This is a genomic window from Streptomyces sp. NPDC021749 (assembly GCF_040640655.1).
Classification (GTDB): domain Bacteria; phylum Actinomycetota; class Actinomycetes; order Streptomycetales; family Streptomycetaceae; genus Streptomyces.
Genome location: NZ_JBFACE010000030.1, coordinates 1 through 56511, shown reverse-complemented (window position 1 = coordinate 56511; position 56511 = coordinate 1). Strand labels below are relative to the sequence as shown.

The window sequence follows — 56511 nt, the reverse complement described above, 5'->3', positions numbered from 1 at the left end:
GTGCCGACCACGGTGAGAGCGACCACCGGGACATCGGGAATGTTCGGCCCGGCCCGCAGTTCGGTGGCGAGCTCGGCCAACCCGGTGCGCTCGGCGATGCCGACGTCGGTCCATTCGTCACTCATCTTGGCATCGAGCAGCGCCTGCCGCAGGTGCTCCGGGTGGTCGGCGAGCAACTCGGCGTGCATCTCGCGCAGGGCCGGGCGCATCTGTGCCAGCTGCTCTCGGTCAGGTGCCCTCTCCTCGACCGCGGCCAGACCCGCCGCGGGAGGCATGAAGTCGTCCCAGTCACGGTGGAAGGCGTCCAACCAGACCAGCCCGGCCACGTCCTGGGGGTACAGCTGCGCGAAGCGATGCGCGTAGGCGCCGCCGAGGGAGTGTGCCGCCAGCACGTAGGGGGCGGCGATGTCCTGGGCGCGCAGCAGCTCGTGCAGTTCCGTGGCGACCGCGGCGGCGGTGCGCGGCAGCGGAAGGGGGTCGCTGTAGCCCGTGCCGCCACGGTCGTACACCACGGCGGTGGTGAACTGCGAAACGCCTTGCTGAACACCGAAATAGTCCAGGCCGACCGCGCTCGCGCCCGGCAGGAACACGACGGCCGGCCCGCCGCTGCCCGACCGATGCACGAAAATACGGCGGCCGTCGATCTCCTGGAACCCTCCGATCGGCGGGGCGAACCGATCCGAGGAAGTGCTGTTGTTCGTCATGCGACGAGGCTCCAACCCTGACGCAGGGTCAAGGTCAAGCCCTTCCGCCGCGATACCCGAAATATCCACAGTTGTCGATGCGCTGTGACGCCGCGAGGTCCGCATCGCATGGATCGGGTATCGCATCGATCGGGTGCGGCCGGATCGTTCCCGGCTCGATGCCGGTGCTGCGCACTGCGGCGGGTCGACTTCATCGGCTTGCGGGGGCCGCACAGCGTCCGCGCCCCCTCGAAGGGCTGCGTTCCGCTCTCCGCAGGCGCTCCGGATGTGCGACCGCGGGTTCCGGGCCCTCGCTCGTCGCGCCGGTCCGGGAAGGCTGCGGCTGGTCGGGGGACGCTGCGGCTTGGCGTGCCCCGGGGCGGGGGGACGCCTCCAATACTGGGCGCATGCCGGAAATCGCTGAGGCGCGGGTGCGGAGAGCGGGGGCCGAATGAACGCGCGAGACGTGGCCGTCACGGGGCTCGGGCTGGTGACGCCCGCGGGCGTGGGTGTCGCCGCCACCTGGCAGGGTGTGCTGAGGGGCGAGTCCACCGCGGCGACCGAGCCGTCACTCGCCGGCCTCCCGGTGGACTTCTGCTGCCGGGTGCCCCGCTTCGACGCCGCCGCGCAGCTCGGACGCCGGCTCTCCTGGCGTCTGGACCGGTGCGCCGCCATGGCCCTGGTGGCTGCCCGCGAGGCGGTGAAGGACGCCGGACTGGGTGCGGGCCACTGGGATCCCGTACGGGTGGGGGTCGTCCTCGGGGTGGGGACGGCGAGCATGGAGCGCTACGAGGCGGAGTTCACCAAGCTCACGGAGGGACGGGCCACGGACATCTCCCCGTTGGCCATTCCGCGCAGTGTGCCGAACATGGTGGCCGGCGAAGTCGGGATGGACCTCCAGGTGCGCGGTCCGAACCTGACGGTCAGTACGGCGTGCGCGTCCGGGGCCACGGCCCTGGGGACCGCCCGCCAACTGCTGCTCACGGACGCCTGCGACGTGGTGGTGGCGGGCGGCAGCGAATCGCTGTGCAGCCGGGTTCCGGCCGCCTGCTTCCACCAGATGGGCGCGCTGTCCCGGCGGGCGGACGATCCGGCGGGCGCGTCCCGCCCCTTTGACGCGGACCGTGACGGGTTCGTCCTGGCGGAGGGGGCCGGGGTGCTCGTACTGGAGCGGCTGGGGCACGCCCGGTCCCGGGGCGCCCGCCCGCACGCCTACCTGTCCGGCTACGGGGCGTCCTGCGACGCGTACCACTTCACGGCGCCGCACCCGGAAGGGCGGGGGGCGGCCGAGGCGTTGGCGGCCGCGCTGGGCGACGCGGGGATCGATCCGAGCGACATCGACCACGTCAATGCGCACGGCACGTCAACGGTCCTCAACGACCGGGCGGAGGCGCTGGCGCTGCGGCAGGTCTTCCGGCGGCCGCCGCCGGTGACCGCGGTGAAGGGGGCGCTGGGGCACTCGGCCGGTGGTGCCGGGGCGATCGAGGCGGCCTGCACGGTCCTGACGCTGACCGAGCAAGTGATCCCGCCGACGGCGAACCTGCAGCGACCGGATCCCGATATCGGGCTTGACGTGGTCGCGAAGGTGCCACGGCCGTTGCCGATGGCGGCGGCGGTGAGCAATGCGTTCGGGTTCGGCGGCCAGAACGCGGTACTGGTCTTCCGCGCGGCGCCTTAGGACGGGCGTTCCTCTGCCGTGGGCGGGCGTTCCTTATGTCATGGCTGCTGGCGGGACCGGTGCGGGGCCGCGCGGTAGCGGCCGGAGGTCACGCGAATGCTCGCATTGCCACGGTGCGCCGGTTCGCCGGGGCCTCTGATCCCTGACTCTTCGACATACTGCGACAAATTCCGATAAATAGAAATAATGCCCGTGCCACGACGTGCGGCCGGCGGTGCGTACGCTGCCGCGCCGCAGCCGGCACGCGGTCGAAGGAGTGAGTCGTTGATCACGATCACCGGTGCCACCGGCTTTCTCGGCGCACATCTCCTCGCCGCGCTGCTGCGCAGGGACGACCGTCCCGTCTGCGCCCTCGTGCGCGGCGATCCGGTGTCGGCCCGCGAACGACTGCTGCGGGCCGTACGCAGCACGGGCGCCGGGCCTGGTACGGAATCCGGAGACGAGCCGGAGGGCCGCTCCTGCTCCGGGGCCTCCTCCGGGGCCGGAGCCGGGGCCGAGACCGTGGCCGAGACCGGGGCCGAGACCGTGGCCGAGTGGGCCGCCGACGAGTTCCACCGGCGGGTCACCCCGGTACGGATCGACCTGGCCGCCCCGCGGCTGGGACTGCCCGAGGCGGAACACGCGGCGCTGGCACGCCGCACCCAGGAGTTGTGGCACTGCGCCGCCGACACCAGCCCGCTCGGCCAAGCGGCCGCCCTGCACCGCACCAACGTGGAAGGCACCCGCCGCATCCTGGAACTGCTGCACGCCGGCGGGCACACCGCCCCGCTGTTCCACATCAGCACCGCCTTCGTGGCGGGCCGCCGCCGCACGGGCGTGGTCTACGAGGACACCCTGGATGAGCAGTACGGCTTTGCCACCCCGTACGAGGAGTCCAAGTTCCGCGCCGAGAGCCTGGTCCGCGCATGGGCACGGTCCGAGGGCCGGCCGGCGGTGATCTTCCGCCCTAGTCTCCTGGTGACCGACCGGCCGACCCAGGCGGGCGAGCCGCGCCACTGGCTGGCGGTCCAGGCGGCGCGGATCAGCATGTTGGAACGACAGGATCCGGCACTCGTCCTGCGCGCCGCCGGCCTGGCCGCCGACGACATCAGCCTCCCCTATACGGCGCGAGTGCCGGGACGGCCGGACGCCCTCGTCAACCTCCTCCAGGTCGACTGGGCGGTGACGGCCATGCTCCGCTGCGCCGCCACCCGCACGGCACAAACAGTGGTCCAGCCGGAACCGCCTGCGGTGACGTATCACGTGGTCCATCCGCACGACTGCTCGGTGCAGGAGCTGGTGCAGATCGCCTTGAGCGGATGTGACTGGCTCGATGTCAAGCTCGACCCGGATGTGACGGCAGAGGACATGCGGCCGCTGGAGCGGTTCCTCATCCGCCTGGCCGCCGGACTGACCCCGCACTGGTGGTCCCGCCGCCACTACGACCGGACCCACCTGGAGGCCGCAACGACCGGCCTGGCTCCCCCGCCGGAACTGTCCGGGAAGTACGTCCGCGCGGGCATGCGCATGCCCTCGTCACCCGAGCCCTCCGCCGCCCCGTCCGCCTCCTCCGCTCCCTCTCCCTCTGGGTCTTCCTCCTCTCCCTCGTCGTCTTCCTCCTCCGCACAGAAGGGAGCCGTGACGGCTCGTGTCCGATCTCCGCCCGACGACCACTTCCCCCGCCCCCTCCCCCAGCTACGACGTCATCTGCACGGCCCTCCACGAGACCTTCGGTATCGACCCGGCCGAACTGCGCCCTGACGCGACGTTCGAGGAACTCGACGTCGATTCCCTCGCACTGCTGGAATTCGCCCTCGTCATGGGCGAACGCCTCGGTGTGACCGGGGAGACCGAACTGCGACCGGGGATGACGCTCGCGGAGGCAACAGCGCTCGTCGACACGTCTTCCTCATGACCGCCACGTCCAGCACGTGACCGAGGTGTCCCGCTCCCCCTCACCGACGATCGAGGTCGGGACCCAGGCTCGACTTGAGGGCCAGGTCCGTCACCTCGGCGTGACCAGGTGCGACTGACAAACCGTCATGGCGAGGAAGTCCATGTCGGGGGCGAGGACCGCGGTGGCCGCGCCCCGGCACCCACCAGTTGGCGCACCCCGCCAGCCGCATCACCGACGGGACGAGTACCCCTCGCACCACCGTGGCGTCGACCACGACCGCCAGTGCCAGACTGACTCCCAGCTCCTTCAGCAGCAGCACGCCCGAGGAGGCGAGTGCACCCATCGCCACGGCCACGGCGAGCGCGGCGGCGGTGAACAGCCGCCCGGTCCGGGCGATGCCGTGGACGACCGCCGCCGTGTTGTCGCCCGTCGCCCGGTAGTGCTCCTGGATACGGGAGAGCAGAAACAGCTCGTAGTCCACGGACAGACCGAAGGCCACGCTGAACAGGAGCAGCGGAATGGTCATGTCGATCGTGCCGGTGACGGTGAAGTCGCCGAGCAGCGAGCGCAGATGACCGTCCTGGAAGACGAAGACGATACCGCCGAGGGCGGCGGTGAGGCTCAGTGCCGCCACCGCGAGCACCTTCAGCGGAATCAGCACGCTGCGGGTGAACAGGAACACCACGGTCATGGTCCCGACGGCGATCAGCCCCAAGGCCAGCGGCAGCCGGTTCGCCAACGCGGCGCGCGCATCGACGACTTGGGCGGGCCAACCGGCAAGGTGGGCGGTCCGCCGGGGGCGGGCAGCCGGCGGACCGCGTGCACGAGTGCGGCAGCGCGCTCCGACTGCGGATCGGGCCGCAGGGTCAACGTCACCACCGTGCCCCGGACCGCCACCCGCCCGGTGGCTGCCGCCACACCCGAACCGGTCGCCTCTGCCGGCGAACCGGCGGTCGGCCTGCGTGGATCGGCCGCTCCCTCGCCCGCCGGGCGCCGCCCGCCCGCATACCGTCCCGTCGCCGCCGGCACGGTCACCGTCGCTTCCCCCCGAACCCCGGCCAGCCCGGACAGTCTGCGCCCGTACGCATCCAACGCCGCCCGGTCGGCCACCGGATCGACGCGCGGCAGGACCACCGCGAGGGTGCCCTCCGCGGACGTCCCCCACTCCCTCCGTACGAGATCGGCGGTCGCATGCGATGCGGCGGCCGCCGGCAGGATCCGTTCATCGGCGAGTCCGGAGCGACCGTGCGCGAACGGCAGCACCAGCACCGCGAGCACCACCATGCAGGCCGCTCCCCAGCACACCGTCCGTCGGGTGACCGCCCGTACGACCGCGCCCCACAGCGGACTGTCCCCGCCAATCGTCGGCGCCGGCGCCCACCGGAACCGCCCCAGGGGATCCAGCGCCGTCACCCGGCTCCCCCAGCAGACCAGCACCGCAGGCAGCACCAACACGGCGGTCAGGGCAGCGAGTACGACCACCACCATCCCCGCGTACGCCATCGAGCGCAGGAACGAGAAGGGGAACACCCACAGCGCGGCCAGCGCCGCGGTCACCGTACCGGCCGACACCGCGACCGTACGGCCTGCCGTCGCCACGCTGACCCGCGCCGCGTCCTCGGCGGCACGCCCGCGGGACCGCTCCTCGCGGAACCGGGCGACGATGAACAGGGCGTAATCCACCGCCAGTCCGAACCCGAGCGCACCGACGAGGTTGACCGCGAAGACGGAGACGTCCGTGACGGCGGTGATCCCCCGCAGCACCGCGAGCGCCCCCACCGCCGACACCCCGCCGACCAGCACCGGAAGCAGCGCCTCCACCAGCGAACGGAACGCCAGGGCCAGGATCACGAAGGTCAGCGGGGCGGCGATCAGCTCGGCCCGCAGCAGGTCCGTGCGGGCTTGCACGGTCGACTGCGCCAGACTCCACGCGGGCCCGGTGGCCCGGATCTCGAACGGGCCGGTCTCCCCCGTGTAGCGCGGTACGATCCGCTCCGCCGTACGCGCCGTAGCGGTCTCGCTGCCCTCCAGATCGACCAGTACGAGCGCGGCCCGCCCACCCGGCGACCGCAGACCGGCGCCACGGTCAGGCACACGAGCGGTATCGCCGTCCCCGCCGGTAGCCCAGTACGAACGCGCTCCGGCCACCCCTGCCTCAGCCGCCAAACGCGCCGTCAGCCGTCGTCCCGCGGCCCGTACCACCGGACCGTCCAGTGAGCGGCGCGGCGATACCGGCCGGACGACGAGGACGAGTTCCGGACTGCCGGCACCGTAGCGTGTCGCCCACGCCTCGGCCCGCGCCGAAGGCGTCCCCGACGCGGCCAGCCCACCGACGGACAGCCGATCGGCCAGCCCCGAGGCAGCGCACCCGAAGAGGACGCACAGCACCCCCGCCACCACCAGCACCCGCCGCGGAAACCGCACCCCCCACTGCGCCCACCCCCACCACGCCCGCCCGCCGCATCCGTTGCGCATCGCGCCATGGTCCGGCCGGCCTACCGCCAGGCGGAGCTGACGCGCCGTCACTCGTGACACACGTGGAGCGGATGGCGCACCATGAACGGCACACCACCACTACGCCGCACACCGACGGCCTGCCCAACGGGTCAGCAGCCGTGGCATGTGTGTTCATCAGTGACGCCGTGAAGCGCCTTCGGCGTGATCTACCGGATGGATGAGGAGAAGACCGGCTCCCCCGCGTGGGGGAAAGGCTCGGCGTCCTGGCCACCTCGGAGGATGAGTGATCTTCAGTCCCGAGCTCGATGCCTGCGCACGCGGGCCCGTGGAACCGTGTCTCTTGATCAGTATCGCCCCTCTCGTCAGGAGGCTCGCGCCATGTCCGAATTCACCGTCCCTCGTCCAGGGAGTGCAGTCGCTGAGGTTCCGCCCCCGCCCCGGTGGGCCGTCCGAGCCGCTTATGCCTCGGCGCTCTCCGCGACCGTCGGGTTCATCCCGATCCACGCGGTCTGGGCGCTGGGCATTCCCCTCTGGGCGGACAAGGACACGTTCCGGGAGTGGTACGCGCTCGGTGGCGGCCCGTACCTGTTCGTGCTCAGCGGGCTGGCACTGCTGGCCGGCATCCTGGCGTTGAGCCTGGTCCGGCCGCGGGGTCTGGTGTTCCCGAGCTGGACCCCGTTCCTCGCCACGTGCAGAGTTCCGCGCCGGACGCCGGCCGCCACGGCCTTCACCGTTTCGGCCTTCCTCCTCCTGTACACCGCCTGGGCGGCTGCGCGGACGCTCGAAGACTTCAACGAGGACGGCATCTTCAGCCGCTGGATCGTCGTCTACGGCGTCCCGCAGTTCCTGGTGTGGGGTATCGGCCTGGCCATCGCCGCAGTCTCTTACCGCCGCCGCACCTCCCGCGGGCGCTGAGGACCGTCCGGCGGGACAGAACGAAGCCAGGGGCGAAGGGCTGCCGGCGGTTGGCACGCTGGCCCTCGCGGGAAGGGTGTGCTTGACCTGCCCGCGCCTCCGCGGGCGGATCACCCGGCCCCTCGGACACTGCCCGGCCCATGCCGCCGCCCCTGCCGTCTTCCCCCCACTGGAGGTCAACACCATGCCCCTGCCCCGCTATGTGCGGTTCCAAGGCACGACACGCAGCCCGCACGGCCACTTCCCCGGCATCTTCGCCCTCGCCAACGGGCTCGCGCGGGACGGCAGGCTGAGCGAGGAGCAGTACCGCTTCTGGCGTGCCGCCAACGACTGGTACGACGCCCACTACGCCAATCCGTCCGACACCGACCCACTCGTCTACGACAGGCAACGGAACCCGGGTGCGGTGGCATGGTTCAAGATCAACGCAACCCACCTCATCGACCGCGTGGACGGCTACCTGCACCTACTGGCCGCACACGGCGTCCCGTACGAACGGCTGGAGTCCACCGACCCGGGCCACATCATCTACGAGGACGACGACCAGGTCGTGGTCGTGCCACGGCGGAAGGCAGATGACCGCAGGCATCCCGCCCGGGCGTCCCGGTTCAGTGCGGGATGCCGTCGATGAGTTCGCGGGCGCCCTGGCGCAGGAGAGCCACGGCCACGGAGGTGCCGAGCGTCTCGGGGGTGAGCGGGCCGGCCCATTCGTGGGCATTGAGGACCGTCTTGCCGTCCGGGGTGAAGACGCAGGCGCGCAGGGAGAGTTCGCCGCGGCGGTCGGTGGTGGCGTAACCGGCGATCGGGCTGTTGCAGTGGCCCTGCAGCACGTGCAGGAGCATGCGCTCGGCGGTGGTCTCCTGGTACGTCCTGGGGTGGCCGAGACCGCTGACCGCGTCGATGGTCCCGGTGTCGTCCTCGCGGCACTGGAGCGCCAGCACACCCGCGCCGATGGGCGGGCACATCTCCTCCACGGACAGGATCTGGGTGATCACGTCCGTCCGGCCGATGCGCTCAAGACCCGAGACGGCCAGCAGCAGCGCATCCGCCTCGCCGACCGCGAGCTTCTCCATGCGGCGGTTGGCGTTGCCGCGCATCGGCACGCACTGGAGGTGCGGGTGCGAGGCGGCGAGCTGGGCGATCCGGCGGACCGACGAGGTGCCGATCCGGGTGCCTGCGGGGAGTTCGTCGAGCGTACGACCGCCCGGGTCGATCAGCGCATCGCGGACGTCATCGCGCTCCAGGAACGCCGCGAAGGTCGTCCCGGCCGGCAGCGGGCGGTCACCCGGGATGTCCTTGACGCAGTGCACCGCGAGATCCGCCTCACCGGCGAGCAGGGCGGCGTCGACCTCTTTGGTGAACGCGCCCTTGCCCTCGACCTGCGAGAGCGCACCCATCCAGCGGTCACCGGTGGTCTTGACCGGGATGACCTCGGTGGCGATTCCGGGGTGGAGCGCGGCGAGTTCGGTGCGCACTCGCTCCACCTGGGCCAGGGCCATCGGCGAGTCGCGGGAGACGATGCGGATCAGTTCTGGGGCGGACATGCGCCCACGATAGTCCGTCAGTTATGGGCGGCAGTCCAAGGGAGGCCACTTGTCGGGCCGTTTCCCTCGGCCACATGTGTGCGAGATACGGTCCCCTCATGTCCCGGTCAACGCCCAGTCCTAGCCATGGCCCCAGTCCTAGCCCTGGCCCGAGTTCCAGCCCTGGTCCGAGTTCCAGCCCCAGCCCCAGCCCCAGTCCCAGTCCCCGTGCCGCGTCCGGACCTCCTGCCCCTCTCACCGTCACCGCGGACGATCTCGACCGTTGTGTGCAGCTCGCGGTGGCCGTGCTGGGCCAGGCGCCCGCGGACGCGTGGCAGCGGAAAGCCGGTTCGCTGGAGTGGGACTGCTGGGAGACGGTCGAGCACCTCAGTGACGATCTCTTCGCCTACGCGGTCCAACTCGGCCCGCGGAAGCCGCCGTTGGACGGGCTGGTGCCCTTCGTATGGGAGAGCCGGCGGCCGGGCGGGCCCGCGAACGCCGTGCATGCCGACCGCGCGGCGGGGCCGGCGGGGCTGTTGCAGGTTCTGGAGGCGAGCGGCGCACTGCTGGTCGCCATGGTGCGTACGGCGTCTCCGGAGGTCCGGGCCCACCATGTGTTCGGGGCCTCGGATCCGGAGGGCTTCGCCGCGATGGGGGCGGTGGAGACCCTGGTCCACACCCACGATCTCGCCCAGGGGCTGGGGCTGGCCTGGGAGCCGCCCGCCGACGTGTGCGCGCGGGTGCTCGCCCGGCTGTTTCCCGATGCCCCGGATGTGCCGGCCAGCGGCCCCTGGGCCGTCCTGTTGTGGGCCACCGGACGCGGTGCGCTACCGGGGCGTCCTCGTCTCACCAGTTGGCGATGGGACAGCAGCGTTCGCCGATGAAGTCGGGGGAGGAAGGGGAGGGAGACGGCAAGGGTCGTCCATGACACCGTCCGGGCTCAGTGCCGGGCCCACGGGTGCCGTAGCCGGATCCAGATGTCCCTGGCCCGCCGGCCGGCTTCGGTGCGGCTCTCCGCCACGAGGGCCTGGGCCTGCTCCTCGGTCTCCACCATCGGGCCGGACCCGCGCAGCGGTTTGCCCGCGGTTTCGCGCAGGAAGAACGTGGCGATCAGCCCGATGACCCCGGCCGCCATCAGGTAGTACGCCGGGACCATCGCGCTGCCCGTCGCCTGCACCAGCCCGGAGGCGAACAACGGTGTCGTACCGCCGAAGAGGGAGACGGAGATGTTGAACGAGATCGACAGCGCTCCGTAGCGCAGACGGGTCGGGAAGAGCGCCGGGAGGGTGGAGGCCGACGTCCCCGCGAAGCAGACCAGCAGAAGGCCGAGGATCAGACATCCGAGGGCGGGCAGCAGGATGCCGCCGGCCCGGATGAGCAGCACCGCGGGGGCGGCGAGTGCGATCAGGGCGGCGCTGCCCGCCATGAAGACGGGCCGCCGGCCCCATTTGTCGGAGGTGCGTCCGATGGTGGTGATGGTGAGCACCACGACGATCATGGTGCCGAGCACCAGCAGCTGCGCGGTGAGCGGATCCTCGCCGAGGGTCTCGGTCATGTACGTCGGCAGGTAGGAGGTCACCATGTAGTTGGTGACGTTGTAGAGCAGTACCAGGCCCATGCAGATCAGCACCGCCTGCCAGTGCCGGGTGAAGATCTCCTTCAACCGTCCGTGACCGGACTGGCGGGCCTCCTCGACCGGGTCCTCGCCGCCCGCGGCGCGGATCTCCTCCGCGTCGTGGTGTGCCTGTTCGGCCTCGCGCTGGAAGGCCGGCGTCTCCTCCAGCCGTAGCCGCATGTACAGGCCGATCAGCCCCAGGGGCCCGGCGACGAGGAACGGCAGCCGCCAGCCCCAGTTCACCAGACCGTCCGTACCGAGGACGCCGGTGAGCAGCGTGACCAGTCCGGAACCGAGCGAGTACCCGACGAAGGTGCCGAAGTCGAGCCAGCTGCCGAGGAATCCGCGCCGGGTATCGGGGGCGTATTCGGCGATATAGGTGGTGGCACCGGCGTATTCGCCACCGGTGGAGAATCCCTGCACCAGACGGCAGATCAGCAGCAGAATCGGCGCGGCGAAGCCGATGGTGTGGTAACTGGGCAGAAAGCCGACCGCGAAGGTGCTGATCGCCATCATGATCATGGTGGCGGCGAGTACGCGCTTGCGGCCGATGCGGTCACCGAGCGGACCGAATACGAGGCCACCGAGCGGCCGGACGAGAAACGCCGCGGCAAATGTGGCGAACGTCGAGACGACCTGCGCACCCGGTGAACTCGCCGGGAAGAACACCTTCCCCAGCGTGCCCGCCAGATAGGCGTAGACGCCGAAGTCGAACCACTCCATGGTATTGCCCAGCGCGGCCGCCGAGACCGCCTTGTGGACCGCGGGCCGGTCCGTGACGGTGACGTCCTGGGCGCTCAGTGGCTGTTTGCGACGGCGCAGCAGAATGCGCAGCATGCGGTCGGTCGCGGGCGTACCCCCGCGGGCCGGCTTACGGCCCCGCCGCGGGGTCGGCGGTTGTTGACGTCCGGGGTTCATCTCATCCCGTCATCAGGGCGAGGTTTTGGTTTCACGAGCACGAGGAGCCATGCGGGCCCTCGTCTGCTGTGCTCAGGTTCTGACACTCACGTCGCCTCGCGTGTGCCCTGTGATCGCCGGGCAAAACGGCTGACGACCGGTGAGCACTTCTCAACGGTCGGAGCCTTGAGAGTCGGAAACGTCGGAACACCGAACAAAGGACGTGGATCAACGTCCCGAGTTCCTTCTCAACGCTTCGCTAATGCTGAGTGGTGAGGGATGAGCGCGTCCATCATTTCCCTGCCCCTTCCCGATCGGGGAAGCATCCACGGTACCGCGTTTCGCCCGTTTCCTCCTCTACAGGACGGATACAGGGCAGTGCCCGGACCGGCACGGCGGCCGGCCCGGGCATCATCCGGTTTCGCCAAGACGAGAGGCGAAGACGGGAACGAGAGCGAGAACGGGGACGGGAACGAGAACGGGAACGAGACGGGGACGGGGACGGGGACGCTGACGCGATGAGCCGTGGACGGTCAGGCTCGCCTGTACGAGTCGAGGTGGGCGAAGACCACGACGTTGTCGACGTAGTCCTTGACCTTCCGGTCGTAGGCGCCCCCGCAGGTGATGATCCGCAGCGACGCTTCCTGCACATCGCCGTAGACCCGGTCGCTGGGGAAGTTCGCCTTGCTGAAGGTCTCCACGGAGTCGACCCGGAACGTGGCAATCATGCCGTCCTCACGGGTGATGTTGACCGTGTTGCCGGGCTTGAGGGATTCGAGTTGCATGAAGACCGCGGGTCCGGTCTTGGTGTCGACGTGACCGGCGATGATCGATGAACCGCGTTCGCCCGGGCTGGCCCCGTCCTTGTACCAGCCGACGAGGTTGTTGTCGTTGGGGGGCGGGGCTTCGAGCTGCCCGGTCGGGCCGAGGCCGAGCGGGGCGAAGGGCGCGTCGACCGCGATCGACGGGATCCTCAAACGCTTCGGCGCGGAACGGGGCAGGGCCATTCCCGGGGCGGCGGCCGGAGAGGCGGAGCCGCTCGCCCGGGGGGTGGCGGAGGCGGCCACGGCGTGGTGGGACTGCGGCTTGGGGTCCGCCGAGGTGTCGACGGAGTTGTAGACGAGGAGCGAGCCCAGCAGAAATGCTGCCGCAGACCACAACAGGCCGCGACCGACGGGGCGGGACGCGGGGGTGCGGGACGGGTTCGTTTTCGGCTGGGGCGACTGCTGGGCGGTCATGTGCGGATGCCTTTCATGAACGGGCGGCGGCGAGGCGTTGAGAAGGCGGTGGGCAACGCAATCGCCGCGGCCACCGTCCACGAGGAACGGTGGCCGCGACGGCGTGGCGGCCTCCGTCGGGGGCAGCCTGGTCAGGCCGTCGCAGAGCCCGAGGCGGAACGACGGCGCAGCATGTAGGCACCGGCGCCCAGACCACCGAGCATCAGCACGGAGCCGGCAGCCATGCTGCTGCCGGACGCGAGGCCACCGCCACCGGTGTGGATGCCGCCGTGCGGCCGGCGGTGGTCGCCGTAGCCACCGTGGTCGCGGTCGCCGTAGCCACCGTGGTCCCGGCCGTGGTCGCGGTCGCCGTAGCCACCGTGGTCCCGGCCGTGGTCCCGGTCGCCGTAGCCACCGTGGTCCCGGCCACCGTCACGGCCGTGGTCCCGGCCACCGTCACGGCCGTGGTCCCGGCCACCGTCACGGCCGTGGTCCCGGCCACCGTCGCGGCCGTGGTCGTCGCCGTAACCGCTGCCCTGGTCCCAGTCGGCAAGCACGGTCTGGGCCAGTGCGCCGCCACCGGTGTGCACGCCGCCGCTCGGCCTCCTGTTGCCGTGGTCGCAGCGACGGTCCCAGTCGTTGTAGCGACCGTGGTCGCGGTCGCGGTCACGGTCACGGCCGTTGTCCCGACCGTGGTCCCTGCCGTTGTCGCGACCGTAGTCACGGCCGTTGTCGCGACCGTTGTCGCGACCGTAGTCACGGCCGTTGTCGCGGCCGCCACGTCCGTAGTCGCAACGGTGGTCCCGGTCGCGGTCACGATCGCGGTCGCGGTCGCGGTCGCCGTTCCTGTCGTGGTCGTTGTTGGTGGCAGACGACCCGCTGCCCGAGGCAATATCCTGCATGATCATTGCGTTTGCGACGGGCGCGGAGATTGCAAGGGCCGCTGTGATGGCGGCCGAGGCGAACAGGGTGCGGGCAGTGCGCATGGGGACATGTTCCTTTCGGCGCGACTGCGAAGGCTGACTCTTTGTCGGCACATCGGATCGCAGTAGCGACGTGATCACCGTCAGCCGGATTGCGACCGCGCACCACCGGAGAACGTCGCATTCGAGGTACCCGATGGGCTCTTCGGGTGGCCGAAAGCGGCGGATTCACCCATTGGACGGCGCGCGTCGTCGGCGTGTCGCGCAACGAGTGGGCTAGGGGCATGAGAACGCACTCCCCGAGGGGTTGGTTCATACTTGAACCACTACGCACTGCGAGGTGCGGCGGCGACGAACTTCACCCAGCGCCATCACCCAGCGCCATCGCCCTGAGCCGTCACCCCGACCCTCCACCCCGCCCACAACGCCACCGATCCGCGTCGCCGAACGTCCCTGCGCAGGGACCTCGTTGGCGAACTGACGCACCATCACCTTCACTGCCACGACACGGCGAAACACGGCGGTCGCCGCTGACCGACCCCGCCCCCGACGGCCCTCCCCTCCCTCGTCACCCGCCCTGAGGAATCCGTACGGCCAAGCGGCCGCCCCGGAAGGCGCCACCCCGCGGCGCGTGGCAGCGCGGCAACGGGCTCCGGGGCACCGTTTCAGCCCGCGTTCTCCCGAAGCGCCTCCTGGACGATGGCCTCCAGGCGGGCGTGGTGGGCGCCGCGCCAGTAGACGCGGCCGCACTCGGTGCACTGTGCGAACACGTCGTACGTTCGCTGCGTGCCGTGCTGGAGTTGCTCACGCACCGAGTCCTTGTCGGCGTCCGCCAGTCGGCCGTTGCAGGCGGTGCAGCGGGTCCAAGGGGCCAGGGTGGGGGCGAAGCGCCTTAGTACGTCGCGGAGTTGGTCGTCGGGCCGGTCGCTGTAGATGAACGCCCCCGCCCAGATCTCCCGTCGGCGCAGCAGTCCGCGATCCCGGGAGAGCAGCACCCGCTGCTCCTTCGCCGAGAGCGCCGCCAGTGCGGCGTCGCCCGGGTCCTCGTTCGTGTACGCCGCATCGACGCCCAGCAGCCGCAGCCGGCGGGCGAGGGTGCCGAGGTGGACGTCGAGCAGGAAGCGCAGCGGGGCACCGGGGATCCGTTGCGGGCGTTCGACGGCCCGCACCTCGATGCGCTCGCCCGCGCTCGGCACATGGGCGGCTGTCGCCTCGGCGCCGTCCACCACCAGACCGCCGACCTCGGTGAGCGGGACGCCCAGCGACTCGACGACATGGCCGAGCGTCGACGTCCCGTCGGTCACCACGGCGGCGTCCGTGGCGCTGTGCTCTGCTGCGACGAAAACGTGCAGCTCAGGGGCGAAGCTGAAGTGGACTTCCGGTGCGTTCACGTCGCACAGCATGTCATCGGACGGGACGGACCGGCCAGCAATTTCCGCCTCGGCGGGCGCCTCCCCGGAAGCGGTCCGACAGCCACCGCCACCAGAGCGGTCGCAGCCGGTCCTGCGGGCACGAAGATCGGGGCGGTCGCGGCCAGTTTCCGCGAGCACGACGATCGGGGCAGGGAACGGTCGCAGCCGGTCCCAGCGGGCTCGACGTTCGGCCGGAGCAGCGGAACCGCGAGCCACGAGCCGCTGAAGGTTAGCCCGGATCTGACTACGTACGGACCGTAGTGGTTCGCTCCCTCGCTTGTGCACGGTGGAGCAGGCCCCGCTCCGCCGCCGCCCCTAGCCTCACTGCCACCCCACCAACATCACCAGCGCGACCAACGAGGGGCGGTACCGGTGAACTGGCTCATCCACGACTACCGCGAGAACGATCTCGCCGAAGTGGTCCATCTGATCGACTCCACGGCCGACCTCGGGCAGGAGTCCGTCTTCTCGCTCGCCGAGTGCATCAGCGCGCTGACCTCGCGGCAGCCCGCCGTGGTGGCCGTCCACCAGGGAGCGCCCATCGGGGCCGCCCTCGCGTGCGTGGCGGGTGAGCGGGGCTGGGTGATGCGGATCGCGATCTCGTCGGCCTGGCGCGGCCGGGGCCTGGCGAGCGCGCTGCTGGTCGAACTGGAACGGCGGCTGATCGCGGCCCGGGTGAGCCGTATCGCGTACGTGCTGCCGGAGGAGGACCTGCTCGGTGAGGGGTTGCTGAACGCCGGCTACACGCGCCAGCCCGCGGTGGCCTACTTCGAGAAGGTCGAACCGCACCACGGTCCGGCGGCCAGCCTCCTGGAGGACCTCGGCGGACGGTTCCTGCCCGACCAACTCGATCCGCTCGCTCGACCCGGCGTTCCTGCGCCCGGGCCGGTTCGACTACCTGATCCCAATCGGTACGCCGGACACCGCGGCCCGCTCGGCGATCTGGTCCCGCTACACCGACGGGCGGCCCGAGGTGGACATCTCGGAACTCGTGGCGGCCAGCGAGCTGTTCACGCCGGCCGACATCGAACACGCCGCGCGGGTGGCCGCGCAGGCGTCGTTCGAGCGGGACCTGGAGTCGGTCGGCGCGGGGGCGGGCGCACACGGCAGGTTCGGGGCGAGCACCGAGGACTACCTCGCCGCCATCTCCCAGTGCCGGCCGACCGTCACGCCCGCGATGATCGACGAGTTCGGCACGGACATCACGGCCCACGCACGCTGCTGATGGCCCGGGCCGGAGCCGGAGCCGAGGCCGGGGCCGGAGCCGAGGCCGGGGCCGGAGCCGAGGCCGGGGCCGGAGCCGAGGCCGGGGCCAGGGCCAGGGCCGGGCTTACGCCCAGTCCCGCACCTCAGCGGCTCCCTAGTCAACGGCCCCGCCCCTTACACAGCAGCTCACCAGCACAGCTGCTCAACAGCTCAGATTGTCGCCAGGTGTGGTGCCCAGGATCTGCACGAAGCTCTTGTAGTTGTCGATCCGGCTCTGCACCTGGCCGGGGTTACCCCCGTTGCATTCCAGGGACCCGTTGATGCTGCGAATGGTCTCGCCGAAACTGGCGCCGCCGACCATCGCCTGATGGGGCGTCATGGTTCCCGGCCCCTTCTGGGTGTTCCAGTACCAGAGCGCCGTCTTCCAGGCGACGGCGGGATCCTGCTCCACCAGATAGGGGTTGTCCAGCAGATCCACGCCCAACGCCTCGCCCGCCGCCTTGTAGTTGACATTCCAGCTGAGCTGGAGCGGCCCGCGGCCGTAGTAGGCGGCCTGCCCGGCCGGGCATCCGTACGGCTGGCTGGCGTCGCAGTAGTGGGGGTAGTTGCCGGTGTTCTGCTCCACCACGTGGACGAGCCCACCGGTCTCATGGCCGACGTTCGCGAGGAACGCCGCGGCCTCCTGCCGCCGTACGGTGTCGCCCCCGGTGTTCGCGAACTCCGGGTAGGCACTGAGCGCCGCGGTCAGTCCGCTGTACGTGTAGAAGGGGTTCCGGTTCGGGAACATCTGGTGGAACTGCGCCTCGCTGACCACGAATTCCTCAGCTCGCGCATCAGCTCGCACATCGGCTCGCGCGTCACCTGGCGCGCCACCTGGTGCGTCGTCTCGTGTATTGGCGCGCGTATTGGCGCGCCCAGCTGCCGGGGCCCCGGCTTGATCGGCGGTACAGGAGGAACAGCCCGGCGCGGCCGCCGCAAGCCCCGTCGGCACGACGAGGGCGACACCGACGGCCAGAGTGGCGGCACTCAGCACTGCGGCCATACGTGTTCTCCTTGCGAAACTCCTTCGCGCGGCCGCCGGGTGCCGCGAACCCCAGGGAGAAAGGCACCAACGGGTCGGGACGGGACGGCCGCGAGGCGGGGGGGGAAGAAAGGAATCGCGCGCACGCACACAGAGGCGAGCCTAGGTCTAGACCAAGCAAGCTCAACGGCAGGCTAGCCAGGCCCAGTTGGCCCTGTCCAGACCACTGCACCACTCCCCGCCGCCACCAAAGTCGGAGATCACCTCCGGCACACCTGTGCCACAGTGATCCCATGGAAATGCGAACAATCGGACTGCTCGGCGGGATGAGCTGGGAGTCCACGGCGGAGTACTACCGGCTGCTCAACGAGCTCACCCGCGAGCGCCTGGGCGGCCTGCACTCGTCCAAGTGCGTGCTCTATTCCGTGGACTTCGCCGAGATCGAACGACTGCAGGTTGAAGGCCGCTGGGAAGAGGCCGGCGAAATACTCGCCGAAGCGGCCAAAGCACTGGAAGCGGCCGGCGCGGACCTGCTGCTGATCTGCACCAACACCATGCACAAGGTCGCCGATCAGGTGGCCGCCGCGACCTCCGTCCCGCTCCTGCACCTCGCCGACACCACGGCAGAGGCCGTCCGCGCCCACGGACTACACCGCGTCGGCCTCCTGGGCACCGCCTTCACCATGGAGCAGGACTTCTACCGCGGCCGCCTCACACGCCATGGGCTCGACGTGCTCGTCCCGGACACGGCCGGGCGCGGCACCGTGCACACGGTGATCTACGACGAGCTGTGCCTCGGCATCGTCCGCGAGGAGTCCCGGGCCGCCTTCACGGCAGTCATCAACGATCTGGTCGCGGCCGGCGCCGAAGGCATCGTGTTGGGCTGTACCGAGATCGAGTTGCTCATCGGCGCCGAGCACAGCCCGGTCCCCGTCTTCCCCACCACCCGTCTGCACGCCGAAGCAGCCGTCGCCCACGCACTCGCCCCTTCGACCGTGTAGCCGACCGGTCGCTGAGCGCCCTGACGTACGGCCATGGCATGCCGAATGCACTGCATGAAGATCGAGCGAACTCGCCGGCGGGCCCCAGCACCCACGCGCACATCACCCGTCAACTCCCCTTTCTCCACGAATTCTTGGGCTGCGCCGAGGTTTGAAGTGGCGACGGGTACTCTGACGTGGTGTCGCGTACCGAGTTAGAACGACTGGCCAGGATCCGGATGCAGATCACCGGGGAAACGCTCGAACGCGCCATGGCCGTACTCCAAGGACACGCCGGCGAACCGCTCCCCGAGGACGGCCACGCTGCCGAGTCGGACCGCGCCCTTCCGGATGTCGAGCCCGATGCCTCGGATTCCGGCCAGCCCCCCGAGGACGGCCAGTCCCCGGACGAGGACCAGCCCCCCCAGCGGCATCGCCACCTCCGCGGCCTCTGACCGCTCTCCCGCCGATCCGGGCGCCCACCCCACCCCCTCCCCTCCTCTCCTCCCCTCTCCCGCTCTTCTTCCTCCCCTTCTCTCCCCTTCTCGCCTCGCGTGACGTATCCGCTCGATCACAGAGAGGTGCGCCCGGAGGCCGCTACGGGCCAACGAGCGCAAGCGCGGCCGGAGCGGCGTCAGCGGCTCTCCAGGGGGCGCGCGAGGAGTGGCGTACGGGGTGCCTGATGTCCGCCGCTGGCCAGCATGCGGACCTCGCCCCGGTCGCTGATCTCGGCGCGTACGATCCCCGACTCGTCCTCGTAGATTGGATAGCCGCCCGCTCCGGCTCGCTCGGTGCGGTGGACGACCACCACGTCGTCCTCTACGGCAGGGGCTTGAAACACCAGCTCATAGCGTTCCGGGTAATCCATGGCGGCCTCCCGATACGGCTTGGCCCTTCCATCGTTACTCAGGCCTGCCGAGCGCGCCTCAGGAAAAGGCGCTATGCCGCGCCAGAAGGAACGGTGCCATCACGGCATGTAGGGGCCCCGCTCCGGTGCGCTGTCACCGGAGCGGGGCAGGTCCGAGAAGCGCCAGCAGCTCGGATAGTTACGGCTTCCACCGTACGGGCCACCACTGACAATCGCGGTCCGCAAGAGAGCATGATGTGCCGCGCATACGCCCCCGACGGGCAACTGGCCACCCGAAAATCGCCACAGCACGACATCGGGGCATCACCCGATCAGGGGAGTCCCAGCAATCAACCAAAGACCCCGCCGGAGCCGACGAAAGCCCTGACCAGACCAGCAAGGAAGGGGTAGCGGAAGGTGACCAGGAAACCTCGCTTCTCGATCGCGACGATCGCCCTGGACTGCCCGGACGCCCACCAGCTGGCCGGCTTCTACGGACGACTGCTGGGATGGGACGTCACCGCCAGCGAACCGGACTGGGTGCTGCTGCGGTGCCCCGACGGCGGCACCGGTCTCTCGTTGCAGTCCGAACCGGGCTATCGACCACCGGTGTGGCCCGAACTGCCCGGAAAGCAACAGAAGATGCTGCATCTCGATATCCGGGTCGACGACCTCGACGAGGCCGAGCGGTACGCGGTCGCACTCGGCGCGGACCGGGCCACCTACCAGCCCCATGACGACGTGCGGGTGCTGTACGACCCGGCAGGACACCCCTTCTGCCTCTTCCTCGACTGACCCCTCCCCCAACCCCGCTTCCTCTCGCCCTCCCTCTCCCCCAACCCACCCCCACCCCACCTCTCCCCTCAGCCTCACCTGCCTCACCGCCCCCTCACCAGCCTCACCCCCTCCGGACGCGGAGCGTGTGGGAATGGACACATGCAGCCAGCGAAGTGCGTGCTCGGGGCCTTCGGTCCTCGCTGGTCAGCGAGTCGAGGTGGCGGCAGAGGCAGGGGCCGGATCGCGCCAGGTGGGCCGGAGCGCACCGCAAGCAGGAAGGCGTTGTCAGTGCCTGCCCCTAGCATTACCCATATGTCCCCAACTCCTTCTGCCCATAAGGGTGCGCCCGTTCCTGCCTCCGAGGCGAACGAATCGATTCGGCGGTTCGTACGCGCTCGGCACGGCCTGGCATGGACGGCGCAGGACATGGCGGAGTACGCCGCGCTGCTGGAGGTCTGGACGCTGGCGGTACGGTCGGAGGACGCGGACGTCATGGTGGTGGAAGCGGCGTAGGAGATCAGAAGCGGCGTGGGAGATCAGCACGCACAGACCCACAATGATCCAGACCCACGCCGATTCGGCCAATAAGGGGGCACAAACAGGCAGGATCGCAGGCAGGCGGAAACAGATGAGCACTCCGCTCCCCGGCTTCGAAAACGTCGGTGTCCCCACAGGGCGGCCGAAAGCTGCGGGAATCGAGCCGGCCCCCGGAGAGCAGGCCGGCAGCAGGACGACGAGCAGCCGCCGGGAGATCGCCCCCGGCGCCGTGCACATCCCCGGCTGGTTGTCCCTGGCGCAGCAACAGGCCTTGGTCGTCGCCTGCCGGGGGTGGGCGCGCGGTCCCGTGCCGATCCGGCACACCAAGCTTCCGAACGGCGGCGTGATGTCCGTCCAGACCGTGTGCCTCGGCTGGCACTGGCAGCCGTACGCCTATACCCGTACCGCCGACGACGTGAACGGCGCCCGGGTCGCCGAACTCCCCTCCTGGCTCGTCGAGTTGGGCCGCACAGCCATAGTCGCGGCATACCGGGACCGGGACCGGGCCCCCACCGCAGCCACGCACACATACCCGCCCCACGCCGCCACACCCGACACCTGCCCGCCCTCCATCCGCACGCCCCTCAGCTACACCCCCGACACCGCACTGATCAACTTCTACGACGGTCAGGCGAAGATGGGCATGCATCAGGACAAGGACGAGCGCTCGGACGCACCCGTGGTGTCCCTCAGCATCGGCGACCGCTGCATCTTCCGCTTCGGCAATACCGAGACGCGCACCAAGCCGTACACCGACATCGAGCTGAGCTCCGGCGATCTCTTCGTCTTCGGCGGGCCGTCCCGCTTCGCGTACCACGGCGTCCCCAAGGTACGACCGGGCACCGGCGACCCCGCCACCGGGCTGGCCGGCGGCCGCCTCAACATCACCCTGCGCATGACGGGCCTCAAGGGGTAGGCGGCACGGACAGCCCCATCGGGGCCGGGCGGCCCCACCAGGCTCAGGCAGACCCCACCAGGCCCAGTCGGACCGCTCCGGGCCCAGGCGCACCCCCACCAGAATCGGGCGGGCCCACCAGATCAGGTAGCCCCCGGATCGAGCAGACGCCACCGGATCGGACGCACCCCACCAGGTCAGATGACTCCCTCGCCAGAACCCCGCACACTGAACTCATGTGCCGCAGCATCAAGACGCTCCGCCCGCCCCTCACCCCCGAGGTCACCGACGAGGACATCAGGGCCGCGGCCCTGCAGTACGTCCGCAAGATCTCCGGCTTCCGTGCCCCGGCCGCCCACAACCGCGAGGTCTTCGACCACGCGGTGGACGCGGTGGCGGCAGCGACCCAGGAGCTTCTCGACGGCCTACAGATCCGCGGCTCCGCGACCCGTCAGCCCACCCACCACTGACCCCAGCCCCGGCCGAACCCATCCACCGGCAGACCGGCCCGGCTCACCCTCCCCACTCGACAACGGCCTGTACCGGTAGGTGATCGCTCGGAAACTGCCCGTGCGAGGAATAGGTGTTGATCGTCGCGCGGCGCGTCCGTACGCCCGGCGAAGTGAGGATCCAGTCGATCCGGTCCCCGTCCAGCACCAGCGGCCGGTATCCGTGGAAGGTGCCGTACTGCGCGCTCCGCTCCTCGGCGGTGTCCCAGCTGTCCACGAGCGCCCCGCCGTGCAGCATCGCGTCGTACACGGGATTCCCGTGCGCCGCCACATTGAAATCGCCGGTGACGATCCGGGGCAGTGCGGGGTCCAGTCCGTCCAGCCTTTCGGTGATCAGTGCCGCGGACCGCTCCCGCGCGTATTGATGCGCATGATCCAGATGCGTATTGAGTGCACAGAACTCAGTCCCCGTCCGCAGATCACGGAAACGCACCCAGGTCACCATCCGGATGACCGTGTTCCCCCAGGTCGCCGAACCGATCAGATAGGGGGTATCGGACAGCCAGAAATGGTCGTACTCAAGCGGAGCGAGCCGCCCCACCCGGTAAAAAATCGCCGCGAATTCGTCCTTGCTGCCGCCGGCCCGCCCGGTGCCCAGCCAGGCGTAGCGCGGCCCCAGGTCCTCCGCGATGTCGCGCAGCTGCCCGTAGAGCCCCTCCTGGGTGCCGAGCAGATGCGGGCCCTCCCGGCGCAGGAGGGCCCGCATCACAGGGCGGCGCTCGGCCCAGGAGTGCGGCCGGGTGTCCGAGGCATAGCGCAGGTTGAAGGTCATCACCTGCAGCCCCGGCCCGCCGTCGTCGGCGTACGCGGTCCCCGCCCCGTACACCGCCGCCGTCACCACCGACCCGGCGACCGCCGCAGCCGCCACCGCCCGCACCACAGCCCGCCGCCGTAACCCGGCCCCGCCCGCTCCGCAACCGACCGCATCGGTCACCTCAGCTACGCCACGCAACTCGCTCGCATCCGTCACATCCGCCATGTCAGCCACATCCGTCACGTCCACCACGTCCGTCGTGTCAGCCACGTCAGTCGTATCCGTCATCCCACACAGACTCCCGAACACCGCGGTGACCGGGAAGTGGCTCACGGGGAACGCGCCCGGAATCAGCCTCAGCGGTCGCTGGCCGGCCCCCGCCAGTCCGCGTGCCGAATACGGGACAGCTCCCGCACCTCACCGACCGTCCCCCACTCGTCCCGGCCCAGCCGCGCCAGCGGCTTCAACCGGGAAATCTCCGGGTGACCGTCGACCAACACGTCCTGCGACACGACCGCATGCACCACCCGCCCGAAAACGATGACGGAATCCCCGATCCCCACGGTCGAGTGCACCTCGCACTCCAGCGCCACCGGCGAGGCCGCCACCCGCAGCGGCTTGACCCGCAGACTCGGCTCGGACTCGACCCCGGCCGCCTCGAATTCACTCACACCGTGCGGGAAATCGGTCGCGGTGTCATTGATCTGCTCGAAAAGCTCCTCGGAGGCGAAATTCACCACGAATTGTCCGGTCGCCTCGATGTTGAGGAGAGTGTCCTTACGCCCCACCGAACTGAACTGCACAACGGGCGGCGCAACGCTGGCGATGTTGAAGAAAGAGTGCGGGGCGAGGTTGTGCACCCCGTCCGCCGAGGTGGTCGACACCCAGGCGATCGGCCGCGGCACCACGGTGGCGGTCAGCAGCCGGTAGAAATCGTTGCGGGACAAGGCAGCGGGATCAAAGTCAATGCGCATGGTGATCAGTATCCACACGGGCAGCCGCGGATCGTACAGCGGATCCACGGCACCACCAAACCCCTGAGTTCGACGGAAGTGCCCGGTATCGGGAGCCACCGAGCACCAGGAGCCCACACCGCGCCCACAGCAGCAACCACCACTGTCTGGGAGGACTTCGAGGTCCCCGCCCACGCCCGCGGCGGCCAAGTCACCCGCAACCTCCACGACCACCTGGCGGCCTACGCCCCCAAACATCCTGGCACCATCGCCTACGGCTGGGTCCGCAAGGGCGAGCGCAAAGGGCAGCTTGTCCCGGAGGAGACCGACGTTGTCGTCCGGATCTTCCAGGACTTCATGTCGGGGGAATCGGCCTACAGCATCGCCAGGACCTTCAACGCCGAAGGGATCAAGCCTCCTGCCGCTCGTACCTGGTCGTCCACGATGGTCGCCACCAGCGGACGGCGCTGGGTGATCTACGACGAGGCATGGCGCGTCATGCGGCACGTCGCCCTCCTGGAACGCATGCAGAGCCAGTGGAAGCTCTCACGGGGTCTTGGCATCGCCAACCTCATGGTGATCCACCGCCTCAGCGATTTGCTGACCGCAGGAGATGCCGGCTCCCGCGGCCGGGCGCTGGCGGAGGGCCTGCTCACCGACTGCTCGACCCGCATCATCTACCGCCAGGAAGCCGACCAACTCACCTCCGCCGCTGCCCTGCTGGGGCTCACCGGCGTGGAGACCCAGGCCGTGTCCGCCCTCACCAAGGGCCGGGGCCTGTGGAAGGTCGCGGGCCGGTCGTTCATTACTCAACATCTCCTCCACCCGCGCGAACGCGAACTGTTCGATACAGACGCCCGCATGCATACCTGAGCATCAGCCGTCGCCCCGCTCACCTCACGGAGGGAGCCGAAGCCGCACTTCGGCTCCCCCGCCCCCTTCCAAGCATCGAAGTCATCCATTCCCATGGCTGGGCAGCAGGGACCGCGCCTTCATGCCATTCCTGCCACCGGACGATGCTGGCTCGGCTCGGCGGTCGGTGCGCTGCTCCCCGTCGGCAAGATTTCCGCGAGGGTCAGTGAGGCACCCAGAACAAACAACCTCCGTGGAGCCGCATGCCGTACAGAGCGCTCCATCGCGGGCAGGGGGTCCGCTGGAGTCTGGGGGACGCCATGCGCCCATTTCGCCACGCCACTGCGTTCGTCATAGCAGCGTTCGTCATAGCAGCGTTAGGCATGACGACGTTTGTAGCCGGCTGTTCGTCGTCGCCAGAAGCACCTGCGGACCGGCCACACTCGTCAGTACCGAAGCGAGAGAAGGCTACAGGGCCGCTCCAGAAGCAGGGCAAGGCTCCGGTCGTTACTGTCGGAAAGACGGCTTCTTACAGTGCTGCTAGTGGCACTACCGGGGCAAGGACGACCTCTTCTATCACCTTTCACGCCGCCAAGTACGTGACAGCGTCGGAGATCAGCGCAGGGAAGCCAAGGGGACGATATGCGGTGATCACCATGCGGTTGCCGCGTGTCGCCGCGCGGCTCACCCCAAGAGGTCGCGCTGGAGAGCCCGCAGCGCTTCAGTCTCCTTCATGAAACCATCCGACCATCGTTATGGGGAGTGGGTGAGCAAGCGGATCTCGGGAATGTGACTGGCGGAAGGCGAGGCACCATGTGACAGTGGCCGAACCGAGGGCAGGGAGTTCACGCAAAGGACTCTCTAACTTATAAGCACTTCACCCTTTTTGGAAACCTGATAGTAGTCAACTACCGGGAATTCCAGTTTGAACACCATTCCGTACCGCCTGCGTATCTCGGCCACCGTCTTCTGCGCCGGTTCGTGCAGGCACCGTGTGACCGGCGGATCACTCTTCATGCAGGGAGCCAGCTCTTGCAGCAGGCGCTTCTTGCTGCTGCGTACGGTGTCCCACGAAAGGGTTTGCGAAGGGGTGAAGACCTGGGCCGGCTCCTGCGCGTCCGGGCCCGACGGGTTTGGACCGTGGCCGCGGTAGTAGTCGACGAGGCGCCTGCGGTAGGAGTCATGACTGAACGGGATGGTCTCCCCGGCCGTGCCGTGGGAGGAGTGGTGGTCACCGGCGGCGAAGACGCCGTGCAGAGTGTCTCCGATGCGGTGGGGGTCGGCGCCGTAGTAGGCAGTGACGCGAAGGGCACAGCGGATCTTGTACTGGTCTTTTCCGTCCTGAAAGAACCACTGTTTGGCTTGTCCACCTGAGCAGATGTCGTCCACGGCGACCAGGGCCAGGGTGAGGGGGGTCTCCTGGTCATAGGCCTCTGCGATGGACCGCAGCCGCTTCTCTGCCTTGTGGCGGGACTCTTCGGCCTGAGTGCTTCCTGCAAGTCTGCGTACCTCTTTGGGGCTGATGGCGCGGTTTTGGGAGGAGCAGGCGGTCAAGGCGAAGATGAGGAGGACGGGGAGAATCCCGAAGATGCGTCGGACGGCGTCACGTAAGGCGGCTGCGTCCCTCTGCGCCTGTTTGGTAGTCATGCTGTCATTTTCCCAAAGTGGTTGGCGGTGTCTACGCGAACGAATACTCCTACGGATGCGGGGGCGCCCCATGTGGAGTGCCCCCGCGGGTAGTGGAGGTACGGTTACAGACCCATGCCCGCCATGGTCCTTTCAAGGGAGTTCGCGTAGAGCGGCGCGCCCCCGATCTTGGGGTAGGGCAGTGTGGTCCGGATGTTGTGCCGGCTGCTCACTGCCCAGGACTGCAGCGGCCCGGCCAGCCGCAGGGTCAGGACGCTCACTTCGCCTGCGCCTCCGCGAGGGCCTTCGCCAGAGCCTCTTCCGCCTGCTCCAGGGCCGTCTTCCAGGTGACGCGCTGCGGGAGCTTCGAATCCTTGTCGTCGGTGGGCTGGTGTGCCAGGGCAGAGGCATAGATGGCGGCGGTCCAGGCCGGGCTGTCGCCCCACTGCTCGTCTGCGTCGGCGATGTGTGTGAAGAGTGCGGTGGCGTACGCGTACGAGCAGGTCAACCGGGTGGCGAAGGCTCGCCGGCTGGCTCCGGCCCGGGTCCGCAAGCTGGTCGCCGAGCACGTCCAAGGCCGCGTCCTGGGGTTCCTGGGTCAGGAAAACGTCAACATCGTCGAGCTCAACCACGATCTTGCCGGGCTGATGTGACCATGGAACACCACCTATGCCGCTCGGCCGCCCGAGGTCCGTCCTCCGCGCAGCGCAGGCGACGTGGGACTGTGCAAGACCGGTAAGGGAGGGGCTTTCGGTGGCGCCGAGGGTTGTCGCAGCCGATACGCCAGGCGTGGGCGTACGGCCAGGGAAGCTCAAGGTTTTCCTCGGGGCAGCGCCCGGTGTCGGCAAGACCTACCGGATGCTGGACGAGGGGCGTCGCCGGGCCCGGCGCGGCACCGATGTGGTGGTCGCGTACGCCGAGTGCCACGCCCGGCCGCACACCGAGGAGATGCTCGAAGGACTGGAGCTACTCCCCCGGACGCACCGCGAGTACCGGGGAGGCACCTTCAGCGAGTTGGATCTCGACGGTGTCCTCGCCCGCCACCCCGAGGTCGCACTCGTCGACGAGCTGCCGCACACCAATGTTCCCGGCGGACGTAACGCCAAGCGCTGGCAGGACATCGACGAGCTGCTCGCCGCGGGGATCGACGTCGTCACCACCGTCAACGTCCAGCATCTGGAGTCGCTGAACGACGTCGTGGAGAAGATCACCGGCGTCCCGCAGCGCGAGACCGTCCCCGACGAGGTCGTCCGCCGCGCCCACCAGATCGAGCTCGTCGACATGCCCGCCGAGGCGCTGCGCCGCCGTATGGCACACGGCAACATCTACCAACCGGAGAAGGTGGACGCCGCGCTCGCCCACTACTTCCGCGTCGGCAACCTGACGGCCCTTCGGGAGCTGGCGCTGCTGTGGGTCGCCGGCCGGGTGGACGAAACCCTGCAGAAGTACCGTTCCGAGCATGGCATCGGCACGGTCTGGGAGACCCGCGAACGCGTCGTGGTCGCGCTCACCGGCGGCCCGGAGGGCGAAACGCTGATCCGCCGGGCCGAACGGATCGCGGACCGCTCGTCCGGCGGCGACCTGCTGGCCGTCCATGTCGCCCGCAGTGACGGCCTCGCCGACGCCTCCCCCGCCGCCCTCGCGAAACAACGCGCACTGGTGGAGAGCCTCGGCGGCAGCTACCACTCGGTCGTCGGCGACCATGTGCCCACCGCCTTGCTGGACTTCGCTCGCGCCGAGAACGCCACCCAGCTCGTCCTGGGTACGAGTCGCCGCAGCTGGCTCTCCCGTCTGCTGGCCCCGCGCGGTATCGGCGAGGACACCGTCGAGCTCTCCGGCGACATCGACGTGCACATGGTCACCCACGAAGGAGCCGGCCGCGGACGCCGGCTGTCCGCACCCGGCCGTCAGCTACCGCACGCACGCCGCGTCGCGGGACCGCTGGCCGGCTTCGCCCTCCCCCTCCTCCTGACCGCCGTTCTCGCCAACACCCGCGGCTCGCTCAACCTGACCAGCGAGGCCCTGCTCTTCCTGGTCGCCGTCATCGGCGTGGCCTGCCTCGGCGGTGTGGTCTCCGCGCTGCTCGCCTCCCTCACCGCCTCTCTCCTGCTGAACTACTACTTCATCCCGCCGAGCGGCCAGTTCACCATCACCGAACCCAACAACGCGCTCGCCCTTGCGGTGTTCGTGGTGGTTGCCGTCACGGTCGCCGCGCTCGTCGACCGGTCGTTGCGTCTGGCGCGGCGAGCGGCGAGCGCCACCGCAGAAGCCGAGACGCTGTCCTCCATGGCCGGGAACATCCTCCGGGGCGACCAAGCGGTGTCGATGCTCCTGGAGCGCACCCGTGAGACCTTCGGCATGGAGTCGGCCGAACTCGTCCCGCGCTCGGATCAGGAAACCGAAGTGCTGGAGGGCCATGACGGACTCGTGAAGGTGCCCGCCGGGCCGGACCGCGTGCTCGTCCTACGAGGCCGCAGCCTTCCCGCCTCCGAGCACCGGGTGCTGACCGCCTTCGCCGCACATCTCGCCGCCGCACTGGACCATGCCCGCCTCGCGGAAGCCGCTGCCGAGGTCGAACCGGTGAAGGCGGCGGACCGGATGCGTACCGCGCTGCTGGCCGCGGTCAGCCACGACCTGCGGACGCCACTGGCCGCCGGACGGGCCGCCATCAGCTCGCTGCGCAGCACGGACGTGGACTTCTCCGCGGCGGAACGGGACGAGCTGCTGGCGACGGCCGACGAGGCGCTCGTCAAGCTCAACCGCCTGGTGGACAACCTCCTCGACATGAGCAGGCTCCGGGCCGGCGCGTTGACGTTGCACCTTCAGCCCACCGCGTTCGCGGACGTCCTCCCCCTGGCACTGGACACCCTGCCCGCTACAGCGGTGCCGGTCGACTCCCAGGGGCTGACGGAGATCTGCGACGTCCTCGCGGATCCGCCGCTGCTGGAGCGGGTCATCGCCAACCTGGTGACCAACGCGGTCCGCCACTCGCCCCCACAGCGACGGGTGCTCATCAGTGCCAGCACCCTGGGCTCGCGAGTCGAACTGCGGGTCATCGACCGGGGGCCAGGGCTCCGCCCGGAAGACCGCGACCGGATCTTCGTACCCTTCCAGCGCCTGGGCGACAACGACAACACGACCGGCCTCGGGCTGGGGCTCGCGCTCTCCCGGGGCCTGGCCGAGGCGATGGGCGGCACGCTCACCCCCGAGGACACCCCCGGAGGCGGGCTGACCATGGTCCTTTCCTTGCGTGCCGCCGCCGCGGAGGAGCCCGCTGGGCTCACATACGACGGGCGGGCGTAGTCGTGGTCACCTCGGAGATCGGATAGACGTGGACGCAGGGGCCATGGTCGTGCTGGCGGGGATTGCCGCGTTCGGCGGCCTGCTCGCCATGCTGGCAGGTGCGTACGGCCTGCGTCAGGCCCGGCACGTGAGGCGGACCGGCGTACGGGTTGAGGCCCTGGTCAAGCGTCCTCCGGGGAACGTTTCCGACGAGCCGGCCGCGCCGCGCCCGCTGCTCCAGTTCGTCACGGCCGACGACCGTGTGAGGGAAGTCGTCTGCCCCGTGGCCCCGACCCGCCGACGTCCGCTCAACGATGGCGACCACGTGCTCGTCCTCTACGATCCCGACGAGCCGCGCACCGTCATCCTTCCCGACCTGGAACGCCCGGGTCCGGACCGCTTGTTCATCACCGGGGGCGTCTTGGTCATGCTGCTCTCCCTGACGTTGGTGGCTGTCGCGGTAGCGAGTCGATGACCGGGCGTTCCCCGCTCCCTGACCGTCATGTCAGTCGATTTGCGCTCGCCACCCGTCGAAACCACAGCTCATCAGGGGTGCGTCAAGAGCTGCGCGGTTCTCTTGAAGCCGGATGCGGCACGGCATTTGATAGGTGATGTGAACAGCGCCTGGCTCCTTCTCGACCGCCCGCCGTCATGGCGAAGCCGTGCCATGTCACGGTCGGTGGGTCAGTGTCGTGCGCCGCGCTGTCCGGAGACCTCGGCTGTGAGCTGAGACCTCTCCTGCATCCCTGCGGGGCGCCGTGATCTGATCCGGCGCCCCCTTTTGCACCCGCACGCCTCACCCTCTGACGGAGCCGCGTGCTACGCCCGCCCCTTTTCTCTCTTCCTGGAATGAATCATGCCCGCTTCCGACCTTTCCTCCCGTACCGTCCTGGTGACCGGAGCCACCTCCGGCATCGGCTTCGAAACCGCCCGCCAGCTCGCCGAGCGCGGGGCCACCGTCCTCGTACACGGCCGCACCGCCGAAGAAGCCCAGGCCACGACCGACAAGCTGATCGCCGCCGCGGGCATCGACGGGGCCCAACTGTGCGGGTTCACCGCGGACTTCACCCACCTGGAGGAGGTCGAGGCCATGGCACGGCGCGTCATCACCGAGCACCCCCGCCTGGACGTCCTGGTCAACAACGCCGCCACAGCCGCCCCCGAACGCCACACCGTCACCGCCGACGGCAACGAGATCGCCTTCCAAGTCAACTTCCTCGCCCACTACCTGCTGACCTGCCTCCTGGAGCCCGCCCTCACCACCGACCCGGGCGGCCGCGTCGTCAACGTGTCCTCCTCGCTGCACCGCACCGCCTCCATCCAGTGGAGCGACCCGCAGCGCGCCCGCCGCTACTCCCGGCTCGCGGCCTACGCACAGTCGCAGCTCGCGCTCACCGTCTTCGCCGCCGACCCGCGGGTGACGGCCGTCTCCGTCCACCCGGGTGTCTGCGAGACGGACCTGCTGTCGCTCTACGCGAACAGCGGTGAATCGGCGGCCGAGGGCGCCGCCCATGTCGTACGCCTCTGCGACCCGGCCACCGAGATCGTCAACGGCGCCTACTACGACCGCGACCAACGCGTCGAGCCCGCCCCGGCCGCGACGGAGGAACGCACCGTCAAGCGCCTCAACAAACTCGCCGACCGGCTCGTCGGCCACAGCGTCTGAAGAACGCCACCGCCTGACGAGCGCCCCCAACAACCACCCCAGAGCGAAAGGCCCGTACGCCCATGTCCGAGCGCGCCCGCAAGAAGAAGGCCAACCACGGCAGCAAAGCCGGCCAGAGCTGACCGCCGAGCAGGGCGGCTCCGCCAGGGCCGCCCTGCTCGGACCACCCCACGACCGCCACAAGGAGCTTCCGTGATCGAGACGCCAGTTGGGGAGGATCTGCCGGTCTCGCCGCCTCCGGACTCGGCTGGGCGGCCTTCGCCAAGGACCGCGCGCTCGCCGTAGCCTGTACCTACTTCGGTGGCACCACGTACGAGGATGTCGCCTGCGTGACCATCCCCGAACTCCGCCGCCAGCGCCTCGCCCTGGCCTGCGTCACCGCCCTGTGCCAGGACATCGTCGCTCGCGGCCACACCCCGAGTTGGACCTGCTCCCGCGACAACCGTGCCAGTCGGCTCCTCGCCTGGACCGCCGGCTTCCGTCTGGAGCACGAGTACGTCCACTACTTCACCGGACAGCCGGCGCGCCGCGTCGCCGGTCTCACCGCCTGAACACCACCGAAAGCCAGGAGCCGCCATGAAGCCGCACCGCACCCCCCTCGCCTCGGTGAGGATCCTCGACGGCGCCCACGAGCTGTCCGTCCACGCCCTGAAACGGCGGGACGATTCCTTCACCCTTCACTACACGATCGCCCCACCCCTGCCGGGCGCCGCCGACCGCACTCCCGTGCTCCTCGCCCTTGAGGCCATGGACGACGTCGGCAACGAGTACTTCGACTGGGGTGGCGCCTACGGAGCCGCCGACGACGGCACACACACCGACGGCAGCATCTCCGCACAGCCCGCCCTGGCGGCCAAGGCATGTGAGATCCGTATTCGGATCACCTTCCTCCGCAACGGCGAGGAGCACCCGTGCCATCTGATGCTGCGCACCTCGGCCATCAAACCCTGAAGCCAAGCCCGTCCATAGGACCGCCGGCCCGCTCCCGCCGTTTCCTTCTCTGCTCCACCGTGTCCCGGCTTACTGACCGCCGTTCCGGGGACACAGGGTGTCGCATCGCCGAACACCGTGGCGAAAACGCCGCGGGTGTTGTGTAGCCTGACGCGGCCATCGCGTCGATGGCTGGATCTTTTCGTGGTACGACAGGAGCACACGATGGCCGCCTCCGCCCCTGCGGATTCTTCGTCCGGGGCCTCAGTACGGCATCGGCTGCGTGCGTGGATGTTGGAAGGCCTGACCGATATGGCCAAGCGCCATCCCGGTCCGCATGCCGGCCCACAGGCCGCCCACAAGGGGCAGCGGTGGTGGCGGGTGATGTGTCTGACGGGTGTGGACTACTTCTCCACCCTCGGCTATCAGCCCGGTATTGCCGCCCTCGCCGCCGGCCTGCTGTCGCCGATCGCCACCATCGTCCTGGTCATCGTGACCCTCGCCGGCGCGCTCCCGGTCTACCGGCGGGTGGCGAAGGAGAGCCCGCACGGCCAGGGCTCGATCGCGATGCTGGAGCGGCTGCTGTCGTTCTGGAAGGGCAAGCTGTTCGTCCTGACCCTGCTCGGCTTCGCCGCCACCGACTTCCTGATCACCATCACCCTCTCCGCGGCCGACGCCGCCACCCACCTGGTGGAAAACCCCCACGTCAACAGCGTCCTGCACAACCAGCAGATGATCGTCACCCTGGTCCTGGTCGCCCTGCTCGGCGCGGTCTTCCTCAAGGGCTTCCTGGAGGCGATCGGGGTGGCGGTCGCCCTCGTGGGCCTCTATCTCGGCCTCAACGTGGTGGTGGTCGTCGTCGGCCTGTGGCATGTGGCCACCGCCCCGCATGTGGTCACCGACTGGTCCCATGCCCTCACCATCGAGCACGGCAACGCCGTCGCCATGGTCGGCGTGGCTCTGCTGGTCTTCCCGAAGCTGGCGCTGGGCCTGTCCGGCTTCGAAACCGGCGTCGCCGTCATGCCGCACGTCGAGGGCGCCCCGGAGGACACCGAAGAGCGTCCTACGGGCCGGATCCGCGGAACGAAAAAGCTGCTCACCACCGCAGCCGTGATCATGAGCGCTTTCCTGATCCTCACCAGCTTCATCACGACCCTGCTCATCCCGGAGGGTGCATTCAAGCCGGGCGGGGAGGCCAACGGCCGTGCCCTCGCCTACCTGGCCCACGAGTACCTGGGCTCCGCCTTCGGCTCCGTCTACGACATCTCCACCATCGCCATCCTCTGGTTCGCCGGCGCCTCCGCCATGGCCGGACTGCTCAACCTCATGCCGCAGTATCTGCCCCGGTACGGCATGGCGCCGCACTGGGCGCGCGCGGTCCGCCCGATGGTGCTGGTCTTCACTCTCGTCGCGTTCCTGGTGACCTGGCTCTTCAACGCCGACGTCGACGCCCAGGGCGGTGCCTACGCGACCGGCGTCCTGGTTCTCATCAGCTCCGCCGCCGTCGCCGTGACCATCGCCGCACACCGCGCCCGTCAGCGCGGCTGGACGATCGGCTTCGCGGCGATCTCCCTGGTCTTCCTCTACACCACCGTGGTGAACGTCATCGAGCGGCCGGACGGAGTGAAGATCGGTGCCTGTTTCATCGCCGGCATCATCCTCGTCTCGCTCCTCTCCCGCCTCGCCCGCGCCTTCGAACTGCGGGTGACCGACGTCGCGCTCGACGAGATGGCGGAACGGTTCATCCGCGACATCGCCCACCGCAAGGTCCGCTTCATCGCCAACGAGCCCGACCAGCGGGACGTGGCCGAGTACCGCGACAAGCTCCAGCAGATCCGCACCGACAACGACCTCCCGGCGTCCGAGGACTTCATCTTCGTCGAGGTCACCCTCGGCGACCCCTCTGAATTCGAGAGCGAGCTGCGGGTCCGCGGCGAGGTGCTGCACGGCCGCTACCGCGTGCTGTGCCTGGAAAGCTCCACCATCTCCAATGCGCTCGCCGCCCTGCTGCTGCACGTACGGGACGTCACCGGAGCCCGGCCGCACATCTACTTCGAGTGGACCGAAGGCAATCCCTTCGCCCAGTTCCTGCGCTTCTTCCTCTTCGGCCAGGGCGAGGTCGCCCCCGTCACCCGAGAGGTCCTGCGCGAGGCCGAACCCGACCGCGAGCGCCGCCCCCGCGTCCACGTCGGCTGAACACACACAGCGACTCCGCGTCAAGGATGCGATAAAGACAAGCGACACGACATCAAGGAGTCATCAGGAGAGCCGGCGCCCACGCGCATCCTGCCTAGTGTCGGCGGAATGGTACGGCGAACCGCTCCCGCCGCGGCGTCGCACGCCGGACGGCCGGACACAGCCGTCGACCGCCACTGGCGTGCGGATGTGCGACGCGCCCTGCAGTACTCCCTGGCGTTCGTCGGACTGCTCATGGTGCTCGACGGGGGCGAAGGCAGCCTCACGCTGCCCCGCGCCATGCTCTGGGCCGTGCTCGGGATCGGCGTCCTCGCCGTCTTCCTGCCGTCGCGCGTGGCCGCGGGCGAAGGGTGGCTGGCGGTACACGGCCTCGTGCGTGAACGCCGGGTGCGTACCGACGCGCTGGTCTCCGTGCGGCGGTACGGCGGCATCGCTGCGCACCTCGTGCTGCGGGATACGCACGGGAAGTGGCTGGAACTGGACCCTCGCGTCCTGGAAGCCAATCCGCTGATCTGGCACCTGCTCGACGCCGGCGCCCGCCGCTCGCTGGCGAGTGGGACGCTGCGCCACGGTACGCAGGTACTACAGGAGTTGGCGGACCGAATCGACGGGCAGGAAGCGCGTGCGGTGCTCACAGCTTCCGGTCTGCTGTGAGCGCTGCGGTGCGCGCACGAGGCGAGCAGGCAGGTGTGGCACACGGGGGGCAGGGCCATGGGGCGGCACGCGAAAGCGGTGCGGTCGGGTGCCGCACGGCAGCAAGCCGGTAAGGGCACCGCGCGCACTGCGATCGGCGCGCTCCTCGTACTCGGCGTCATCGCCCTGGCGGGCCTGCTGCTGCGCATACCTCTGAACGACTTGCGCTACACGACCGGCCTGTCCGGGACGCCCGGTACGTTTTCCGCCGAGCATTGCCACGCCGTTCGCTCGGGCCGTGTCACGTCGCTCACCTGCACGGGCACGTTCGTCGCGGCGGACGGCCGAGGGACCGACCACACGGCACAGCTCGTTGACGCACCGGCCGACCATGACCAGCCCCTCACTGTGCAGCGCAAGCCGGACGGCAGCTACATCCAGCCGCTGGTGTTCCGTGTGGCGCTGGACCTGCTCGCCATCTTCGGGATCGTGGCCGCGGCCGCGATGACGGTGGTGATCGTGCGCATTGGATCAAGCACGGCTCCCGTGAGTGCAGGGGTCCCGGCCCGGTCGCGCCCGAAGGTATGGGGACCCGTGCTGTATCTGGTCAGCCTGCTCGCCATCGGGTGCTGTGCGGCGGCGGTGCTGTCATTCGTCCTCGCGGTCGTGACCGTATGGTTTCCCGTCTGACCCGCTCCCCGTGCAAGCCGTGAGCAGCCCTGACAGAAGCACGCAGAGAGGAGTCATCAGTGCGACCGGAGCCAGAGGACGTCTTCGCCCCGATCAGCCACGACCTGCACGCACCAGCATCCGATGAGCCTCGCATCGGACGGCGAAGGGGACTGGCCGTACTGGCGCTGCCCCTCCGGCCCGTCCTGCCGACGGCCGGCCGGGCAGCATCCCGGGCTGCGGTGACAGGCACTCCGGGCAGGCCGGCGCTCGAACCGGAGTCCGTCACAAGGCGTTAGGGCTGTGGCAGGAACCCGACAACACCCGGTAGGTTTGCTTGCGGAGTGCCGGGAAGTCTGGTCGGCGGCGGTTCAGCGACAGCCAAAAGCCATCGAGAGACGAGTACGTGACCGACCTTACTGCCCTCCTGCTCCTCGTCGTCTTCGCCACCTTGGTGGCCACGGGCGCCCGCCACTGGCGCATTCCCGCTCCCTCGCTACTGGTCGTCGGCGGCCTGCTCATCGGGCTACTGCCGTGGATCCCGGATATCCAGGTGGCGCCCGAAGTGATCAGCGTGGTCGTACTGCCGCCGCTGCTGTACGCGTCCGCCGAGGAGATCCCCTGGCGCGAACTGCGCGTGGTGTGGAGGCCGGTGACCGCCCTCGCCTTCGGCCTCGTACTGGCCACCGCTGCCGCCGTGGGGGCGGTGGCCTCCGTGGTCACGCCGCTTAACACCACCATGGCGTTCGTTCTGGGCGCGGTGCTGGCCAGCACCGACCCGGTGGCGGTGACGGCCCTCGGGCGCAAGATCGCGCTGCCGCCCCGCATTCAGGTGCTCGTCCAGTCCGAGAGCCTCTTCAACGACGCCACCAGCCTGGTGCTCTTCAAGGTCGCGGTGGGCACCGCCATCGCCGCGCATGCGGTGACGCTCCCCGCGGCCGGCGGTCAGTTCCTGGCGCTGGGCGGGGGTGGGGCACTGGTCGGCGCCGGCGTCGCGGGGGTGGTGGCGCTGATCCGCCGGCGGACCGAGGACCCGATACTGGAGACGGTGATCGCCCTGGTCACGCCGTACGCCGCGTACGTCCTCGCCGAGGACCTGCACACCTCCGGCGTCACCGCGGTCGTGGTGGCGGGAGTGGTGCTCGGCAGCACCGGTCACAAGCTCAGCAACGCCACCATCCGGCTCCAGGTGCACGCCGTCTACGGCACGATGATCTTCCTGCTGGAGAGCGTCGTCTTCGCCCTCATCGGCCTGGAACTTCCCGCACTCGTACGCCAGTTGACTGTGGACGAGCACGGCTGGCCGCTCGGTGTGCTCGCGGTGGCCGCCACCGTGATCACCGTACGGCTCCTAGGAGTCGTCCCCCTCTCCACCGTCATGCAGCGCCGCCGCGGCAACGGCCCGGTCACCTGGCGCATCCCCGCGGTGGTCTCCTGGGCCGGCACCCGCGGCGTCATGCCGCTGGCCGCCGCCCTCTCCATCCCCCTGACCGCCGACGACGGCAGCCCGCTGCCGCACCGCCCGCTGATCCTGGTCCTCACCACCGGCGTCGTCGTCCTCACCCTCGTCCTGCAGGGCTTCACCCTCGCCCCGGTGGTCCGCTGGTCCAGGATCGCGCTGGAGCCGGAGCACACCGCCCGCGAAGAAGCCCGCGCCCGCGCCGGGCTCGCCAAGGCGGGACTGGACTGCCTGGACGAGCTCGAAGCCGTCGAGGCCGCGCCCGTCACCCTCATCGATCAGCTGCGCCGCGGGCTCCTGGCCCGCCTCGACCAGGCCGACGCCGACCAGGACGACGACACTGCGCCCTCCTCGTCGTCCTCCGCCGCCGGCTACAGGGAACTACGCCGCACCGTGATAGCCGCCGAAACCGCCACACTCCAGCGCCTGTACGCGGACAACCACATCAGCGACCTCACCCGGCGGCGGCTGCAACGCAAACTCGACCTCGAAGAGGCCGGACTCGGCGACGAGTGACCCGAGCGAGTAGGCCCTGTTCTCGTATAGCTACGGCGAGGGGACAAGTACCTCAGCGTGATGTCAGGGCCTTCGCTTCAGTTCGGGGCTCGGGAACCGCTCCGCCGTTCAGGGCGGCGAAGTCGACGTGAGCCTGCTCGATGGCCTCGGGGTACGCCTCGCGCTTGGCGTGCTCGGCGAGGGCCCGGTAGATGCTGGCCACCGAGGGGTTCTGGCCCTTGCGCTTGCCGGTGGGGATCATCAGGTCAGGCTGGATCTGCTCGACGGACTCCCCGCCCGCGCGGCGCCGCAGCACGGTGTGGAGCATGTCGTCGGTGATGACCGGCGGCCGGCCACCGTGCTTGCCCTTGCGGGCCGCGGTGTCGAGCCCTTCGAGCGTGGACTCGCGGATGTTCTCCCGCTCGGTCTCCGCCATCGCGGGCGGACCCGCACCCGGGTGCTGATCTTCTCGCTGAAGATCTTGTCGCGGGGGATGCCGTGCCCCGCGAGTGCGTCGAGCTGGGAGTCGAGTTCCTGCCCGAGGGTCGAGCAGCGCGCGTAGCCGATGCGGATGTCCGCGCTCGGCAGGTCCGGGTCGATCGGAGCCGGCGGCGGGGTGCCCGGCCGCCACGGCCGGCCCGGGCCGCGGTCGGCAGGGGTCGGCACCCGCAGCGCCTTCTTCAGCCGGGGCACCATGGTGAAGCGGCGTGTGTGGTAGGCGGAGGCGACCGCGCCGCCGCGTGAGCGGCAGGGCGAGCCGGGCTGTGCGTCACACTGCGGACAGGCGTGCTGTTCGACGTCGTCCGCGTCCGACCGGTCGGTTGGGGCAGGCTGCTGAGGGTCCGCCATGGGCCCGGATTTTCGCACAATGCAAGTCTCAGAAGGGGATCCGTCCCGCTTTTGAGTGAGAACGGGTTCTGAGAACGAATCCGGGATCAACGGGGGTCTGGCGGCCCGTGATTGATCTTGCTCGCGCAAAGGACCGTTTGTGAGAACCGTGCGGCCCTGGCGCCTGTGGGTGCCAACGGTTCTCGGGCGAGGTGGTCAGTTGCAGCCGTCCGAGCATGACGTCGTCGTGCCGTTCGCGGCGGGCTTGCCGTCGTCGCAGTCGTCGTCGCAGACGAGTTCGCCTTCCCAGGCTTCCTTGCCTTTCATGACGGCGAAGGCGGCGATGACGAATCCGGCGACCGGATCGAGCCAGGTCCAGCCGAACAGGGCGAAGGCGAGCAGGCCAGCGAAGGTGGACACGCTCAGCCAGGCGCACAGCCTGGTCTCGGCGGCGTCGGCGACGACCAGGCGGGAGTTCATCTCGCGTCCGGCCTTGCGCTTGACCCGGGCCAGCCACGGCATGATCACGATGGACAGGCCGGTCAGCGCGATGCCCACGGGGGAAGTGTCGGGCTTCCCCCGCCGATCAGGTCGCGGATGCCCTCGATGGTGACGTAGGCGGCGAGCGCGAAGAACGTGATGGCGATGAACTTCAGCGCCCGGCGTTCCTTGACCTCGTCCGGCTCGCCGCCCTTGATCTCCGCCAGCAGACGTATCAGCACCACCACGGCGGCGGCGACCTCGATGCCGGAGTCGATACCGAAACCGACCAGGGAGACCGCCCCGGCGATGGCGCCGGCGGAGATGGCGATGATGCCCTCGACGACGTTGTAGCCGATGGTGAACTTCGCGTACTTCACGGCGCGGTGCGCGGCCGGGCTGGTCACGTTTGGCGTGGTGGCGGGGGTGGCGCTCATCGGGCGGACTCCTCGGGGGCGGCATGGTGGCTGCCGTAGGTGGGGCACAGGTCGACGGCCTCGCCGGTGGCCGCGAGCAACTGCTCGGCAGCGGCCAGCAGGTCCAGCAGTTCGGGGTGGGCCAGCGCGTGCAGGGTGGCCCTCCCTTGCGGCCGGGACGTGATCAGGCCGCAGTCGCGCAGGCAGGACAGGTGTGCGGAGACCGTGGACTGCGCCAGCCCGACGCAGGCGACCAGGTCGGTGACCCGGGCCTCGCCCTCGGCCAGGCGCCGCAGGATCGCGAGGCGTGGGCCGATCGGTGCACCGGCCGGGGCCGGACGGCCCTGGGCCGGTTCTTGCGTCCGGAGAGAGGCTGGAGGAGACAGACCCGCGTCCGCCGGGTCGGGCGGTCGGGACAGGGACCGGCCTTGAAGGGTGACGATCATGTCCAGTACGAGCAGGCGGACTGCCGGCGCGCTGGCGGCCCTCGCGCTGGCCGGCACGCTGGCCGCCGGGTGCGCGGCGGCAGGCGACACCACCTCCAGCGGCACGTCCCAGCGCCAGGCCGCCGCCCAACCCAGCCCCTCCGGCAGCGACTGCTGGAGGTCGGGCACGTCGGGCGACGACTGGGACGATTGGGACTCCTGGGGGCCCGGCATGGGGCCGGGAATGATGGGCCGCGATGACTGCTCGTGGGGGCCGGGCATGATGGGCGGGCACTACTGGCAGCGCGGCGACGGCACTCCGGTGACGACCCTGGACGAGGCCCGACAGCGGGCCGACGCCTTCGCCGACCGGCTGGACCTGCGTGTTGGTGAGGTCATGCAGTTCTCGAAGAACTTCTACGCAGAACTGGAAACCCCTGCCGGGAAGCTGGCTACCGAGATCCTCGTCGACCCGGCCGATGGTGACACCGGCATCGAGTACGGACCGGCGATGATGTGGAACACCGACTACGGCATGCACGGCGGTGGTCAGACCCAGGCCCGGATCTCTCCCGACCAGGCCCAGGACCGCGCCCAGAAGTGGCTGCGCGACCGGGGCAGCAACCTGACCGCCGGCGAGGCCGAGGCGTTCCCCGGCTACTACACCCTGCACACCCTGCGCTCCGGGAAGATCAACGGCATGCTGTCGGTCAACGCCGCCACCGGCGCCGTGTGGGACCACACCTGGCACGGCACCTACATCGCCACCAGCGAGCACTAACTGACGCCACGGCCCCTGGCCGGAGCCACCAGCCGTGCGTGCTTCCGAGTGCTGTTCGGCGTAGTCGTCACTTGGGGCGCGCGGGCCGGGCACCGTCGCCGCTCGGGTGGTCAGGTCCAGGTCGAGGCGGCTGTTCATGTCCAGCTCGAACCGGCCGTAGGGGTTGACGTGCGTCCAAAACAGCGGGGACAGCGCCCGCCGGTCCGCGTCGGTGAGTGTGTCCGCCCACTTCGCATCGGCCAGGACCTGCTGCATCAGCAGCGTGTTGACGTGGACCAGGGCCGACTGGAGCAGGTGGAGGGCGAGCATGGAGACCTCCTGGGACTCCTTGTCCGCACCGGCCAGGTCGCCGTCCTTGCCATAGAAGAGGTCCTTGTTCGCGGAGTTCCAGTTCTCCACGACCTGCAATCCCTCGTGGATCTCCTGCCGCAGATCGACGTCGGCGAGGTAGTCGCAGACGAACGCCGTGCGCACCGCCCGCCCAAGTTCCTCGATCGCCTGGAAGGTGGGGTGCTTGGGGCCGCCGCGGGTGAAGCGCCGCAGGACCTGCTCGGCCTCGGCGGTGCCCAGCCGCAGGGCGGTGGTGTACTTCACGATCTGGTCGTACTGCTGGCGGATCAGGTCCCAGTTGATCGTCTTGGTGGACAGCACCGGCACGAGGTGAGGCCAGTTGCCGTCCTCCCCGGCCGCAGGCCGGTACAGCTTCGCGGAGCCGATGTTCTTCAGCCTGGGCATCAGCTTGAAGTCGAGCATGTGGGCGAAGGCGAAGCCGACGATGGAGGCGCCGTGGGTGTCGGTGTACTGCCGGTCCACTTCCATGTCGGTGCAGTGCCGCAGTACGCCCTCGATCATCGAGGCGACCTCGGACGCCGAACAGGACTTCAGCTGGGAGTAGATGCACACCGACTTCCGCTCGACGTGCCAATAAATCATCACGCCGGGGCCCCGGTAGCGCTGGTGCCACTCGGTCATCAGGTTCGAGGACCAGGAGCCGAACTTGCGGCTGTCGGACGCGCACGCCATGCCGGTGCCCCACCACATCTCGTCGCGGGCGGCGAAGGTGGCGTTCACCAGCCTCACCAGCGCGGCGCGCATGTTGGCCCGGTTGACGAACAGGTGCCGCACCCGCCGCAGCGTCGCCTCGGACTCGCCGTGCTTGCCGGTCACCGCGACCCGCTTGATGCCCATGTTCGTACCCAGTCCGAACAGCACCAGCAGCAGCCGGCGCCGCAGCACGTCCTTGGACAGGTTCTCTCTGGTGGCCACCGAGGTGAACTCGGAGATGAAGCCGGTGTCGAACTCGGCGTACTTCAGGATGTCCAGCAGGTCAATGGTGCCCCAGCGCCGTTCGATCTCACTCTTGATGGCTACCAGGGACTCCGGCTCCTCCTGCTTGCCGCGCGGCGAGACCCTGATCCACGGCTCGCCGTGCTTCTTGACGATCGCGACCCCGCCCGTGGTGTCCTCGGCCAGGGCCTGCTCGAAGCGGTCCAGCGAGGCCCGCAGCCTGCCCTGGAGAGCGGTGATGAACTCACCGCCGTCCTGCGGCTGCCCCAGGGCGGCGTAGTGGACGTCCCGGTTGTCCTCGAAGTCAGCGGGCAGGTCGTCCTCCGGGTTCCGCCACCGGTTCGCGCCCACCACCCAGACCTCCCGGCGCCGCAGGGCGTCCCGCAGCGCCACGAGGACGCACAGCTCGTAGGGGATGCGCTCGACCCGGCCCTTGTCGTCCACCACCGCCGCCCGCCACTGCTCGGGCACCACCCCCTCCAGCGGCACCATCTCCGCCGGGCCGAAGAACGCACCCTCCTTCAGCGGCTGCTCCAGGTACCGCTTCAGCAGGTCGATCGCGTCCATCACCGGCCGGTAGGCGGTGTTGTTGCACTTCAGCTCCAGCGCCCGCAGCAGCGGCGACAGCATCCGCCGCCAGTGCGCCGAGTACGACGACCGCAGCACGGTGCGGACCCTGGCCTTGTAGCGGGCCTCGTTCGCCGCTGCCTCCGCCGCCAGGGCCTTGAGCGTCTTCTCCCCGCCGACCACCGGGAAGATCACCCGCCGCACCGTGCCGGACGGCTCCAACAGCGCCGCCTCCGCGACCCGCAGCAGCATCGCCTCCTTGCCACGGACCTTCTTCAGCTCGGCCCCCAGCTCCTTCTCGACCCTCCGCTCCGCACGCGTGTTGATCTTCAACACGAGCTGGATGAACAGGTCCACCAGCGAGTCGGTGATCTCCGTCTGCCGCACGTAGCACAGCGTGGCCAGCAGCGTCAGGCGCCGCGGCGGCTTCATCCGCTCCAGGTTCGCCGGGTACTCCTTCGACGCCCGCGCCCGCCACGCGTCGACCAGCCTCTCCGACACGTCCGCGAACAGGCCGGCGGGCAGGTCCAGGCGCCGCACCCGCTCCAGCCTGTTCACCTCCGCCGGCAAACTCCCCAGGCCCGGCGCCCCGGGATCGGCCTTCAGCTCGGTGAAGTGCGACCGGCCTCCGCCAGCCACCGCGCCTTCGCCGTCAGCTTCCTCGTCCGTCCCGTCGCCCGCGATCAGGTCCTCCAGCCGCGAGCGGGTCGCGTGGCTGAGCCGGTCCAGCGTGCTGCGGCAGAACCGCGCCTCGAACTCCTTGACCGCCTTGCCGACCAGCCGCCGGACCTGTCCCGGCGCCGGGGGCTCGATGTGGTCGTTGCGGCACCGGGCCACCACTGCGGCCGCCAGCCGGTCCCGCGACAGCTCCACCGGGCACAGCTCGGTGGCCAGCCACCCGGCCAGTCGTTCCTGGTCCTCCTAGGTGTTGGCCCGGAACCCGTACGTCGCCCGGATCTCGCCCGGTGCCGCTGGATCGCCTTGCTCTGCCAGTCGTACTCCGCCCACGCCTCCGCCGGCACCTTCACCTGCTGGGCCACGTACACCACCGCAGCGGCCGGGACCTCCTGCCGACTCCGGGAACCGGGCCTCCGCCTCGAAGAACTTCGGCAGCAGCGCGAACCCGAGCCGAGTCGCCCCGGACTTGTTCCGCACCCGCTTCATGTCGTCTTCGAGCAGCGTCCAGACCTCGATCAGATCCTCTGGCTCCCAGTCCTGCCGCACCCGTGCTCCTCCGCCCAGACCGAGTCACTCGTTCAGCTCAACGAGACGCCCAGCGAGGGGAAACGAGGCTAAGGAAGTCACACAGCGCTACATGTCTGTTCGCCGTAGCTATATGAGAACGGGGCCGAGTACGGCACCGAGCCCAAAAGCCCACCTCAAAACCGGTCCCGAAACTTGACGCCGACCACCAGAAGCCCGACAAGTGACACCGCCACCAGCAGCCCCACGATCCGCTCCACGCTCACGACACCACCGCCGACATCATCGCTCCGCACATCACGGACCTCCTCAGTGCTCCACTCATCCCGACCGACTCCACCGTGTAGGCCGAGGCGCTGACATACGAACACCGAGGACGGTTCCCTAACGGAACTCGTACGGGGGTGCGCCCGACTGGAGGACACCTGCGTCGCAGGAGTCGGCGACCCGTCCCATAGGCGCAAAAGGGGAAGTAAAGGCGGGATCGCTGGTTCGGGCAGTGGGCGCAGCTTCCGGAGCATCTGGTGGCCGCGTGGTCGTGGTCCTGAGGCCCGGAACCGATCAGGGCCGGTTCTTGCTGCCGCTCCCTCGCTCCTGCTCGCCGGAGCCCTCGGAGCCGAGTCTCGGACAGCCGCCCGCATGGCGCCATGAGCGCGAGGCTTGTGCGCGGCCGGTTCACGAGGCGATCCGGGATCAACGTGGAGGGACAATATGACAGTCCACGACGCACGCATGGCGCCCACGCCCCGCGCATCCACGCCGGATGTCTCCGATTCTCAACTCCGGTCCTCAGATCCCCTGCATCGCGCGATACACGCCGCGCACCACACTTTTCGCGACGCCGCCGTGGACCTCTCCGGCCTCGACGCGATCAGCTACGTCGTCCAGCGGCGACAGGTCCCGCCCCGCTGGCAGTCCGCCCGTGTGGCGTACGCCCTGGGCGCACGGGAAGACGTTGCCGCCTTCGATGTCCCCGGGCAGCGGACCGCCCGGAGAATGGCCACGGCACTGAGCGCGCCCGGCGAACCGGTCCGCCGGGTGCTCGTCATCGAAGCAGAGGGAACAGGACAGCCGTCCGCGTCGCTCATCTCGGGCTGAAGCCGTGCGCCGGAGCCGACGCCTCCGGCTCGTGCCGGATGTCTCATGCCTCGTCTCTCATGTCTCGTACCTCATGTGCGGCCCTCCTGTCCGGTGGGAATCGCGACCGGAACCGGTGCGGCCGGCAGGGAGACGACCATCGTCAAGCCTCCTCCGGGGGTCTCTTCGGGGGTGAGTGTGCCGCCCATCGCCTCCGTGAGGCCACGGGAAAGGGCCAGGCCGAGGCCGAGGCCGGTGGTGTTGTCGGTGTCGCCGAGTCGCTGGAAGGGCTCGAACGCCCTCTCCCAGTTGGTGAGTTGGATGCCGGGGCCGCGGTCGATGACCCGCAGTTCCACGTGCCCGGCCAGCGCGCTGGCGCCGATGGTGACCAGGCGCCCGGCGGGCGAGTGACGTACGGCGTTGGAGACCAGATTGGCGATGACGCGTTCCAGCAGCGGCGGGTCGGCGAGCACGTCGGGGGCGGTGTCCAGGCCCTGGGTCACGACGTGTACGAGCATCTGCGGGGATGAGTCGGGCAGGGTGTCGAGGGCGGTAGGGAGCACCTCGGTGAGTGCGGTGGGCTCCAGGCGCAGGGGCAGCGCGCCCGCCTGGAGTCGGCTCATGTCGAGGAGGTTGTCCACCAGGCGGCTGAGTTTGGCCAGGGATTCCTCGGCGGTGGCGAGGAGTTCCTCACGGTCCTCGGGTGAGAAGTCCACATCGCGGCTGCGCAGCGAGCTGATGGCGGCCCAACAGCCGGCCAGGGGTGTACGCAGGTCGTGGCCGACCGCTGCGAGGAGTGCGGTGCGCATCCGGTTTGCCGCCTTGACGGGTTCGATCTCCGCGGCGGCCTCGGCGAGCCGACCGCGGTCGACGGCGGCGGTCAGATGCGCGGCGAAGGCGGTGAGCACGCGGTGCTCGGAGGCGGGGAGGCTGCGCCCGCTGAGCACCAGCACGCTGTCGTCTCCTATCGCGACCTTGGTCTCGTGATCGTGGTCGGGCACCGGGCCGCTTACGGCGGCCGGCTCCGGCTCTCCCTTCCGGGGTCGTAGCTCGATGCTGTCCATGCCGAAGGTCTCACGGGTGCGTTCCAGCAGTACGGGTACGGCCCGGTCCCCGCGGAGGATGCCGCCCGCAAGGGAGGTCAGGGTCTCGGCCTCCGCGGTCGCCCTCGCGGCCCGTCGGCTCAGGCGCAGTGACCGGTCGACGATGGCGGCGACGGTGACGGCGACGATGGTGAAGGTGGCCTGGGCGACGACGATATTGGCCGAGGCGAAGGTGAAGTGGCCGATGGGCGGGATGAAGTAGTAGTTCAGCAGCAGGGATGTCGTGATCGAGGCGAGCAGGGCGGAGACCACGCCGCCGATGCAGGCCACGCCCAGCACCGTGAGCAGGAAGAGCAGCGCCTCACTGGTGAGGTTGAGCGCGAGAGGTCCTGAGACGGCCCGCAGGGCCAGGGTCAGCAGCACGGGCAGTACGAGGCCGGCTACCGGTCCGGCCACGCGGCGCGAGCGCGGCAGACCGCTGCCGGGGGTGGCCCATCTTCTCCCCTGACCGGCATGTTCGTGGGTGACCGTGTGGACGTCGATGTCTCCGGACAGCTCGACCACGGTCTCCCCCACGCCGCGGGGCATCAGCACCCGCCGCAGCCGGCCTCGGCGGCTGGCGCCGAGGACCAGTTGGGTGGCGTTCTGGGCACGGGCGAAGTCCAGCAGGGCGGCCGGCACATCGTCACCGACCACCGAGTGGTAGCTGCCGCCGAGGCTCTCCGTGAGCTGCCGCTGCCCGGCCAGCGTGGCGGGTGAGGAGCCGGACAGGCCGTCGCTGCGGGTGATGTGGACGGCCAGCAGATCGCCGCCGGAGGAGCGGTCCACGATGCGGGCGGCCCGGCGGATCAGCGTCGCGCCCTCCGGCCCGCCGGTGAGCGCCACCACCACCCGCTCGCGGGTCTCCCACACCCGGCCGATGCGGTGCTCGTCCCGGTACTTGCGCAGCGCCTCGTCCACCCGGCCCGCCACCCACAGCAGCGCCAGCTCCCGTAGGGCGGTGAGGTTTCCGAGCCGGAAGTAGTGTGACAGTGCCGCGTCGACCTTCTCCGGCGGGTAGATGTTGCCGTGCGCCATACGGCGTCGCAGGCCCTCGGCGGGCAGGTCGACCAGCTCGATCTGGTCGGCGCGGCGGACGAATTCGTCGGGCACGGTCTCGTGCTGCGGCACCCCGGTGATCTTCTCGACCACATCGCTGAGCGAGTCCAGGTGCTGGACGTTGAGCGTGGCCGCGACGTCGATCCCGGCGCCCAGCAGTTCCTCGACGTCTTGCCATCGCTTGGCGTTACGGCCGCCCGGTGCGTTGGTGTGGGCGAGCTCGTCGATGAGCACCACCTGCGGGCGCAGCTCCAGTACCCGGTCCAGGTCGACCTCGGCGAAGTCCGTACCGCGGTGTCTGCGCGTGACCCGCGGCAGCACGTCCAGTCCGTCGAGCATCGCTTCGGTGGACGCTCGGCCGTGGCACTCCGCGAGGGCCACCACGACGTGCGTGCCGCGCCTGGCTCTGCGCCGCCCCTCGTCCAGCATCCGGTAGGTCTTGCCCACCCCAGGCGCAGCCCCGAGAAAGACCTTGAGCCGGCCGGGGCGCGTCCCCGGCCCGTCGGTCACATCGCCGCCCGGCGCCATCACGTACTCCTCCACGTACCCCTCTTCGGGAAAGCGGCACACCGGGCGGCATGGCGAGGGTGTCCCACGACATGGCACCGGTCGGCGTGCGAGGTTCCTGGAAGAATCGTCACTTCGCGTCGGCACATACCGGGAGAGAGTGTGCAGACGTTGACGCAACCCTGACCCGCCCGCCGGGGCTCTTTCCTCCTCCCACCGTCTCCTTCGGCCGATGTAGGGCACTCGTCCGCGTACCGCTCCCGCCCGTCCCCGCTCCCCCGGGCGCGCGGCCACCGTCATGGCGCCGGTCAGGGCCTCCCCTGCCGGCGTAAGGGAAAAGCCAACGAATGCGGCGGCTCCACCAGCCACATTTCGATGAACCGAGCCCGTTGCGCCGGCGCGGTAGCGGAATCTTGCCCCGCGCCGTCAATAACGCGTGAAGAACATTCCTTCGCCCGGCAAGGGAACGCCAAGGCCCGCAGACGGCTGCCGCCGTGCCGCGCACCCTGAGCTGGTCCAAGAGCAGCACAGCACCACTGCACCACCATGCCGTACGGAGGTAGACGAACGATGTCGACGGTGTCCCAGCCCGACGGCCGGTCCAGCGCCCGCCACGACGACGGGCCGGAGGAACCGCCGGATACGGCAACCGGCGGCCCCAGGGCCACGCCTCCCCCGGAGCCCGACGCCCGCCACCGCCTCACGGCCCTCCAGGGCCTGGCCGCGCTGTCCCTGGACGCCATGGCGTCCGTCGCCTACGGCCCCGAGTCGATCGTCCTGGTCCTGGCCGCGGCCGGCGGCTACGGCCTCGGCTTCACCCTCCCCGTGACACTCGCCATCGCCGCGCTTCTGGCCGTCCTGGTCGCGTCCTACCGCCAGGTGATCGCCGCCTTCCCCGACGGCGGCGGCTCGTACGCGGTCGCCAAGGCCCACCTCGGCCGGCGCACCGCCCTGGTCGCCGCGGCCTCCCTCTTCCTCGACTACCTCCTCAACGTTGCCGTCTCGGTGACCGCCGGCATTGCAGCCCTGACCTCGGCGTTCCCCGCCCTCTACGACGACCGCGTCGGGCTCTGCCTCGCAGTGCTGGCCCTGATCACCGCCCTCAACCTGCGCGGGATCGTCGAGTCGGCGAAGGCGTTCCTCGTCCCCACCGCGGTCTTCATCGGGGCGGTCCTGACGATGGTCGTCGTCGGCCTCTTCCGCACCACGCCCGCCTCCACCGCCAGCGCCGACGGACACCCCTCCCTCCTCGCCCACCAGGCCACCGCCGTCGGCGCCCTGCTGCTACTCAAGGCATTCGCATCCGGCTGCTCGGCGCTGACCGGCGTCGAGGCGGTCGCCAACGCGGTTCCGTCCTTCCGTGCCCCGGCGGCCCGGCGCGCCCAGCGGACGGAGGTCGCGCTCGGCGCACTGCTCGGGGTGATGCTGATCGGGCTGTCGGTCCTCATCGGCCGCTTCCACCTCCAGCCGGTCCAGGGCGTCACCGTCCTCGCCCAGCTGGCGGACGCCTCACTCGGCCACAACTGGGCTTTCTACGTCGTCCAGTTCGCCACCATGACCCTCCTCGCGCTGGCCGCGAACACCTCCTTCGGCGGCCTGCCCGTCCTCATGGGCCTGCTCGCCCGCGACAACTACCTGCCGCACGTCTTCGGCCTGAAGGCGGACCGCCAGGTCCACCGTCACGGCGTGCTGGCCCTCGCCGCCGTCGCCGCGGCCCTCCTGGTCTTCTCCGGCGGCGACGTCAACACCCTCGTCCCGCTCTTCGCCATCGGAGTCTTCGTCGGATTCACCCTCTGCCAGATCGGCATGGTCCGGCACTGGCGCCGGGAACGCTCCCCCGGTTGGCGCGGCAAGACCGTGCTCAACGGTTTCGGCGCGCTGCTCACCGGCGTCTCGGCGGTCGTCGTCACCGCAACCAAATTCACCGAGGGGGCCTGGCTCGTCCTCCTCGCTCTGCCTCTTCTGGTCCTCACCTTCGAGGCCGTACACCGCGCCTACGCACGGATCGGTGACCGCCTCGCCCTGGGCCGGGTCCCGGAGGCCCCCCGCCGCGCCCACTCCCTGGTCATCGTCCCCGTCTCCCACCTGTCCCGGCTGACCTGCGAGGCGCTGAACGCGGCGGTATCCCTGGGCAACGAGGTGGTGGCGGTCACCGTCACCCACGACGCCCCCGAGGACCGCCCGGCCACCGAGGCCCTGCGCCGCGACTGGGAACTCTGGAACCCCGGCGTGGAGCTCCTCGAACTCCCCTCCGCGGCCCGCTCCCTCGGCCGCCCGATAGCCGACTACGTCACCGACCTGTCGGCCCGCCGACCCGACACCCGCATCACCGTCCTGATCCCGGAAGCCGAACCCGCCCACCTCTGGCAGCGACTGCTCCAGAACCAGCGCGGCGGGGTCGTCGCCCACGCGGTCCGCCGGGACACCGACGCGGTGATCTGCCGACTGCGCTTCCGGCTGGAGAGCCCAGCGGGACGATGAGCCGGTCCGGGCGGGCCGTCAACACCAGTTGCCGGGCCGGACGGGCCGGCGAGACCCGTTGTCGGCCCGCCAACGTCAGAGAGCTGTCAGGGTCGCCGCTCCCCACGTATGGGAACCGCCAACAAACCCGTGCTCGCTCCCCCGGCGGCGTTCGATGAACCGAGACACAAATGCGGGAGACGCAGTCGCGGAACGGAATCGCGGCACGGTCGTTCGATCGCGGTACGGAACAAGGAGCGTGGCGCATGGGCGGCCCCCTCGGTCGGCGCGTCGTGGTCGGTGTGAACGGCTCACTGGGGAGCCTTACGGCTCTGCACCGGGCGGCCGCCGAGGCCCGGGTGCGGGGCCGGGGTGCGGAGCTGTGGGCCGTGCTGGCCTGGGAGCCGCCCGGTGGCGACATCCCCCACCGCGGCGGGGGATGTCCACCGTCCCTGACCGCCACCTGGCGCCGGATGGCGAGCGAACGGCTCGCCGAGGCGCTCGACACCGCCTTCGGGGCCGGGGGCCCGGGGGTCCCGCTGCAGCGCCTGGTAGCGCCCGGCAAGCCGGGCAAGGTACTGCTGGCGGCCGCCGACCGGAGCGACGATCTGCTGGTGATCGGTACCGGAGCCCGCGGCCGGCTGCGCCGCGCGATGTGGCCCTCCGTCTCCCGGTACTGCGTGGCCCGCGCGTCCTGCACCGTACTGACCGTGCCGCCTTCTCCCCTGCACCAGGCACTCGCGACCGTGCAACGCCGCAATGCCTGGAAACTTCCCATCAACACAAGGGAGTTGGCGGGCTGACCGTCCCTTTGGTGTTACGCCGGGACGCTGCGCGGTTCGCGACTGTCTTGCGCCGGTCATGCAGCTGATCGCAGAACGTGGAGGCGTCGAAGGCCGGAGCCTGGTCGAGGTCTGCTTCCGGACCGACCTCGACCAGGCAGGCAGGTCAGTCGTCGATGGCCTGGTAGAGGGTGGTCCAGAAGTCGTGGATGGCCCGCGCCGAATCCGGAGTGGACATCCCGGTCTGGGTGAGCAGGATGCCGACGAGTTGGTTGTCCGGGTCGGCGTACGTGGTGGTGCCGGCTCCGCCGTCCCAGCCGAACTGGCCGACGGGCGCGTAGTCACCGCGGTAGGTGCGCACCGTCATCCCGAAGCCCCAGCCGCCGGTCTGCCCCTGGCCGTGTGACAGATGGACGACGCTGCGGGCCCACGCCTGCAGGGCGGACGTCTGCTCGGGCGTGAGGCGGTTGGTGGTCATCAGCTCAACGGCAGGCCGGGACAGGATCCGTTGGGTCCCGTGCATGCCGTGGTTGAGCAGCATCCGGAAGTAGGCGTGATAGTCGTCGACGGTGGAGTCGAGTCCGCCGCCACCCGACGGGAACGCCGGGGGCTTGCTGTGGTGTCCGCCTTCGGCTTCGTCCTCCACGATGAACTCGCCGGTCTGCGGATCGGGGGCGTAAAGGGGCGGCAGCCGGTCGATCTTGCCGGCGGGCACGTGGAAACCGGTGTCCTTCATGCCCAGCGGACCGAAGATGCGCTCGCGCAGGAACGACTCGAACGACTGGCCGGTGACCCTGGCCACCAGCACGCCGAGCACGTCGTTGCTGAGGTTGTACTGCCACCGCTCTCCGGGCTGGTACATCAGCGGAAGGGTGCCCAGGCGGCGCATCCACTCGTCCGGCTCCGGTTCCGGCAGCAACCACTCCTGGCCGTAAACCCCCCGCTCGAAAAGCGCGCCCATCATCGGGGAGCCCATCGCCGTCATATCCAGACCGAGCCCGAAGGTGGAGGTGAGCAGGTCCCGCACGGTGATCGGCCGCCGCGCTGGCACGGTGTCGTCCAGCGGGCCGTCGGGCCGCTTCAGGACCCGGCGGTCGGCGAGCTCGGGCAGCCACTGATCTATCGGGTCGTCCAGCCTCAGCCGGCACTCGTCCAGCAGGACCATCGCCGCCGCCACCGCGACCGGTTTGGTCGTCGAGGCCATCCGGAAGATGGTGTCCCGGCGCATCGGCGCGCCACCGTCGTGGCGCATCGTCCCGATCGCTTCGACGTGGGTCTCCTCGCCCCGGCTGACCAGGGCGACGAGCCCGGGAATCTTCCCGGACTCGACATGCCCTGTCAGCACCTCGCGCAGTCTGCGAAGCCCTGCTTCGGAGAAGCCGTTATTGCCTTTTCCCGTCATGAATCCCCCTACATACAGTGCTTGATACGCGCAGTGTTTGGTCTTGCAAGGCCCGCCCCGGCGCGGCACTCATGGGCCTTGCTTGGGCGCGTTTGACACAGCCCGGTTCGCAGTTCTGAGGGCGCAATCGCGGAACCGTTCATGGCATCCGCCAGCGCCAACCTGAAATCGGTGCTCGGTCGCCCCCGGGCACGATGCGCTGTGTCGTTGTCAGCCCGTCTCGTCGTCTTTTCCGGTGTCTTAGCTGGTCGCGCGCTCGATGTCGTCGGTCAGCCGCTTCCGTGCACGAGGGGGGACATAGCCACCCTCCGAGTAGTTCTGGACGAACGCCTCGACGAACTCCACCGGGTCGTCCCCGACGATCTCGCGGATCGGCGTTCCGTCCGCCGCGGCCTGTTCAAACAGGTCGGCGAGCTCTTCGAACATCGACGCATTGCTGTCGCCGTCGGTCGGCACGAAGTGCATCATGTACCGCTCGATCGCCTCAACCGCCGTACGGTAGTTCTCGGGAAGCTCCTTGACGCGCGCCTTGTACGCCCGCCAGCGCTTCTTGGGCCCGATCACCTTCGAGATGAAGCCGCTCTTTTCACCATCGGACATGGTTACTTTCCCCCTTCGCGGAGCTGTTCCAGTCGTTCCGTGAGGAAGCTCCACGTCCTCCAGAACTCTTCGAGGTACTCCCGCCCCTGAGCGTTGAGGGAATACACCTTGCGTGGTGGCCCCTTCTCGGAGGGGACCTTCTCCACGTCGACGAGACCGCGCTTCTCCATCCTGATGAGCAGCGCGTAGATGGTCCCTTCGGCGATGTCGGAGAAGCCCTGATCCCGCAGCCGGGCCGTGATCTCGTAGCCGTACGCGGCCCGGCCGGACAGCGACGCGAGAACGATGCCCTCCAGCGTGCCCTTGAGCATCTCCGTCAGCAGCTTGGCCATGGAACACCTCCTTCCCGAGCTATTCGGTGTCATTGAGTACCGGTATACCGTAACACTGACTACCGGTACTCAGCAAGACCGAATAGTGGAGCTGCAAGCCGGCACCACACATGCTGAGTTCGGCAGCGTGACCGGCGGATCGCAGCGTCCGAAGCGCCTTCCATCGGCGGGCGGTAGCCGCTCGGTCCGCACTACTGCCCTCGCCGTCCGGTCGGGCCGCGGCCGGGTCGTGCAGCGGGCGCAGACCGCCGCCGCCCGGAGCAGCGGCGCGCGTTGCCCCGCAGGCGTTAGAGATGCATCAACGTCGCGCTAACGGCCGTAAGGGCCGCGTCAAGGGCAGGCGAAAACCGGCCACCGGCGCGATTCCCTCTTCTGGTCCGTTCAACCAGACCTCTCCTCAGGAGTTCACGATGGCCGATGTGGCCTTCGTCGTCACCACGATCGCGGTCTTCGCGCTGGTGGCCCTTGTCGCCAAGGGGGTGACGAAGCTGTGACCGCCGAAAACCTCATCGGCCTGATCGTGGCCGTCGCCCTGCTGGGCTACCTCGTCCTCGCCCTTGTGTTCCCGGAGAGGTTCTGAGCCGCAGATATGAGCCCCGTTCTTGCTGATGCACTCCAGGTCACCGCGCTCATCGGCGCGCTCGCCCTGGTGCACCGCCCGCTCGGCGACTACATGGCCGCCGTCTACTCCTCCAAGAAACACCTGCGCGCAGAGAAGTGGATCTACCGCAGCGTCGGCGCCAACCCCGACGCCGAGATGCGCTGGCCCGCCTACCTGCGCGGCGTTCTCATATTCTCCGCGGTCGGCGTGCTCTTCCTGTACGTGCTGCAGCGCGTGCAGGACAAGCTGCCGCTGTCGCTCGGCTTCAAGCCGATCACCCCGGACCAAGCCTTCAACACGGCCGCGTCCTTCATCTCGAACACCAACTGGCAGTCGTACTCGGGTGAAGTGGCCATGAGCCACGTCACCCAGACCGCCGGCCTGGCCGTGCAGAACTTCGTCTCGGCCGCGGTCGGCATGGCGGTCGCCGTGGCGCTGGTGCGCGGCTTCGCCCGGTCCCGCACCGGTGACCTGGGCAACTTCTGGGCCGACCTGGTGCGCGGCACCGTCCGCATCCTGCTCCCGCTCTCCGTGATCGCCGCGCTCATCCTGGTGGCGTGCGGCGCGATCCAGAACTTCGGCGACATCCACCACATCACCACGCTCACCGGTGACAGGCAGGCCCTCAGTCCTGGCGCGGTGGCCTCCCAGGAGGCCATCAAGGACCTGGGTACCAACGGCGGCGGGTACTTCAACGCCAACTCCGCGCACCCCTTCGAGAACCCCAACGGCCTCTCGAACCTCCTGGAAATCTTCCTGCTGCTGGTGATCCCGTTCTCGATGCCGCGGGCCTTCGGCAAGATGGTGGGGTCGATCAAGCAGGGTTACGCGATCGTCGCGGCCATGGGCATCGTCTGGTTCGGCGCCGTCATCGCCGTGACCTGGCTGGAGTACGCCCACCCGGGCACCGCCTCGCACCTGGCGGGCGGCGCGATGGAGGGCAAGGAGCAGCGGCTCGGCGAGGGCGCCTCGTCGCTCTTCTCCGTCTCCACGACCATGACGTCGACCGGATCGGTCAACTCCTTCCATGACTCGTTCAGCGGCCTGTCCGGTGGCGTACTGCTGCTGGGCATGATGCTGGGCGAGATCACGCCCGGCGGTGTGGGCTCGGGCCTGTACGGCATGCTGATCATGGCCATCATCGCGGTGTTCCTCGCCGGCCTGATGGTCGGCCGTACGCCGGAGTACCTGGGCAAGAAGATCAGCACCCGTGAGATCAAGCTCGCGGCCTGCTACATCCTGATCACCCCGGCGCTGGTGCTGATCGGCACGGCTGTCGCCATGGCCCTGCCGGACGGCAAGGAAGCCATGACCAACATCGGGGCGCACGGTTTCTCCGAGGTGCTCTACGCCTTCACCTCGGCCTCGAACAACAACGGCTCCGCCTTCGCCGGCTTCGGTGCCAATACGCCGTTCTTCAACACCGCCCTTGGTCTGTGCATGCTGCTGGGCCGGTTCCTGCCGATGGTGTTCGTGCTCGCCCTGGCCGGCTCACTCGCCGAGCAGAAGCCGGTTCCCGAGACTGCGGGCACCCTCCGTACCGAGAAGCCGCTCTTCACGGGGCTGCTGGTCGGCACTCTCCTGATCGTCACCGGTCTGACCTTCTTCCCGGCACTGGCCCTGGGCCCGCTCGCCGAAGGGCTGTCGTCATGACCATCGATTCAAAGAAGCACGAGGACGACATGTCCACGGTTACCCCGACCCGGGCGCCGCACAGCGATGTGCCCACCGGGCACAAGGACGACGGGCGCGTGGGCGCCGGTCTGTTCGACCCGAAGCAGCTGGTCAAGTCGCTGCCCGACGCCTGCCGCAAGCTCGACCCCCGGGTGATGGTCAAGTCCCCGGTCATGTTCGTGGTCCTCATCGGCTCGGTGGTCACCACCGCCTTGGCGCTCAAGGACCCGGGCAGCTGGTTCGGCTGGGTGATCGCGGTCTGGCTGTGGCTGACCGTCGTCTTCGCCAACCTGGCGGAGGCAGTCGCGGAAGGCCGGGGCAAGGCACAGGCCGACACTCTGCGCAAGGCCAAGACCGACACGGTCGCGCGCCGGCTCAACGGCGATGCGGAGGAGCAGGTCCCCGGCACCGAGCTGCGCATCGGCGACCTGGTCGTCTGCGAGGCCGGCGACATCATCCCCGGTGACGGCGATGTCGTCGAAGGTGTCGCCTCGGTCGACGAGTCGGCCATCACGGGTGAGTCGGCCCCGGTCATCCGGGAGTCCGGCGGTGACCGCTCCGCCGTCACCGGCGGGACGAAGGTGCTCTCCGACCGCATCGTCATCAAGATCACCACGAAGCCCGGTGAGACCTTCATCGACCGGATGATCAACCTCGTCGAGGGCGCCGCACGGCAGAAGACCCCCAACGAGATCGCGCTGAACATCCTGCTCGCCTCGCTCACCATCGTCTTCCTGCTCGCGGTCGTCACGCTGAAGCCGTTCGCCCTCTACGCGGGCGCGGACAAGCAGACGTCGTTGATCGTGCTGACCGCGCTGCTGGTCTGCCTGATCCCGACGACCATCGGCGCTCTCCTCTCCGCGATCGGCATCGCGGGCATGGACCGGCTGGTCCAGCGCAACGTCCTGGCGATGTCGGGACGGGCGGTCGAGGCCGCCGGTGACGTCTCGACGCTGCTGCTCGACAAGACCGGCACCATCACCCTCGGCAACCGCCAGGCCGCCGAGTTCGTCCCCGTACGCGGCACGACCGAGGCCGAGGTCGCGGACGCCGCCCAGCTGTCCTCGCTGGCCGACGAGACCCCCGAGGGCCGTTCGATCGTCGTGCTGGCCAAGGAGAAGTACGGCCTTCGCGAACGTCACCAGGGAGAACTGGTGGACGCGGAATGGGTGCCGTTCACCGCCCAGACCCGGATGTCGGGTGTGGACGTCGACGGCCGCAAGGTCCGCAAGGGTGCGAGCGGTTCGGTCATCGCCTGGGTGCAGGAGCGTGGCGGCACGGTCGCCGACGACGCCGACACCCTGAGCAACGCCATCTCCCAGGCCGGCGGCACCCCGCTGCTGGTCGCCATCGAGGACGACAAGGGCGCCCGCGTCCTGGGCGTCATCCACCTCAAGGACGTCGTCAAGGAGGGCATGCGGGAGCGGTTCGACGAGCTGCGCCGCATGGGCATCAAGACCGTCAT

The 56511-nt window shown here is 69.6% G+C and carries 51 protein-coding genes and 6 pseudogenes (1 of these 57 only partly in view); 32 read left to right on the top strand and 25 right to left on the bottom strand.

Going from position 1 to position 56511, the window contains the following annotated elements:
• On the bottom strand, window positions 1–704 hold the 5' portion of the coding sequence (locus AB0G35_RS26235) for an alpha/beta hydrolase (protein WP_360954247.1). Its footprint begins 211 nt before the window's first position; the window shows 704 of its 915 coding nt (coding positions 1–704); it begins with the start codon at window positions 702–704; its stop codon lies beyond the left edge, outside the window.
• A gap of 430 nt (window positions 705–1134) precedes the next feature.
• Here AB0G35_RS26235 and AB0G35_RS26230 point away from each other — a divergent pair, with 430 nt between their 5' ends.
• The 3 genes from AB0G35_RS26230 to AB0G35_RS26220 all read left to right on the top strand — a co-directional run bounded on the left by AB0G35_RS26230 (window position 1135) and on the right by AB0G35_RS26220 (window position 4255).
• Complete coding sequence (locus tag AB0G35_RS26230; RefSeq protein ID WP_360954244.1) at window positions 1135–2361, top strand: beta-ketoacyl-[acyl-carrier-protein] synthase family protein; 1227 nt, start codon at window positions 1135–1137, stop codon at window positions 2359–2361.
• A gap of 264 nt (window positions 2362–2625) precedes the next feature.
• Window positions 2626–4101, top strand: a complete 1476-nt coding sequence (locus tag AB0G35_RS26225; protein ID WP_360954241.1) for an SDR family oxidoreductase — start codon at window positions 2626–2628, stop codon at window positions 4099–4101.
• Window positions 3989–4255 (top strand): acyl carrier protein, encoded by a 267-nt coding sequence (locus tag AB0G35_RS26220; RefSeq protein WP_360954238.1) that lies wholly within the window; start codon window positions 3989–3991, stop codon window positions 4253–4255. Before AB0G35_RS26225 ends, AB0G35_RS26220 begins: the two co-directional genes overlap by 113 nt.
• A gap of 40 nt (window positions 4256–4295) precedes the next feature.
• On the opposite strand, the gene AB0G35_RS26215 is transcribed toward AB0G35_RS26220, so the two are convergent.
• Window positions 4296–5402 carry an MMPL family transporter gene (locus AB0G35_RS26215; RefSeq protein ID WP_360954376.1) on the bottom strand — a complete coding sequence of 369 codons (1107 nt, stop codon included), beginning with the start codon at window positions 5400–5402 and terminating at the stop codon, window positions 4296–4298.
• Window positions 5403–5557: 155 nt separating this feature from the next.
• Window positions 5558–6712 (bottom strand): annotated as a pseudogene (locus AB0G35_RS26210) (MMPL family transporter); the annotation flags it as partial.
• 360 nt (window positions 6713–7072) lie between these two features.
• On the opposite strand from AB0G35_RS26210, the gene AB0G35_RS26205 reads away from it, so the two are divergent.
• Window positions 7073–7609, top strand: a complete 537-nt coding sequence (locus AB0G35_RS26205; protein ID WP_360954235.1) for a hypothetical protein — start codon at window positions 7073–7075, stop codon at window positions 7607–7609.
• 184 nt (window positions 7610–7793) lie between these two features.
• The gene (locus tag AB0G35_RS26200) at window positions 7794–8240 is read left to right on the top strand and encodes a hypothetical protein (protein ID WP_360954232.1); all 447 of its coding nucleotides are present in this window, start codon (window positions 7794–7796) and stop codon (window positions 8238–8240) included.
• Here AB0G35_RS26200 and hemC read toward each other — a convergent pair.
• Window positions 8218–9153, bottom strand: coding sequence for a hydroxymethylbilane synthase (gene hemC / locus AB0G35_RS26195; RefSeq protein WP_360954230.1), 936 nt, complete (start codon window positions 9151–9153; stop codon window positions 8218–8220). The genes AB0G35_RS26200 and hemC overlap by 23 nt on opposite strands.
• Before the next feature lie 266 nt (window positions 9154–9419).
• On the opposite strand from hemC, the gene AB0G35_RS26190 reads away from it, so the two are divergent.
• Window positions 9420–10016, top strand: coding sequence for a hypothetical protein (locus AB0G35_RS26190; RefSeq protein WP_360954228.1), 597 nt, complete (start codon window positions 9420–9422; stop codon window positions 10014–10016).
• 56 nt (window positions 10017–10072) lie between these two features.
• Here the strand turns inward: AB0G35_RS26190 and proP are convergent, their stop codons facing one another.
• The 4 genes from proP to AB0G35_RS26170 form a co-directional block, all read right to left on the bottom strand.
• The gene (proP, locus tag AB0G35_RS26185; protein WP_360954226.1) at window positions 10073–11584 is read right to left on the bottom strand and encodes a glycine betaine/L-proline transporter ProP; all 1512 of its coding nucleotides are present in this window, start codon (window positions 11582–11584) and stop codon (window positions 10073–10075) included.
• 593 nt (window positions 11585–12177) lie between these two features.
• On the bottom strand, window positions 12178–12882 hold the full coding sequence (locus AB0G35_RS26180; protein ID WP_360954223.1) for a class F sortase: 705 nt from the start codon (window positions 12880–12882) through the stop codon (window positions 12178–12180).
• Between the two features lie 131 nt (window positions 12883–13013).
• Entirely contained in the window at window positions 13014–13763 is a 750-nt protein-coding gene (locus AB0G35_RS26175) for a hypothetical protein (protein WP_360954220.1), read from the bottom strand.
• A 686-nt stretch (window positions 13764–14449) separates the two neighbouring features.
• A complete protein-coding gene (locus AB0G35_RS26170; protein WP_360954217.1) occupies window positions 14450–15175 on the bottom strand; it encodes a Mut7-C RNAse domain-containing protein in 726 nt (241 codons plus the stop codon).
• A gap of 393 nt (window positions 15176–15568) precedes the next feature.
• Between AB0G35_RS26170 and AB0G35_RS26165 the strand changes: the two are divergent.
• Window positions 15569–16421, top strand: a pseudogene (locus AB0G35_RS26165) (GNAT family N-acetyltransferase).
• Between the two features lie 183 nt (window positions 16422–16604).
• On the opposite strand, the gene AB0G35_RS26160 reads toward AB0G35_RS26165, so the two are convergent.
• Window positions 16605–17444: a chitinase gene (locus AB0G35_RS26160; protein WP_360954214.1), complete on the bottom strand. Its 840-nt coding sequence runs from the start codon at window positions 17442–17444 to the stop codon at window positions 16605–16607.
• Between the two features lie 278 nt (window positions 17445–17722).
• Between AB0G35_RS26160 and AB0G35_RS26155 the strand changes: the two genes are divergently transcribed.
• A complete protein-coding gene (locus AB0G35_RS26155) occupies window positions 17723–18424 on the top strand; it encodes an aspartate/glutamate racemase family protein (RefSeq protein ID WP_360954373.1) in 702 nt (233 codons plus the stop codon).
• A 218-nt stretch (window positions 18425–18642) separates the two neighbouring features.
• Window positions 18643–18858 carry a hypothetical protein gene (locus AB0G35_RS26150; protein ID WP_360954211.1) on the top strand — a complete coding sequence of 72 codons (216 nt, stop codon included), beginning with the start codon at window positions 18643–18645 and terminating at the stop codon, window positions 18856–18858.
• 179 nt (window positions 18859–19037) lie between these two features.
• Here AB0G35_RS26150 and AB0G35_RS26145 read toward each other — a convergent pair whose 3' ends face one another.
• Complete coding sequence (locus AB0G35_RS26145; RefSeq protein WP_360954208.1) at window positions 19038–19271, bottom strand: DUF6296 family protein; 234 nt, start codon at window positions 19269–19271, stop codon at window positions 19038–19040.
• Window positions 19272–19667: 396 nt separating this feature from the next.
• On the opposite strand from AB0G35_RS26145, the gene AB0G35_RS26140 reads away from it, so the two are divergent.
• The 4 genes from AB0G35_RS26140 to AB0G35_RS26125 all read left to right on the top strand — a co-directional run bounded on the left by AB0G35_RS26140 (window position 19668) and on the right by AB0G35_RS26125 (window position 21929).
• Window positions 19668–20045, top strand: a complete 378-nt coding sequence (locus AB0G35_RS26140; protein ID WP_360954205.1) for a VOC family protein — start codon at window positions 19668–19670, stop codon at window positions 20043–20045.
• 294 nt (window positions 20046–20339) lie between these two features.
• Window positions 20340–20540 (top strand): hypothetical protein, encoded by a 201-nt coding sequence (locus AB0G35_RS26135; protein WP_360954202.1) that lies wholly within the window; start codon window positions 20340–20342, stop codon window positions 20538–20540.
• A 115-nt stretch (window positions 20541–20655) separates the two neighbouring features.
• Complete coding sequence (locus AB0G35_RS26130) at window positions 20656–21480, top strand: alpha-ketoglutarate-dependent dioxygenase AlkB (protein ID WP_360954199.1); 825 nt, start codon at window positions 20656–20658, stop codon at window positions 21478–21480.
• Between the two features lie 215 nt (window positions 21481–21695).
• Window positions 21696–21929 carry a DUF2277 domain-containing protein gene (locus AB0G35_RS26125; protein WP_360954196.1) on the top strand — a complete coding sequence of 78 codons (234 nt, stop codon included), beginning with the start codon at window positions 21696–21698 and terminating at the stop codon, window positions 21927–21929.
• A 43-nt stretch (window positions 21930–21972) separates the two neighbouring features.
• Here the strand turns inward: AB0G35_RS26125 and AB0G35_RS26120 are convergent, their stop codons facing one another.
• Both AB0G35_RS26120 and AB0G35_RS26115 read right to left on the bottom strand, forming a co-directional pair.
• Entirely contained in the window at window positions 21973–23055 is a 1083-nt protein-coding gene (locus AB0G35_RS26120) for an endonuclease/exonuclease/phosphatase family protein (protein WP_360954193.1), read from the bottom strand.
• Window positions 23056–23078: 23 nt separating this feature from the next.
• Entirely contained in the window at window positions 23079–23696 is a 618-nt protein-coding gene (locus tag AB0G35_RS26115; protein ID WP_360954190.1) for a flavin reductase family protein, read from the bottom strand.
• Here AB0G35_RS26115 and AB0G35_RS26110 point away from each other — a divergent pair.
• Both AB0G35_RS26110 and AB0G35_RS26105 read left to right on the top strand, forming a co-directional pair.
• Window positions 23577–24116, top strand: a pseudogene (locus AB0G35_RS26110) (recombinase family protein); the annotation flags it as partial. The gene AB0G35_RS26115 and the pseudogene AB0G35_RS26110 sit on opposite strands and share 120 nt — an antisense overlap.
• A gap of 18 nt (window positions 24117–24134) precedes the next feature.
• A pseudogene (locus tag AB0G35_RS26105) lies at window positions 24135–24548 on the top strand (ATP-binding protein); the annotation flags it as partial.
• 840 nt (window positions 24549–25388) lie between these two features.
• On the opposite strand, the gene AB0G35_RS26100 reads toward AB0G35_RS26105, so the two are convergent.
• From AB0G35_RS26100 to AB0G35_RS26090, 3 genes are all read right to left on the bottom strand, one after another.
• A complete protein-coding gene (locus tag AB0G35_RS26100) occupies window positions 25389–26174 on the bottom strand; it encodes a hypothetical protein (protein ID WP_360954187.1) in 786 nt (261 codons plus the stop codon).
• A gap of 104 nt (window positions 26175–26278) precedes the next feature.
• Window positions 26279–26434: a hypothetical protein gene (locus AB0G35_RS26095; RefSeq protein WP_360954184.1), complete on the bottom strand. Its 156-nt coding sequence runs from the start codon at window positions 26432–26434 to the stop codon at window positions 26279–26281.
• Window positions 26431–26661 carry a hypothetical protein gene (locus tag AB0G35_RS26090; protein WP_360954393.1) on the bottom strand — a complete coding sequence of 77 codons (231 nt, stop codon included), beginning with the start codon at window positions 26659–26661 and terminating at the stop codon, window positions 26431–26433. Before AB0G35_RS26090 ends, AB0G35_RS26095 begins: the two co-directional genes overlap by 4 nt.
• Here AB0G35_RS26090 and AB0G35_RS26085 point away from each other — a divergent pair.
• From AB0G35_RS26085 to AB0G35_RS26040, 10 genes and pseudogenes are all read left to right on the top strand, one after another.
• Window positions 26567–26806: a potassium-transporting ATPase subunit C gene (locus tag AB0G35_RS26085; protein WP_360954181.1), complete on the top strand. Its 240-nt coding sequence runs from the start codon at window positions 26567–26569 to the stop codon at window positions 26804–26806. The genes AB0G35_RS26090 and AB0G35_RS26085 overlap by 95 nt on opposite strands.
• 136 nt (window positions 26807–26942) lie before the next feature.
• A complete protein-coding gene (locus AB0G35_RS26080) occupies window positions 26943–29456 on the top strand; it encodes an ATP-binding protein (RefSeq protein WP_360954178.1) in 2514 nt (837 codons plus the stop codon).
• Between the two features lie 43 nt (window positions 29457–29499).
• Complete coding sequence (locus AB0G35_RS26075) at window positions 29500–29910, top strand: DUF3592 domain-containing protein (protein ID WP_360954175.1); 411 nt, start codon at window positions 29500–29502, stop codon at window positions 29908–29910.
• A gap of 381 nt (window positions 29911–30291) precedes the next feature.
• Window positions 30292–31101 (top strand): SDR family NAD(P)-dependent oxidoreductase, encoded by an 810-nt coding sequence (locus AB0G35_RS26070; RefSeq protein WP_360954172.1) that lies wholly within the window; start codon window positions 30292–30294, stop codon window positions 31099–31101.
• Between the two features lie 203 nt (window positions 31102–31304).
• A pseudogene (locus tag AB0G35_RS26065) lies at window positions 31305–31652 on the top strand (GNAT family N-acetyltransferase); the annotation flags it as partial.
• A 25-nt stretch (window positions 31653–31677) separates the two neighbouring features.
• Entirely contained in the window at window positions 31678–32052 is a 375-nt protein-coding gene (locus tag AB0G35_RS26060; RefSeq protein ID WP_360954169.1) for a hypothetical protein, read from the top strand.
• A gap of 204 nt (window positions 32053–32256) precedes the next feature.
• The gene (locus tag AB0G35_RS26055) at window positions 32257–34227 is read left to right on the top strand and encodes an amino acid transporter (protein WP_360954166.1); all 1971 of its coding nucleotides are present in this window, start codon (window positions 32257–32259) and stop codon (window positions 34225–34227) included.
• Window positions 34228–34335: 108 nt separating this feature from the next.
• Window positions 34336–34881, top strand: coding sequence for a hypothetical protein (locus tag AB0G35_RS26050; RefSeq protein WP_360954163.1), 546 nt, complete (start codon window positions 34336–34338; stop codon window positions 34879–34881).
• A 57-nt stretch (window positions 34882–34938) separates the two neighbouring features.
• Window positions 34939–35550 (top strand): hypothetical protein, encoded by a 612-nt coding sequence (locus AB0G35_RS26045; protein ID WP_360954160.1) that lies wholly within the window; start codon window positions 34939–34941, stop codon window positions 35548–35550.
• 385 nt (window positions 35551–35935) lie between these two features.
• On the top strand, window positions 35936–37504 hold the full coding sequence (locus AB0G35_RS26040; RefSeq protein WP_360954157.1) for a Na+/H+ antiporter: 1569 nt from the start codon (window positions 35936–35938) through the stop codon (window positions 37502–37504).
• A gap of 52 nt (window positions 37505–37556) precedes the next feature.
• On the opposite strand, the gene AB0G35_RS26035 is transcribed toward AB0G35_RS26040, so the two are convergent.
• The 6 genes and pseudogenes from AB0G35_RS26035 to AB0G35_RS26010 form a co-directional block, all read right to left on the bottom strand.
• Entirely contained in the window at window positions 37557–37919 is a 363-nt protein-coding gene (locus AB0G35_RS26035; protein WP_360954154.1) for a hypothetical protein, read from the bottom strand.
• Window positions 37920–38527: 608 nt separating this feature from the next.
• Complete coding sequence (locus AB0G35_RS26030; RefSeq protein ID WP_360954151.1) at window positions 38528–38869, bottom strand: cation transporter; 342 nt, start codon at window positions 38867–38869, stop codon at window positions 38528–38530.
• Window positions 38870–39224: 355 nt separating this feature from the next.
• Window positions 39225–39524: a metalloregulator ArsR/SmtB family transcription factor gene (locus AB0G35_RS26025; protein ID WP_360954370.1), complete on the bottom strand. Its 300-nt coding sequence runs from the start codon at window positions 39522–39524 to the stop codon at window positions 39225–39227.
• Between the two features lie 1042 nt (window positions 39525–40566).
• A pseudogene (locus tag AB0G35_RS26020) lies at window positions 40567–43173 on the bottom strand (Tn3 family transposase); the annotation flags it as partial.
• Window positions 43174–43188: 15 nt separating this feature from the next.
• A complete protein-coding gene (locus AB0G35_RS26015) occupies window positions 43189–43491 on the bottom strand; it encodes a hypothetical protein (protein ID WP_360954148.1) in 303 nt (100 codons plus the stop codon).
• 155 nt (window positions 43492–43646) lie between these two features.
• Window positions 43647–43766: a K(+)-transporting ATPase subunit F gene (locus AB0G35_RS26010; RefSeq protein WP_107050167.1), complete on the bottom strand. Its 120-nt coding sequence runs from the start codon at window positions 43764–43766 to the stop codon at window positions 43647–43649.
• Window positions 43767–44316: 550 nt separating this feature from the next.
• Between AB0G35_RS26010 and AB0G35_RS26005 the strand changes: the two genes are divergently transcribed.
• The gene (locus tag AB0G35_RS26005; protein ID WP_360954145.1) at window positions 44317–44568 is read left to right on the top strand and encodes a hypothetical protein; all 252 of its coding nucleotides are present in this window, start codon (window positions 44317–44319) and stop codon (window positions 44566–44568) included.
• A 71-nt stretch (window positions 44569–44639) separates the two neighbouring features.
• On the opposite strand, the gene AB0G35_RS26000 is transcribed toward AB0G35_RS26005, so the two are convergent.
• Window positions 44640–47216, bottom strand: coding sequence for an ATP-binding protein (locus tag AB0G35_RS26000; RefSeq protein WP_360954367.1), 2577 nt, complete (start codon window positions 47214–47216; stop codon window positions 44640–44642).
• A 549-nt stretch (window positions 47217–47765) separates the two neighbouring features.
• On the opposite strand from AB0G35_RS26000, the gene AB0G35_RS25995 reads away from it, so the two are divergent.
• On the top strand, window positions 47766–49676 hold the full coding sequence (locus AB0G35_RS25995) for an APC family permease (protein ID WP_360954142.1): 1911 nt from the start codon (window positions 47766–47768) through the stop codon (window positions 49674–49676).
• Between the two features lie 245 nt (window positions 49677–49921).
• Window positions 49922–50458 (top strand): universal stress protein, encoded by a 537-nt coding sequence (locus AB0G35_RS25990; protein ID WP_360954139.1) that lies wholly within the window; start codon window positions 49922–49924, stop codon window positions 50456–50458.
• A gap of 145 nt (window positions 50459–50603) precedes the next feature.
• Here the strand turns inward: AB0G35_RS25990 and AB0G35_RS25985 are convergent, their stop codons facing one another.
• From AB0G35_RS25985 to AB0G35_RS25975, 3 genes are all read right to left on the bottom strand, one after another.
• On the bottom strand, window positions 50604–51839 hold the full coding sequence (locus AB0G35_RS25985) for a serine hydrolase domain-containing protein (RefSeq protein WP_360954136.1): 1236 nt from the start codon (window positions 51837–51839) through the stop codon (window positions 50604–50606).
• Between the two features lie 240 nt (window positions 51840–52079).
• Window positions 52080–52439 carry a DUF1048 domain-containing protein gene (locus tag AB0G35_RS25980; RefSeq protein WP_360954133.1) on the bottom strand — a complete coding sequence of 120 codons (360 nt, stop codon included), beginning with the start codon at window positions 52437–52439 and terminating at the stop codon, window positions 52080–52082.
• Between the two features lie 2 nt (window positions 52440–52441).
• The gene (locus AB0G35_RS25975; RefSeq protein WP_360954130.1) at window positions 52442–52771 is read right to left on the bottom strand and encodes a PadR family transcriptional regulator; all 330 of its coding nucleotides are present in this window, start codon (window positions 52769–52771) and stop codon (window positions 52442–52444) included.
• A gap of 293 nt (window positions 52772–53064) precedes the next feature.
• Here AB0G35_RS25975 and AB0G35_RS25970 point away from each other — a divergent pair, with 293 nt between their 5' ends.
• The 4 genes from AB0G35_RS25970 to kdpB all read left to right on the top strand — a co-directional run.
• On the top strand, window positions 53065–53265 hold the full coding sequence (locus tag AB0G35_RS25970) for a hypothetical protein (protein ID WP_360954127.1): 201 nt from the start codon (window positions 53065–53067) through the stop codon (window positions 53263–53265).
• Entirely contained in the window at window positions 53262–53351 is a 90-nt protein-coding gene (gene kdpF / locus AB0G35_RS25965; RefSeq protein WP_018542562.1) for a K(+)-transporting ATPase subunit F, read from the top strand. Before AB0G35_RS25970 ends, kdpF begins: the two co-directional genes overlap by 4 nt.
• A 9-nt stretch (window positions 53352–53360) precedes the next feature.
• On the top strand, window positions 53361–55025 hold the full coding sequence (gene kdpA, locus AB0G35_RS25960) for a potassium-transporting ATPase subunit KdpA (RefSeq protein WP_360954123.1): 1665 nt from the start codon (window positions 53361–53363) through the stop codon (window positions 55023–55025).
• Window positions 55022–56511: potassium-transporting ATPase subunit KdpB (gene kdpB / locus AB0G35_RS25955; RefSeq protein WP_360954120.1), on the top strand; the 1490-nt coding region annotated here is incomplete at its 3' end. The genes kdpA and kdpB, both read left to right, overlap by 4 nt.

What these genes read in the sequence shown, in the direction of transcription:
- AB0G35_RS25995 (WP_360954142.1), top strand. Translation starts at nt 47,766, where the DNA reads ATGTCGACGGTGTCCCAGCCCGACGGCCGGTCCAGCGCCCGCCACGAC.
- AB0G35_RS26200 (WP_360954232.1), top strand. Translation starts at nt 7,794, where the DNA reads ATGCCCCTGCCCCGCTATGTGCGGTTCCAAGGCACGACACGCAGCCCG.
- AB0G35_RS26000 (WP_360954367.1), bottom strand. Translation starts at nt 47,216, where the DNA reads ATGGCGCCGGGCGGCGATGTGACCGACGGGCCGGGGACGCGCCCCGGC.
- AB0G35_RS26130 (WP_360954199.1), top strand. Translation starts at nt 20,656, where the DNA reads ATGAGCACTCCGCTCCCCGGCTTCGAAAACGTCGGTGTCCCCACAGGG.
- AB0G35_RS26035 (WP_360954154.1), bottom strand. Translation starts at nt 37,919, where the DNA reads ATGGCGGAGACCGAGCGGGAGAACATCCGCGAGTCCACGCTCGAAGGG.
- AB0G35_RS26050 (WP_360954163.1), top strand. Translation starts at nt 34,336, where the DNA reads ATGGTACGGCGAACCGCTCCCGCCGCGGCGTCGCACGCCGGACGGCCG.
- kdpA (WP_360954123.1), top strand. Translation starts at nt 53,361, where the DNA reads ATGAGCCCCGTTCTTGCTGATGCACTCCAGGTCACCGCGCTCATCGGC.
- AB0G35_RS25990 (WP_360954139.1), top strand. Translation starts at nt 49,922, where the DNA reads ATGGGCGGCCCCCTCGGTCGGCGCGTCGTGGTCGGTGTGAACGGCTCA.
- AB0G35_RS26045 (WP_360954160.1), top strand. Translation starts at nt 34,939, where the DNA reads ATGGGGCGGCACGCGAAAGCGGTGCGGTCGGGTGCCGCACGGCAGCAA.
- AB0G35_RS26070 (WP_360954172.1), top strand. Translation starts at nt 30,292, where the DNA reads ATGCCCGCTTCCGACCTTTCCTCCCGTACCGTCCTGGTGACCGGAGCC.
- AB0G35_RS26205 (WP_360954235.1), top strand. Translation starts at nt 7,073, where the DNA reads ATGTCCGAATTCACCGTCCCTCGTCCAGGGAGTGCAGTCGCTGAGGTT.
- AB0G35_RS26060 (WP_360954169.1), top strand. Translation starts at nt 31,678, where the DNA reads ATGAAGCCGCACCGCACCCCCCTCGCCTCGGTGAGGATCCTCGACGGC.
- AB0G35_RS25980 (WP_360954133.1), bottom strand. Translation starts at nt 52,439, where the DNA reads ATGTCCGATGGTGAAAAGAGCGGCTTCATCTCGAAGGTGATCGGGCCC.
- AB0G35_RS26135 (WP_360954202.1), top strand. Translation starts at nt 20,340, where the DNA reads ATGTCCCCAACTCCTTCTGCCCATAAGGGTGCGCCCGTTCCTGCCTCC.
- AB0G35_RS26125 (WP_360954196.1), top strand. Translation starts at nt 21,696, where the DNA reads ATGTGCCGCAGCATCAAGACGCTCCGCCCGCCCCTCACCCCCGAGGTC.
- AB0G35_RS25970 (WP_360954127.1), top strand. Translation starts at nt 53,065, where the DNA reads ATGCATCAACGTCGCGCTAACGGCCGTAAGGGCCGCGTCAAGGGCAGG.
- AB0G35_RS25985 (WP_360954136.1), bottom strand. Translation starts at nt 51,839, where the DNA reads ATGACGGGAAAAGGCAATAACGGCTTCTCCGAAGCAGGGCTTCGCAGA.
- AB0G35_RS25975 (WP_360954130.1), bottom strand. Translation starts at nt 52,771, where the DNA reads ATGGCCAAGCTGCTGACGGAGATGCTCAAGGGCACGCTGGAGGGCATC.
- AB0G35_RS26115 (WP_360954190.1), bottom strand. Translation starts at nt 23,696, where the DNA reads ATGCGCATTGACTTTGATCCCGCTGCCTTGTCCCGCAACGATTTCTAC.
- AB0G35_RS26100 (WP_360954187.1), bottom strand. Translation starts at nt 26,174, where the DNA reads ATGACTACCAAACAGGCGCAGAGGGACGCAGCCGCCTTACGTGACGCC.
- AB0G35_RS26180 (WP_360954223.1), bottom strand. Translation starts at nt 12,882, where the DNA reads ATGACCGCCCAGCAGTCGCCCCAGCCGAAAACGAACCCGTCCCGCACC.
- AB0G35_RS26085 (WP_360954181.1), top strand. Translation starts at nt 26,567, where the DNA reads ATGGCGGCGGTCCAGGCCGGGCTGTCGCCCCACTGCTCGTCTGCGTCG.
- AB0G35_RS26075 (WP_360954175.1), top strand. Translation starts at nt 29,500, where the DNA reads ATGGTCGTGCTGGCGGGGATTGCCGCGTTCGGCGGCCTGCTCGCCATG.
- AB0G35_RS26145 (WP_360954208.1), bottom strand. Translation starts at nt 19,271, where the DNA reads ATGGATTACCCGGAACGCTATGAGCTGGTGTTTCAAGCCCCTGCCGTA.
- proP (WP_360954226.1), bottom strand. Translation starts at nt 11,584, where the DNA reads ATGCTGCGCATTCTGCTGCGCCGTCGCAAACAGCCACTGAGCGCCCAG.
- AB0G35_RS26160 (WP_360954214.1), bottom strand. Translation starts at nt 17,444, where the DNA reads ATGGCCGCAGTGCTGAGTGCCGCCACTCTGGCCGTCGGTGTCGCCCTC.
- AB0G35_RS26150 (WP_360954211.1), top strand. Translation starts at nt 18,643, where the DNA reads ATGCAGATCACCGGGGAAACGCTCGAACGCGCCATGGCCGTACTCCAA.
- AB0G35_RS26055 (WP_360954166.1), top strand. Translation starts at nt 32,257, where the DNA reads ATGGCCGCCTCCGCCCCTGCGGATTCTTCGTCCGGGGCCTCAGTACGG.
- AB0G35_RS26230 (WP_360954244.1), top strand. Translation starts at nt 1,135, where the DNA reads ATGAACGCGCGAGACGTGGCCGTCACGGGGCTCGGGCTGGTGACGCCC.
- hemC (WP_360954230.1), bottom strand. Translation starts at nt 9,153, where the DNA reads ATGTCCGCCCCAGAACTGATCCGCATCGTCTCCCGCGACTCGCCGATG.
- AB0G35_RS26155 (WP_360954373.1), top strand. Translation starts at nt 17,723, where the DNA reads ATGCGAACAATCGGACTGCTCGGCGGGATGAGCTGGGAGTCCACGGCG.
- AB0G35_RS26175 (WP_360954220.1), bottom strand. Translation starts at nt 13,763, where the DNA reads ATGCAGGATATTGCCTCGGGCAGCGGGTCGTCTGCCACCAACAACGAC.